The organism is Rhodanobacter sp. UC4438_H5 (genome assembly GCF_052978405.1).
In genome coordinates, this window is the sequence record NZ_CM129672.1 from 1,406,497 (window position 1) to 1,460,017 (window position 53,521).

The window sequence follows — 53,521 nt, forward strand, 5'->3', positions numbered from 1 at the left end:
CACGTGGACCTGGACACGGCGGTCGCGACGCAGGTTGACGAAGTGCGCGGCGGCCAGCAGCAGGCCGCCCGACGTGACCAGTGCACTGTGCACCAGGGTCAGTCCACCCTCGGCCCAGGTGACGCCGGAAATCAGCAGGAGCAACCCCGGGATGGCCAGCAGCAACGGCAAGGGCTGCTGGTGGCGCCGAAAGCCCCGCACCAGTGCGATCACCGCCAGCACGCAGGCAAACGCCACGAAACCCCGCTCGAAGCGATGGTCGGCCAGGAACTCCAGCCCGACCAGTGGCAGCGCGGCCAAGACGAAGGGCAGCAAGGCACAGTGGATCGCACACAGGAACGAGGCGATCGCGCCGATGCGATCGGCGCTCTGCCATCCACGCGATGTGCCTGCCTGCCCGGAATGCATCTGCCTGCCTGCCGTCGCCGCGCGAGGCGGCCGGGGAATCTGGCCGGCATGTTACATTATAACAATAGGTCGCGCTACCGGGCGATGGTCGCCGTTCAGGCTTTGCGGCAGGCCCGGCACAGACCGTGGACTTCCAGCGTCTGCGCCTGCGGCCGGAAACCCAGCGCGCGGGCCTGCGCCTCGATCAATTCGGCGACCCGTTCGTCGCAGACCTCCTGCGCGCTGGAACAGTTGTCGCAGATCAGAAATGGGACCTGATGCGCCTCGGTCGGATGGTGGCAGGAGACGAAGGCGTTGATCGACTCCAGCTTGTGGATGAAGCCGTTCTCGAGCAGGAAATCCAGCGCGCGATAAACCGTGGGCGGAGCGGCATTGCCGTGCTGTTCGCGCAGCTGGTCGAGCAGTTCGTACGCCTTGACCGGTATGCGAGATGCCGCGATCAGTTCCAGCACCTCCTTGCGCAGGGGGGTCAGACGCAGGCCCCGCTCCTCGCTGGCGTGTTCCACCGCACGCACGAAACCCTTCGCGTCATGATGGTGGTGCGGGTGGTGCGCGTGCGCGTTGTCGGCAACATCGTGGTTCAAAGCATTCACCTCGCCTCGATCATACATCCGCCACCGCCCGCCTCAGCGCGGCACCGGCGGCGGTTTCACGGCCGGCTGGCCGCGCGGCCTGCACAGGATCACGATCCAGCCGATCGGGCCGAGCACCCAGGACCACAAGACCGCTTCCAGCACCCGGCCGCGCCACCAGCCGAGCAGCAGGCCCACGGCGACGAACAGCAGATTCCACCAGAACATGGCTGCCCAGGGCACCATATTCAACAGATTGAAGAAGACGTGCCTGAACGCGCCGGGGGCGTCGAGATCGACGCCTTGGGTGGCGCGGGCCAGCAGCTCATCCACGGGGAGACTGGCGCCAGCTGCGCCGCGCCGCCAACTCAGGCATGGGTCATGGCCATCGCGGCGTCGATGCGGCGGATCGCCTCCTCGCGCCCCGTGAGATAGATCGTGTCCTCGATCGAGGGCGAGACCTGGGTACCGGTCATTGCCACCCGCAGCGGCTGCGCCACCTTGCCCATGCCCAACTCCAGCTGCGCCGCCACCTGCTCGATGACCAGGTGGACCGCCGCCGGCTTCCACTCGCACGCGCTCAGCAGCGTCTTCGCCGCCGCCAGCACGCCCGGGGCGCTGGCATTGCCGAGATGCTTCGCCACCGCCTTGTCGTCCCAGGCAGTGATCGGGCCGTACCAGATCTTCGCCCGCTCGGCCATTTCCTTCAGCGTGTGCACGCGCTCGCGCAGCGCCACGATGACCTCGATCGGCGCGGGGCCTTGCGCGACGTCCACGCCGGCGCGCTGCAGGTGCCATTCGAACTCGGCGAGGAACGACTGCGGCTCGTCGGTCTTCAGGTAATGCTGGTTCAGCCACGCCAGCTTCTCGGTGTCGAAGCGCGAGGCCGCCTTGTTGACGTCGGCGATGTCGAACAGCGCGATCATCTCTTCGCGCGAGAAGATCTCCTGATCGCCATGCGACCAGCCCAGCCGCACCAGGTAGTTGAGGATCGCGTGGGGCAGGAAACCCTGCTCGCGATAATCCATCACGCTGACCGCGTTGGTGCGCTTGGACAGCTTCTTGCCTTCCTTGTCCAGGATCATCGGCAGGTGCGCGAACTCCGGCACCGGCGCGCCGAGCGCGTGATAGATGTTGATCTGCCGCGGCGTGTTGTTGACGTGGTCGTCGCCGCGGATCACCTCGGTCACGCCCATGTCGATGTCGTCGACCACCACGGCGAAGTTGTAGGTCGGCCAGCCATCGGAGCGAAAGATCACCAGGTCGTCCAGCTCGCTGTTGGCGATCTCGATGCGGCCCTTGACCTTGTCCTCGAATACCACCGAGCCTTCGATCGGGTTGCGGAAGCGGATCACCCGGTTGGGGTCGTCGCGGCACGCCTCGTTGCGATCGCGGTAGTAACCGTTGTAGCGCGGTTTCTCGCCGGCCTGCATGGCCGCCTCGCGCATCGTCTCGATCTCGTCCTTGCTCTCGTAGGCGTAGTAGGCCTTGCCGGCGGCGACCAGCTCGTCGGCAACCTGCCTGTATCGATCGAGTCGCCGGGTCTGGTAGAACGGGCCCTCATCGGCATCGAGGCCGAGCCAGTGCATGGCGTCGAGGATCGCCTGCACCGCCGCGTCTGTGGAACGTTCGCGATCGGTATCCTCGATGCGCAGAATGAACTGTCCGCCGCGACGACGCGCCTCCAGCCAGCAATACAGCGCGGTGCGCGCGCCGCCGATGTGCAGGAAGCCGGTGGGGCTGGGAGCGAAACGGGTACGGACGGCCATGATGTTCCGGACAACAAGGAGAAACGATGGATTTTAACCGATACCGCGGGCAGCGCCGGCCTCGCATGCGCGCCCTGCCCACCTCCATGCTCGCGCTGGCGCTGCTTGTCGCCGCCGCACCCGCAAGGGCGGAGAACCCCGGTTTCGACCGCCCCGGCTACGGCTTCACGCCGGGCGTGCTGGCCGCTGGCGAGGCAATCCTCGAACAAGGCCTGCCGGACTGGAGCCGCGACCGGCAGGATGGCGTCACCGTGTCGCAGTACACCGCCGACAGCTTGCTGCGCATCGGGCTCGGCGGGCCGTTGGAAATGCAATTGGGCAGCGACTCCTGGAACGTGCTGCGGCAAGCCAGCCCGGGCGGCAGCGTGCACAGGGAAGGCCGCGGCGACAGCCAGCTGGGGCTGAAGCTGGCGCTGCCGTCGAGCCATGCGGGCTTCAGCTGGGGCCTGCTGGGCAGCGTCACCTTCACCGACGGCGAGCGGGAGTTCCGCGGAGACCATCGCCAGTACCTGCTCGGCGCGCAGTTCAACCTGGATGTCGGCGAGCGCCACTCGCTGGGCCTTTACCTGGAGAACGTGCGCCGCGGCGGTGCCGACAGCCCCACCGTGGCGCTGGACGACAGCCATGCGCTGTCGTCGGCGCTGACCCTGTACACCGAACTCGCCTGGCAGCACCTGCCCGGCGAGGGCAACGGCAGCCTCGCCGGTGCCGGCGTGCAGTGGATGGTCACGCCCCGCGTGCAACTGGACGCGGGCTTCGACCATCGCCTGCACGGCTCGGCAAACCAGTGGCAGGGCAATCTGGGCGTGTCGATCTACTTCGGCGGCTGATTGGGTCGCACGCCCCCGCGATTACTTGACGTGGACGGTGATTTTCTTCGACACCACCGCCGGCACGAACGGCACATGATTCGCGTCACCCAGCTCCAGTTGCAGAGTATGCGTACCCGGGGCCAGCTTCAGCGTGGTCTGGGTCTGGCCGCCGCCGAAATGGATGTGGTTGGCGTCGGCCGGAATCGGCTGGCCGGCGGCGGGCAAGGTCTTCACGTCGACCAGCAGGTGATGATGGCCGGTGTGCTCCCTGGTCACGCCCGCTGGCGCCACGCCCATGCCCTCGAGGCCGAAGCGCACGGTGAATTCCTGGCCGACGGTGGCGCCGTCCGCGGGCGAGATGATGTAGACCCTGGCGGCGGCCGGCGCCGACGTGCCCGGCAGCGCAGGTGCTTCGGCTGCCGTCGCGACAGTGGCCAGACCGGTGAGGGCGAGAATGAGCAGGATGCGATTCATCGAGGGAACCTCCAGCAAAGGGGAACTCCCAGTGTAAGCGCTGCACCGCGCCGCCGCCCACTGTGCGCAATATGCTCACGCCGTCGTGGCTGCCTTTGCGCTCAAGCAGATAGCGAATTTGTCCACAGGCTTTGCCGAACGTGCTCCACAGTCGCTGTGGAAAACTCTCGCGCGGTTGCTCAGAAAATCATCAAGGCGTGGCAAGTCATTGCCGGCAAAGGACGAAGCGCGGTTGTCCACAGGCTTGTACAGCGACGGCGCACAGAAGCTGTGGAAAACCCGGCCCGCGATACGACGATGCCGCCCGTGGGCGGCATCGCTCCGCGACACGCGACGCGCGCTCAGGCCGCGCGATCGGCCCGGGTCAGGATGCCGAACAGGTCGGCAAGCTTGTCGCGCATCTCGCGGCGGTCGACGATCAGGTCGATCGCACCGTGGTCAAGCAGGAACTCCGAACGCTGGAACCCTTCCGGCAGCGTCTCGCGCACGGTCTGCTCGATCACGCGCGGACCGGCAAAGCCGATCAGCGCCTTGGGCTCGCCGATGTTGATGTCACCCAGCATCGCCAGGCTGGCCGAGACACCACCGGTGGTCGGGTTGGTCAGCACGCTGATGTACGGCACGCCGGCATCGCGCAGACGCGCCAGCGCGGCCGAGGTCTTGGCCATCTGCATCAGCGAGAACAGCGCCTCCTGCATGCGCGCACCGCCAGTGGCGGAGAAACACACCAGCGCGCTCTTGTCGGCCAGCGCACGTTCGGCGGCGCGGGCGAACTTCTCGCCCACCACCGACCCCATCGAGCCGCCCATGTAGGCAAACTCGAACGCCACCGCCATCAACGGACGTCCCTTCAAGCGGCCGCTCATCGCGACCATGGCGTCCTTCTCGCCCAGTTTCTTCTGGGTGGCGATGATGCGGTCGCGATACTTTTTCGAATCGCGGAACTTCAGCGGATCGGCCGGTTCCATGCTGGCCCACAGTTCCTGGCCGGAACCTTCGTCCAGCAGCGCGCCCAGGCGCGCCCGTGCGCTGATGTAGTGATGGTGGCCGCACTTGGGACACACCATCAGGTTGCGTTCCAGTTCAGGCCGGTACAGCACGGTGCCGCAGCCCGCGCATTTCTCCCACACGCCCTCGGGCACCGAGCCCTTGCCGCCACCCGAAGGGAGCGTGCGGGTACGCGGGTTCATGATCTTCTGCAGCCAATTCATCGCAATACCTCAAACTTTCGAGACGGCCGGGTCGACCGCCTCAGCGTGCATCCAGCGCCGCGCGGATCGGCTGCAGGAAACTGCGCACACGACCCGTGATATCCGCCGCGTCCGTGGCCGCCGCCAGGCTTTCGACCAGCGCGCTGCCGATGACGACCGCGTCAGCGAAGCCGCCGATCGCTGCGGCGCTGGCCGCATCGCGAATGCCGAACCCCACCGCCACCGGCGTACCGGCGAGGCTCCTGACTTCGGCAACGCGCTCGGCAATCTCGCTGACGCTCAACTGCGCCGCTCCGGTGACGCCAGCGAACGATACATAATACAGGAAGCCTTCCGCCGAGCTGCACAACTGCGCCATACGCGCAGGTGCGGTGGTGGGCGCGGCGAGCAGGATCTGCTGCAACCCCGCCTCGCGCAGCGACTGCAGCACGGTCGACTCCTCCAGCGGACAATCGACCAGCAGCACGCCATCGACGCCGGCCGCCACAGCCTCCTGCGCGAAGCGCGCGTAGCCATGGATCTCCAGCGGGTTCAGATAGCCCATCAGCACGATCGGGGTTTCCGCATCGCGTTCGCGAAATGCATGCACCCAGCCCAGCACCTGCGCGAGACCGACGCCCTTGGCGATCGCCCGCTCACTGGCGTGCTGGATCACCGGGCCGTCTGCCATCGGATCGGAAAACGGCACGCCCAGCTCGATCAGGTCCGCCCCCGATTCCACCAGCGCATGCATCATCGCCACCATGTGCTGCGGCGAAGGATCGCCCGCGGTGACGAACGGGATCAGGCCGGTGCGGCCGGTGGCCTTGAGTTGGGCGAAGCGGGTGTCGATGCGGCTCATAAGACAGGAGTGAGTAATGAGAAGTGAGAAGTGAAAGAGAGCTCGGGCGGGTCTGAGCGGTTCTGGAGTGCGAGACTTCCTCTCACTTCTCACTCCTCTCCACTCACTCCTCGCTACACGCTCACTCCCTCGCGCGCCGCGATCGTGTGCACGTCCTTGTCGCCGCGGCCGGACAGGTTGCACAGCACGATGCCGTCTTTGGGCAACTCGCGCGCCAGCTTGATCGCCTGCGCCACCGCGTGGCTGGATTCCAGGGCGGCTAGGATGCCTTCGGTGCGCGCCAGCAGGTGGAACGCCTCCAGCGCCTCGTCGTCGGTGATGCCGACGTACTCGGCGCGACCGGCATCCTTCAGGAAGGCATGCTCCGGCCCCACACCGGGATAGTCGAGGCCGGCGGAGACCGAATGCGTCTCGGTGATCTGGCCGTCGTCGTCGCACAGCACGTAGGTGCGGTTGCCGTGCAGCACGCCGGGACGGCCGGCCGCCAGCGAGGCGGCATGATGGCCGGTGGCGATCCCCTCGCCTGCCGCCTCGGCGCCGACGATGCGCACGTCGGCGTCGTTGAGGAAGGCATGGAACAGGCCGATGGCATTGGAGCCGCCGCCGACGCAGGCGGTCAGCACGTCGGGCAGGCGGCCGTATTGCGCCAGCATCTGCGCGCGTGCCTCGCGCCCCACGACGGCATTGAAGTCGCGCACCATCTTCGGATACGGATGCGGACCGGCCACGGTGCCGATGATGTAGAAGGTGTCGGCCACGTTGGTGACCCAATCGCGCATCGCCTCGTTCAACGCATCCTTCAACGTCTTCGAACCGGAAGTCACCGGCACCACCTCGGCGCCGAGCAGCTTCATGCGGTAGACGTTGATCTTCTGCCGCTCGATGTCGACCGCACCCATGTACACCACGCAGCGCATGCCGAAGCGCGCCGCTACCGTGGCCGTGGCTACGCCATGCTGGCCGGCGCCGGTTTCCGCGATGACGCGCTGCTTGCCCATGTGCCGCGCCACCAGCGCCTGGCCGATGGTGTTGTTGATCTTGTGCGCGCCGGTGTGGTTGAGGTCCTCGCGCTTGAACAGAATGCGCGCGCCGCCAACCTGCCGCGACAGCCGTTCGGCGTGGTAGATCGGGCTGGGCCGGCCGACGTAGTGCTGCAGGTCGCGATCCAGTTCCGCGAGGAAAGCCGGATCGGTGCTCAGCCGTTCGTAAGCCTCGCTCAACTCGGCCAACGGCGCCATCAGCGTCTCGGCGACATAGCTGCCGCCATACTCGCCGAAGCGGCCATGGGCGTCGGGGTAGAGGTTGAAGTCCGCAATCTTGCTCATGGGGTCACTCGGGGATGGGCATGCCGCACTGCGGCAAGCGACCATCTTAGCGGATAGTTCACAGATAACGCCGGATGGTTTCCCGGAACTCGGCCAGTTGCCCCGGCGTGAGCGCGCCGAGTATCCCGCGCCGCTCGGCGGGGATGTGCGCGGCGGGGTCGTCGTCGCCGAAGACGTAGTGATCCAGCAGGCCTTTCCACGCCGCCCGCTCTGCCGGCGGCAAGGCGCGGAACACGAGGATGCAGTGCATCAGGCAGCCCAGCGCCGTGGCCGGTGCGTCGCCCCCGGCCGGCACCGGTTTCCACCAGTAGTTCACCAGCGCATTGATCTGCTCCAGCGACTCGACGTGGTGCCACCACATCGGCGGGATGTAGATCGCGTCGCCGGGATGCAGTTCGGCCACCTGCGCCGCGGCCAGCGCATCTTTCAAGCGCGGATAACGCGGATCGTCGGGACGATCCAGCCGCGCCATGCCGATCGCCGCGCCGGTCGGCGCGAAATCCAGCGGGCCGACATAGAGATTGCGCACCTGCTCCGGGGCGAACAGGGTGAAGCGCCGCACCCCGCACGCCACACAGGCGACGTTGTGGTACTCGTCGAAATGCGCCGGCGTGGTGACCTTGTTGCCGATCCAGATGCGCGGCTGGATCGCCTTGTCGATGAAGGGAACCGCATGATCCTCCAGCAGTCCGGGCAGGCAGTCGGCGATCAGCGCGCTCTGCATCGCCAGCCCCGGCGGATTGTCCTGGCGGCTGTAGGCCGCCAGCCGCTGCAGGCCCCGGGTGATCGAGACGCGGTGATGCGCGTAGTTGAAACCGTCGACATTCGCGTTGTAGCCGATCACGCCGCCCTCGCCTGCCGGCATCAGCAGCGCGTCGACCTCGCGGCCGTTGTCCAGCTTCGCCAGGCCTTGCGCAAAGGCGGTGTCCGACCGCCGCGACCACGCCACCATCGGCCAGTCGCGGCAGAGGCCGCGGATCACCAGCGGGCGGGCACGATCCACCAGGCCCGCGAGTTCGAGTGCCTGCCCGGCGCCGCGATATTCCTCGATCACTCCCGGCATGCCGCCTGCTCCGCGTCGGCCGCGCGCACCGCGCGGATGAAGGCTTCGAGCCGCGCCGCGTCCTTGATCCCCGGTGCCGATTCCACTCCGCTGGCCACATCCACCGCCCACGGACGTGCCGCGCGCACTGCATCGCCCACGTTGCCGGCGTGCAGGCCACCGGCCAGGATCAGCGGCTGCGCCAGATTGCCGGGCAGTAACGACCAGTCGAACGCCTTGCCGCTGCCGCCCGCCTCGCCGGGTGCATGGCCGTCCAGCAACAGGCCGGCGGCGCGCGGGTAATCGCGCAGGCGCGGCAGCGCGGCAGCGCCATCGCCCATCGCGATCGCCTTGACGAAGGGGCGGTCGAACCGTGCGCACCAGTCGTCGCCCTCATCGCCATGGAACTGCAGCAGCGCGGGATCGACTTCATCGACCACCTGCCGCACCAGCGCCGCCGCGTCGTCCATGAACAGGGCCACCGTGGCGATGAACGGCGGCAGCGCCGCGACGATCTCGCGCGCACGCGCCAGCGTCACCTGCCGCTTGCTGCGCGCGGTGAACACCAGGCCGATCGCATCGGCGCCGAGCCGCGCGGCGAGCAGCGCATCCTCGACGCGGGTCATGCCACAGCATTTGATGCGGGTCACGGGCCGGCTCCCGTCAGGCAGACTTCGGTGGGCAGGCCCCAGTGTGCCTCGTAGCGCGGGCCGATGAAGGTCAGCCCCGAGGCCGGTGCAGTCGGTCCGGCCACCTGGCGGTCGCGGCCGGCGAGCAGTTCGGCCATCCATTCCACCGGCTGCTCGCCGCGACCGACCAGCAGCAGCGAACCCGCGATGTTGCGCACCATGTGGTGCAGGAAGGCATTGGCCTCGATCTCCAGCATGACGTGCTCGCCCTCGCGGCGAACGCTGATCTCGAGCACCGAGCGCCGCGGGTGCGGCGCCTGGCACGACAGCGCCCGGAATGCGCTGAAGTCGTGCTCGCCCAGCAAGGATTGCGCGGCTTCGTGCATGCGCTGCGCGTCCAGCGGCAGGCGCTCCCAGGTGACGTAGCGCGCGTCCAGCGCGGCGCGCACCGGCCGGTTGAGGATGTGGTAGCGATAACGGCGGCTGCGCGCGGAGAAGCGCGCGTGGAAGCTGTCCGGCACCGGTTGCGCCCACAACACGGCCACGCTGGCCGGCAGGTTCGAGCACGCGCCCAGCACCCAGCCGCGCAATTCGCGGCGTGCATCGGTATCGAAATGCACCACCTGGCAGCGGCCGTGGACGCCGGCGTCGGTGCGTCCTGCGCAACTGACCAGTACCGGATGGGCCGCCACTTTCGACAAGGCCTCCTCCACTGCGCCCTGCACGCTCGGCCCTTCGGTCAGGCGTTGCCAGCCGAAGAAATCGGTGCCGTCATACTCGATGCCGAGAGCGATGCGCATGGATGCCGCAGATCCGGAAGGAAGCGTCGAAGATTAGCAGGCAGGCACCGACGTCATGCCCGCCGAAAAGAAATCGGGCCGGCAAGGCCGGCCCGGCTCCGTCCCGTTCGCGATGCGATCTCAGCCCAGACCGTCGAGCAGCTTGCGCGCCACGTCGCGCTGCATCTGGCTGCCTTCCTTGAGCACTTCGCCCAGCATCGCGCGGGCGCCATCGGCATCGCCCATGTCGAGATAGGCGCGCGCCAGGTCGAGTTTGGTATCGACCGGATCGTCGCTGAACTCAGCCGACTCCGCGGCGGACGCGCCGGTTTCCGGCGCATCCCAGGAAGCCTTCGGCTCGGCGTGCGGCTTGACCACGGTAATGTCGTCCGCGGCCGCCGGCGGCGCCGTGCGCGAACCACCGGCTGGCTGGGTCAGGTCGAAATCGAAGCTGTACTCGGTGACTTTCTTCGTGCCGGTCGGCAGCGCCGGCGGCAGCGGGGAAACCACGGTGGGTGCGTCGCTGTCGTCGGCGTAGTCGTCGATGTCGAACGCCTGCGTCGCCTCGGACTCGACGTCGGCAGGCTCCGCATGATGGTCGAACAACGGATGCCCCGGCGCGAGATCCTCGCCCATGTGCACCACGTCCTGCCACTCGTCCTGTTCCGGGTCGGTGATGTGGGCGTGCATCGCTTCGGCCGCGGCCTCGAAACGCTCCACGTCGCGGCGCGAGTAGTACAGCGTGACCAGTTCCAGATGCAGGTAGATGTCGTCCGGATGCTCGGCCAGCTGGTCGAGCAGTTGCTCCTGGTCGGTATCGCCATCGGCCAGCAGATCGTCGTCGCCCTCGCCTGCCGGCGGCGTGGCGCCGAAACGATCGGCCAGCGAGGCTCCCCCCGTCTTGGCGGCGGCCGCAGGCTTGCGGCGGCGACCGAGAACGGCAAGCAGAATCAACACGATGACCGCGCCGGCCGCTGCGGCCCAGGCCCAAGTCTGCATGTACCAGGGTTGCTCGACCACGCGTGCCGGGGCGGGCGCGGGCGCGGGTGCGGACGCAGGTTCGGCCGCAACCGTGGCCGCAGCAGCCGGTGTCGCACTGGCAGTAGCCAGCGAGGCCGAACCGGCCGGCGCGAACGCGGTGCCTGCCGCTGCCACCGATGCCGAGGTCGCCGCGCCGGAGGAGGCCCAGGCCACCGGGCTCTCGCTGGCCTCGGCGCTGCTGCCGGCGCTGGCCACCGCCGGCGCGAGCGCTGCGGGTTCCGCTACCGTGCTCGCAGCCACGGGAGCGGTTGCCGGCGCGCCGGTGCCCTTGCGTGCAGCGGCCAGCTTGGCCTGCAACTCGGCGATCTCGCTGTCCTTCAGCGACAGCAGGTGTTCGTTCTTGGCGTTGATGTCGGTGAGGTCTTTCAGCCGCGCCTTCAGGTCGCCGCTCTGCTGCTTCAGGCTGGCCACGCTTTCGCGGGAGCGCAGCAATTCCTCGCGCAGGCTGGCAGAGGACTGGTCGGTCTTGCCGGATGACTGCCCGCCGCCGGCGGTGCCGGCCTGCGGAGGCACCAGCGCCAGCCGGTCCTCGTTGTCGGCCGCGCCGGTGGTGGGCGAGCCGGAGGAGGAAGCGCGCGTTGCCGCATCGGCCACCACCGCGGGCTTGCCCGGCGTGCCGGCGCGCCAGTCGCTGTTCTGCCGGCTCACCTCGGCGGCCGCCGCGGCCAGGCTCATGGCCTGCGCCTCGGAGGCGCTGGGCACGCGCAATACCGCGCCGCTCTTGAGCGCGTTGATGTTGTCGCGATAGAAGGCGTCCGGATTGGCCTGCTGCAGGGCCAGCATCATCTGGCGCACGTCGACGCCGGTCGGCGTCACGCTGCGGGCGATGCCCGACAGTGTCTGGCCGCTCTGCACCGGACCGAGACGGCCGTTCTCGACGGCAGCGGGAGCCGGAGTGCGGGTAGCCGCCGCCACTTGCGGCGCCGGGGCGGGAGCGCGCTGCGCAGGGCGCGGCGCCGGGCTGGCCGGGCGCGGCGCCGCCACTGGCGCCGGCGCGGGGGTTGCCGCGACCGGGTGCGAGCCGGGTGGATCGAGCAGGATCGCGTACTCGCGCACGCTGGGGCCGTCCTTGCCGTCCACTTCAATGAGGAGGTCGAGATAGGGATCGTTCACCGGTTCGCTGCTGGTGATGCGGATCACCGGGTGCGCGCCGGTGGCAACGCTGAAGTGCAGCGGAATGTCGGTGCGCCCGCCGACGATGCCGGCCCGGGCAAACTGCTCGCTGGAGGCCAGTTTCACCTTGAGACCCTGCAACTCGGCCGGACTGGCCGGGTGCAGCGGAATCTCGGCCAGCAGCGGCTGTCCCAATGCCGATTTGACCTGGACCTGGCCCATGTCCACAGCCAGGAGCTGGCTGCTCCCCAGCGCCAGCGCCACCAGCATCGACAATTTCAACGAACGATTCATGCATGTTCCCCCGAGCGATCCCTGACGCTTTCTTGTTGAAAAGATGCCGCCACCAGGGCGGCGGCCGCGTCACCGTGCCGCCACTTTAGTTACAAGAAGCGCAATCAACAATAGCCGCGGCGAATACTTGCGACACATTGCTGCTGCCGGTTCTTGCCCCGGACACCCCGTCATGGGTGGTCATCAGGCACCGCGGCCTGCACCTGCAACAACTGGCGGCGCAACTCGGCGATCTGCGCGTCCTGCTGCTCCAGGCGCCGGCTGGCGCGCTGGCTGGCTGATTCCTGACGCGCCACCTCTTGCTGCAGGCGCTTCACCTCGACCTGATTGCGTTGCATCCGCTGCCGTACGGCCGGCAGTGCCGGGACGGCCGTCGAGCCGGCGCGGGCCGGTCCGGCCGGCGGCGCGGCCCAGGCCGACGCGGTGAGCAGGATGCCGATGGCGGCAAGAGACGGCAGGACACGCATGGTCAGAGATAATCCTCGATCAGCAACTCGGCAATCTGCACCGCATTCAAGGCCGCACCCTTGCGGATGTTGTCCGAGACGACCCACAGGTCCAGCCCGCGCTCATGCGAGATGTCCTCGCGGATGCGCCCGACGAACACGCCATCGGTCCCGGCCGCCTGCGCCACCGGGGTCGGGTAGCCGGCCGGCTTGCGCTCGTCCATCAGCACCACGCCCGGCGCCTGGCGCAGCAGTTCGCGCGCCTCCTCGGCGGTGATCTTGTCGCTGGTCTCGATGTGCACCGCCTCGGAATGGCCATAGAACACCGGCACGCGCACCGCGGTCGGGTTCACCTGGATCGACTCGTCCTCCAGGATCTTGCGGGTCTCCCACACCAGCTTCATCTCCTCCTTGGTGTAGCCGTTGGGCTGGAAGTCGTCGATCTGCGGGATCACATTGAACGCGATCTGGACCGGGAATTTCTTGCCCGGTTCCACGCTTTGGAAATTCAGCAGGGCCGCGGTCTGTCGGCCCAGCTCCTCCATGCCGCTGCGGCCGGCACCGGAGACGGACTGGTAGGTGGCCACGTTGATCCGCTCGATCTGCGCCGCGCGGTGGATCGGCGCCAGCGCGACCAGCATCTGCATGGTCGAGCAATTCGGGTTGGCGATGATGCCGCGGTTGGTGTACTGGGCGATCGCGTGCGGGTTGACCTCGCTGATCACCAGCGGGATGTCGTCCTGATAGCGGAACTCGGAAGTGTTGTCGATCACCACCGCGCCGGCCGCTGCCGCGCGCGGCGCGTGTTCGCGGCTGACCGAGCCGCCGGCGGAGAAGAACGCGATGTCGACGCCGGCGAAGTCGTAGGTGTCCAGCAACTGCACGGTGACCTGCTTGCCGCCGAAGCTGACCTTGCCACCGGCTGATCGCTCGCTGGCCAGCGGCACCAGCTCGCTGACCGGAAACTCGCGCTCGGCGAGGATGGCCAGCAGGGCTTCGCCGACGGCACCGGTGGCGCCGACCATGGCGACCTTGTAACTGCTCTTGTGACTCATGGAATGGGTTGCTCTGGAAGTGGAGGCGTGCCGGTCACAGCACGTTCGGGTTGAGGAGGTTGGGTGGTCGTCCGGCGTGCGGACCATGGCCGAACAACGCGAGCACATTGTCCACCGCCACCGATGTCATCGCGCGGCGGGTATCGGTCGTGGCGCTGGCGATATGGGGGCTGAGCACCACGTTGTCGAGCGTGAGCAGCGCCGGATGCAGCTTCGGTTCGCCCTCGAACACGTCCAGCGCCGCGCCGGCCAGGCGCCGGTCGCGCAACGCCGCGGCCAGCGCGGCGTCGTCGACAATGCCGCCGCGGGCGACGTTGACCAGCATCGCGGTCGGCTTCATCAGGGCCAGCTCGGCCGCGCCGATGGCGTGTCGGGTGCGCGGCGTCAGCGGCAAGGCCAACACCAGGAAATCGGACTCGCCCAGCAACTGCGCCTTGTCCACGTGGCGTGCGTTGCAGGCGCGCTCGATCGCCTCGGGCAGCGGCGAGCGGTTGTGGTAGATCACCGGCATGCCGAAGCCGACCGCGCGATGGGCGATGGCCTGGCCGATGCGACCCATGCCGAGGATGCCCAGGGTGCGACCGCGCACGTCGCTGCCCAGCCACGCCTTGAACTCGGTGGCATGCCAGTGGCCGGCACGCAGCCAGCGCTCGGCCGCAGTCATGCGCCGGGCCGCGCCCAGCAGCAGCGCCCAGGCGAAGTCGGCCACGCTCTCGTTGAGCACGTCGGCGGTGTTGGACACCGCGATGCCGGCAGCGCTCATCGCGTCGACGTCGATGTTGTCGTAGCCCACTGCAAGGTTGGCCACGATACGCAGGCGCTCGGCCGCACCGATTTCGGCCGCGCCGATGCGGTCCTTGAGGCCGACGATCACCGCATCCTGCCCCGCCAGCCGGGCAGCCAGTTCGGCAGGACTGAACTTGCGCTCGGTCTCCTCCACGGTCACCTGGAAATGCGGCTCCAGCCGGGCGATGACACCGGGGAAAGTGGGGCGGGACACCCAGACGCGCGGCTTGTCGGTCATCGAACGGGTTCCGGTGGCGGTGGCTCGGCCTCAGGCGATGCGTGGCGCGACCGGCCCCACGTCGCCGCATTGCGCCCGATGGCGCAAGGCGTGATCCATCAGCACCAGCGCCATCATCGCCTCGGCGATGGGCGTGGCACGGATGCCGACGCAGGGGTCGTGACGCCCCTTGGTGACCACGTCCACCGGCTCGCCGGCCAGGTTCACGCTGCGGCCGGGGATCAGGATGCTGGAGGTGGGCTTCAACGCGATCGAGGCGGTCACCGCCTGTCCCGTGCTGATGCCACCGAGAATGCCACCGGCGTGATTGGACGTAAAGCCGTCCAAACGCATTTCATCGCGATGTACGCTCCCGCGTTGGGCGACGGCGGCGAAACCATCGCCGACCTCCACGCCCTTGACTGCGTTGATCGACATCAGCGCACTGGCCAGGTCGCCGTCCAGCTTGCCGTAGACCGGCTCGCCCCAGCCAGGAGGCACGCCCTCGGCGACCACGTTGACGCGCGCGCCGACCGAATCGCCGGACTTGCGCAGCTTGTTGATGTAGTCCTCCAGCGCCGGCACCTGCGATGCATCGGGCCAGAAGAACGGGTTCTGCTCCACCGCGCTCCAGTCGAACGCACCGGGCACGACCTCGCCGATCTGCGCCAGGTAGCCGCGCACGTGCACGCCATGGCGTTCGGCCAGCCATTTCTTCGCCACGACGGCAGCGGCCACGCGCATGGTGGTCTCGCGCGCCGAGGAGCGCCCGCCGCCGCGCGGGTCGCGGATGCCGTACTTCTGCCAGTAGGTGTAGTCGGCGTGGCCGGGGCGGAAGGTCTGCTCGATCTCGCCGTAGTCCTTGCTGCGCTGGTCGGTGTTGCGGATCAGCAGCGCGACCGGCGTGCCGGTGGTCTTGCCCTGGTACACGCCGGAAAGAATCTCCACCTCGTCCGCCTCGTGCCGCTGCGAGGTGTAGCGGCTGCGGCCGGTGGCGCGGCGCTCGAGGTCGGTGCGGAACTCTTCCGAGGCGATGGCCAGCCCCGGAGGGCAGCCGTCGATCACGCAGCCGATCGCCGGCCCGTGGCTTTCGCCGAAGGTGGTGACGGTGAACAGCTTGCCGAAGGAATTGCTTGACATCGCGCGTCCGGGATCAAAGCCCAGAGCATACCGGCACCACCCCTCTTGTAGGAGCCCGCTCGTGGGCGATGCCTTTTTAATCTTGCGAATCCCGAATCCCCAATCCCGGCTCTCGACAGACGAATGTCTGGTCATCCCGGTTCAAGAACATCGCCCGCGAGCGGGCTCCTGCCGTGGCGCCGCTGGCCACTCGCGGGAGAGCATGGCGAAGATCATGTCGTCCACCCATTCGCCGTGCAGCCACAGGCTTTCGCAGTGATGGGCTTCCTGACGCATGCCCAGCGAACGCAGCAGGGCGAGGCAGGCCTGGTTGCGCGGGTCGACCGAGGCGTGGATGCGGTGCCGGCGCCACGGGCCGAATACCTGCCCGAACAGGGCGCGCACGGCCTCGCCGGCGTAGCCACGGCCCTGCCCGGCCGGCGCGAGGCTGATGCCGAACTCGACCGATTCCATCGCATCCTCGGGCAGGTTCACGCCAAGATCGCCGATCAGCCGGCCGTCCTCGCGCAGGCGGATCGCGCGCTGGAACCAGCCGGCGGGAGTGGCTGCGGGCGATTGTCGCTCGATGAAGGCACGCGCGGCGGCGAGATCGGCTGGCCGCCAACCCTGGTAGCGCGCCACCACGGGGTCGCTGCGCAGGGCGAACAGCGCCGCGGCGTCTTCAGCGCGCAACGGGTCGATCCGCAGTCGCGCCGTGACCAGTTCCATGTCAGCCCGGGCGGCGTGCGACAGCCGCGGCGTGAATCGCCGCCGCATGCTCGACCAGGTCGCGCCGCTCCAGCGCGAACACGCCCATCGGGCCGACCTTGAACTCGATCCACACGAACGGGACCTCCGGCAGCAGCGCGGACAGCGCGTGCTCGCTCTCGCCCACCTCCACGATCAGCAGGCCGTCCTCGGTCAAATGACCAGCCGCCTCGTCCAGCATGCGCAGGCACAGGTCCAGGCCGTCCGCGCCGGAGGTCAGGCCCAGCTTGGGCTCGTGCGCGTATTCGCCCGGCAGCGCGGCGTACTCGTCCTCGGTGACGTAGGGCGGGTTGGAGACGATCAGGTCGTACTTGCGCCCGGCCACGCCGGCGAACAGATCCGACTGGATCGCCTCGACGCGGCCCTCGACGTGCTGGAACGCGATGTTCTCGCGCGCCAGCGACAGCGCCTCGTCGCTGATGTCGACGATGTCGACCTGCCATTCGGGGTTGTACTCGGCCATCGCGATGCCAATGCAACCCGAGCCGGTGCACAGGTCCAGCGCGCGCTCGATGTGGCGCTCGTCCAGCCACGGCGCGAAGCCCGACTCGATCAGCTCGGCGATCGGCGAACGCGGCACCAGCGCGCGGCGGTCGCTCTTGAACTTCAGCCCGGCGAACCAGGTCTCGCCGACCAGGTAGGCCACCGGCAGGCGCTCGCTGACGCGGCGCTCGATCAGCGCCAGCACGTTCGCGCGCTCGGCCGCGGTGAGCCGGCCGGCGCCGTAGGCCGGCGGGATGTCCGGCGGCAGGTGCAGGCTGGCCAGCACCAGATGGGTGGCCTCGTCGATCGGGTTGTCGTGGCTGTGGCCGAAAGTCAGCCCGGCGGCCGAGAAACGGCTGGCACCGTAGCGGATGAAGTCGATGATGGTGGCGAGTTCGGCGGTCACGGGCGGCCCACGGCACGGCAAAAGGCCGCTGATTATAAGCGCGAGCCCCGTATACTGGCCGGATGACTTTCAAAGTAATCCTCCAATACCTCCTGCCGCACCGTTTGCTGTCGCGGTTGGTCTACTGGGCCACGCGCTGGACCTTCGCGCCGTGGAAGAACTGGCTGATCGCCACGATCGTGCGCAACTACGACGTGGACATGGCCGAGGCGGCGCAGCCCGATCCGCTGGCCTACCAGCACTTCAATGCCTTCTTCACGCGCAAGCTGAAACCCGGCGCGCGCCAGGCCGATGCCGATCCGGCCGCCCTGCTCTCGCCGGCCGACGGCCGCATCAGCCAGGCCGGCACGATCGTCGACGGCCGCATCTTCCAAGCGAAGGGCCGGGAATACACTGCCGCCGAACTGCTCGGTGGCGACGAGGCCGCAGCCGCGCCGTACCGCAACGGCTGCTTCGTCACCGTCTACCTGTCGCCGCGCGACTATCACCGCGTGCACATGCCGCTGAAAGGCACGCTCACGGAAACCGTGCACGTGCCCGGACGCATCTTCAGCGTGGCGCCGTTCGCGGTCACGGCGATCCCGCGGCTGTTCGCCCGCAACGAGCGGCTGGTGTGCCACTTCGAGGGCGAGCACGGCCCGTTCGCGGTGGTGATGGTGGGCGCGATCCTGGTCTCGTCGGTGGCCACCGTGTGGGACGGCCTGGTGATCCCGCCGTACGCGCCGTCGATCCGGCGCAAGTCGTTCGCCGGCCAGCACGTCACGCTGGAACGCTTCGCCGAGATGGCGCGCTTCAACATGGGTTCGACCGTGATCGTGTTGTTGCCGCCGGGCAGCGCGACGGTCGATCCGCTGCCGCCGCAACAGCACGTTCGCGTGGGCCAGCGGATCGGTCAGATCAGGGTGGCAGGCGGCCACTTTCCCGAAAACTGACGTTGCGCGTCATTTTGTGACGCTATGCGCGCAAATTCCGGGGGTGGCCGGTTAACCTCCTCGCGACGGACCGGCCAACATGCCGTGCCGAACCTGTGCCGAGGGGAACCATGCAGATACTCACTCCATTCTTTGCGGTGGTGCGTTCGCGCCAGCTTGGCCGCCAGTTCCGCGATGTCGAACGCAGCATCCGGACCCTGCCCAAGCGCAGCCGCGATCGGCTGAGCATGCTCACCCTGCGCGAGATCGGCCAGGCCTCGCGCTGTGATTTCCCGCACCTGTACGGCACCACGCCGGAATCGCGCTACCTGCCGTGGGGACAAGGCACCGACCTGGGCTACGAGCGTGCACGTTCGAACAACGCCGAGGTCGCGCTGCGCGGCATCGCGCTGTGGCTGGCGGTCGCCTATCACGAGACCAAGACCGCCACCCAGCCCAACCTGCAGGCCCAGCACCGGCAGTTGCTGCAGTTGCTGCGCGAGCTCAAGGAGCTCCACGGCGGCGGCAGCCGCAGCGATACCTCGGACAGCTGGATGCAGGAGAGCGCCGTCGCCTGACCGCGCGGCGGCGCCCCACCCCGCGCCTCAACGGCAGACCGGCACCTTCAGATGCTGGCCCACCCGGATGCGGTGGTGCTGGAGATCGTTGATCTCGGAAATCTCCTGCACACTGGAACAATGCAGTTTGCGCACGATGCTGATCAAGGTGTCGCCGCGGCGCACGCGATACGTGGTCGTTCTCTGCGCACCCGCCTTCGCCGGCGCCTGCGCCGGATCGGGTACCACCGGCACCGTCGCACGGTGCAGGTCCGCCGCGAGGATCGGCCACGGACCATCGACGCAACGGGCGGCATAGGCACGCTCCAGTCGTTTGGGCACCCGCAGCGTGGCGCCAACCGGCTGGCTGGTATCGGGGTCGAGCCGCGGATTGAGGTTGCGCAGGGTGCGGAACCAGCCCTCCTCCATGCCATCGGCCGAACCCAGGCAGACGGTGAGCTCATCAAGCGACGCGGCGCGCTTGAGCGTGATGCTGCCGGGGTCGCCGTCGATCTTCGGGAAGCGCAGGTTGTAGCTGTCCGGATGCAGGAACAGCCACGCCGCCGCCAGCACCGCCGGCACGTAGTCGCGCGTCTCGGGCGACATCTGGTCGTAGATGCGCGGGTCGTAGAAACTCACCGACGGGTCGTCGCCCACCGCGCGGCGCATGCGGCCTTCGCCGCCGTTGTAGGCGCCGATGACGAGCTCCAGGTTGTTGTTGAAGATGCGCAACTGCTCGTTGAGGTATTCGGCATTGGCCCGCGCCGAAGCGGCCGGGTCGAAGCGCATGTCGAAGCCGTTGTCCACGCCCAGCCCGAAACGCATGCCGGTGGAATACATGAACTGCAGCGGGCCGGAGGCGCCGGAGCGCGACACCGCGTGCACCTTGCCGCCGGATTCCTGGGCCACCATGCCGAACAGCAGCGCCTCGGGCAGGTCGGCCTTCTGGTAGGCCGGCCACATATCGTGGCGCAGGTACTGGTAATTGACCCAGGCGTCCATCAGGTAAGGCCGGCGCTGGGTCAGCCACATCTCCAGCGCTGCCTTCACCGGCCCGTTCATCGCGATCAGCTGCGACAGCTTCTGTCCGTGCAGCAGCGTCACGCTGCGCTGCGCCTGCGGCAGGCTGGCCGCACCGGCATGACCGGTGGCCAGCGCCGCCTGCGACGACTCGACATCCCCGGACAGATCCGGGAGGTCGTCGAAATCGCCATCTTTCAGGCGCAGCAGGCGGTCGAATACGGAAAAGAAGCGCTGCGGATCGCAGCCGGCGGTGACCGCACATTTCGCCGACGACTGCTTCAGCAAGTCGAGCGACTGGCGCAGGCTCAGTGCCGACGCATCGCTGTCGCCTTCGCGCGCCTGCTGCAAGGCGGTCTCGTAGCCCTTGCTGGCCTGGTTCAACTGGCCGTACAGCGCATCGGCCGGCGTCGGGGTCCTCTCGCCGCCGCTGCTGGCGCAGCCGCCCAGCAAGGTGCAGGCCAGCACAAGCGACGCGAGGTGCCGCGGGCGAAACACGTGGGGCAACGACATGAAGAACTTCACCTGCAAAAAGCATTCACCATAGCCGGCCGCGAAGCCGGACTCAACGCACGGCGTCACAACCGCGAGCCACGCGCCGGGTTGGCTACAATCGCGTCACTACCAATGGAAGGACCGCCATGACTGACATCCTGATCGGCCGCAACGACAGCACCAGCGTCAGCCTGGACCCGCACTACGGCAATCGCCACGGCATGATCGCCGGCGCCACCGGCACCGGCAAATCCGTGTCGCTGATGGTGCTGGCCGAAGGCTTCTCGCGGCTGGGCGTGCCGTGCTTCCTGGCCGACGCCAAGGGCGACCTGGCCGGCCTGGCGATGGCCGCCGGCGAGCCGGGTGACAAGCTCAAGGCGCGGCTGGCCAGGCTCAAGCTCACCGACTGGAAGGCGCAGGCCAACCCGGTGGTGTTCTGGGACATCTACGGCAAGCTCGGCCACCCGGTGCGCGCCACCGTCAGCGAGATGGGCCCGACCCTGCTCGGCCGCGTGCTGGAATTGAACGACACCCAGGAAGGCGTGCTCGAAGTGGTGTTCAAGGCCGCCGACGACCAGGGCTGGCTGCTGCTGGACCTGGCCGACCTGCGCGCCCTGCTCACCTACGCCGCCGAAAATGCCAAGGCGCTGTCCACCCAGTACGGCCTGATCAGCACGCAGAGCATCGCGGCAATCCAGCGCGCGCTGCTGAAACTCGAAAGTGACGGCGCCGACCAGTTCTTCGGCGAGCCGGCCCTGGAGCTGGCCGACCTGATGCGCCAGGACATGAGCGGCCGCGGCATCATCAACGTGCTGGCCGCCGACCAGCTGATCATGAAGCCGCGGCTGTACTCCACCTTCCTGCTGTGGCTGCTGTCCGAGCTGTTCGAGCAGCTGCCCGAAGTGGGCGACCTCGACCAGCCGAAGATGGTGTTCTTCTTCGACGAGGCGCACCTACTGTTCGACGACGCCTCGCCGGCGTTGCTGCAGCGGGTGGAACAGGTGGTGCGGCTGATCCGCTCCAAGGGCGTGGGCGTGTACTTCTGCTCGCAGAACCCCGACGACGTGCCCGGCGTGATCCTCGGCCAGCTCGGCAACCGCATCCAGCACGCCTTGCGCGCGTTCACCCCGCGCGACCAGAAGGCGGTCAAGGCGGCGGCGGAAACCTTCGTCGCCAACCCGAAGCTCGACGTCACCGAAGCGATCACCAAACTCGCGGTGGGCGAGGCGCTGGCCTCCACACTGGCCAACGGCGGCGTGCCCACGCCGGTGGAGCAGGTGCTGGTGACCACGCCGTGCTGCCGCATCGGCGCGATCACCGACGCCGAGCGCGGCACCATCCGCCAGCGCTCGCCGGTGGGCGCGAAATACGACACTGCGGTCAATCGCGAATCGGCTGCCGAGATGCTGGCCAGGCGCGCCGGGGAAAAGGCCGCCGATGCCGCCACCGTGGCGGCCGATGCGCCAGCCAAGGGCGCCGCGAAGGAAGCGGAAAGCGGCTGGGGCGGCGCGGTGCACGACGCCCTGTTCGGCACCAAGCGCCGCCAGGGCATGATCGAGACCATGGGCAAGCAGATGGTGCGCACCGCGGGCAGTCAGCTCGGCCGGCAGATCCTGCGCGGCGTGCTGGGCGGCATCTTCGGCGGCAAGCGCTGAGTGAGAGCCTGCTCCATGTCTCCGCATAGCCCGCGTTGCCTTGCCGTGGCCGTCAGGTGGTGGCGCGTGGCGCAGCGCCTGCCTGGCTGGCAGGTCAAGCCGCGCGCTGCCGCATGGCGGCCACGGCAAGGCAACCCGAAGGGCCGGGTCTGTTTGCCCGCATCCCTGCGTCATCACTCGGTCGTGGACGGACGTCCACTCCTTCGTTCTTCCTTGGCCTGCGCGCAAACAGCTCCCGGCGCGGGCCATGCGGAGACATGGAGCAGGCTCTGATGCCGCGCGTCGAAATCGTCGCCGCCGACACGCCGTTCGCGCAGCGCCTGCGGGACGGTTTCGGCTATCCGCTGCGCGGCGCCGCACTGGCCACCTGCGTGGCGCTGGCGCTGGCCCACTACGTCGGCCTGCTGCCGGGCTATGTCGGTGCGCTGGCCAGCGCGCTGGTCTGGGCCGCCACCTGGCGTTATGCCGCGGACTGCATGCAGCACACCGCCAACGGCTACGCCGACCCGCCGGACGTGGGCAGTGACGGCAACAGCGCCAGCGGCTGGGGACTGACCGCGATTCACCTGCTGGTGGTCGCCTTGTGCGTGGTCTCCATCGTGTTCTTCCCGCGCCTGCTGTGGCCGGTGCTGCTCCTGGCGGCGCTGGTGCTGCCGGCGATCGACATGTCGCTGGCGTTCGACGGCAACCTCGCGCTGGCCATCAATCCGCTCAACTGGTTGCGCATCATCGGCGGTTTCGGCGGCGCGTATCTGGTCCCCGTGGCGATCAACCTGCTGCTCGGCGTGCTGATCGTGGTCGCCTCGGTCACCACTGCGCGGCTGCCGCGACTGCTCGCCTTGCCGCTGTTCGCATTCGCCTACACCTACCTGATCGTGCTCGCCTTTCATCTCATGGGCGCGATGATCCACCAGCGCCACGAGCGTTTCGGCATGGTGCCGGAAGCGCCGGAGCTGGCCAAGGCTTCCGGGCAGGACGCCGACGACCGACTGGTGGATGCCGCGCGCCAGCAGGCAACCGACGATCCGCAGGCCGCGTTGCGCCAACTTGCCGCGCGACTGCGCGAGCGCGCGGCGCCACCCGCCGTGCACCAGTTCTACCGCGAGCTGCTGCACCGGCAGGGCCTGCGCGACGACCTGCTGGTGCACGGCCAGATCTGGATTGCCGCGCTGATCGCCCAGGGCGAATCGCGGCGCGCCCTCGGCGTGCTGCAGGAATGCTGCGGCATCGACGCCAGCTTCATCCCGGACGACCCGCAGACCTGCGGCGCCCTGGCCGACCTGGCCGTGCGGATGGGCATGAGCCGCCTCGCGATCCATCTCGGCCAGGGTTATGTCGCGCACTGGCCACGCGACCCGCAGGCGCCGCACTACGGCCTGCTGGCCGCACGCGCGCTGGCCGCCCATGCCGACCAGCACGCCGACGCGGCAGCGCTGCTCGACCGGCTCGTCGCGGCCTGGCCCGAGCACCCGCTGCGCGGCGAGATCGACGCCCAGCGACGACAACTGGCCAGCCCGGCATGAGCCGCTGGCGCCCGCCCTCGCCCGGCTCCACCGCGATCATCACCCGCGACGGCTTCGAACGGCTCAAGGCCGAACTCGACCACCTGTGGCACGTGTTGCGCCCGGAAGTGGTGAAGGCCCTCGCCGCGGCAGCCGCCGAAGGCGATCGCTCGGAGAACGCCGAATACACCTATCGCAAGAAACAGCTCGGCGAAATCGACCGCCGCGCGCGTTACCTCAGCAAACGCATTCCCGCACTGAAAGTTGCCGAGGGCGTGCCGGGCGATCGCCGCGCCGTGTTTTTCGGCGCCTGCATCGGGCTGGAGAACGTGGACAGCGGCGAAGTCCACCGCTACCGCATCGTGGGCCCGGACGAGACTGACGCCAGGCGCGGCTGGATCAGCATCGACTCGCCGCTGGCGCGGGCCGTGCTGAAGAAGCGCGTCGACGACGAATTCTCCGCCGAGCTGCCGGGCGGGCGGGCGGAGTTCGTGGTGCTGTCGGTGGATTACGAGCAGGAAGCCTGACGCGGGCCAGTCGACCGCTCAATGCGGCCGCAGCAGCTTCAATGCATGCTGGTGGTCGCGTTCGATCTGCGCCAGCCGCGCCTGCCGTGCCTGCGGGCTGATCCACCGGCCCTGCTCGGCCTGCTGCCGCAGCAGGGTGTACTGCATGTCGACGAAGGGCTGCAGCACGTGGTTGGTCTCCGCCGCGAAACCGCCCAGGTCCGGAATCCGCGCCAGCCGCTCGCGCTGGCGCTCGCCGACCTCGCCGGGCGCCTTGCCGTAGGCCAGCAGGAATGCCGTGAGCTTGTGGCGCAGCGATTCGGGCATGCCGTCGCGGATCACCAGCACGCCGGAGGGAATCAGCCGCGAGCGCCAGATCACCCGCAGTTGCGCTGCCTCGCGCGGAAAGTTGCGCCGGAACAGGTCCATGTCCGGGTTGTTGCTGCTGGCCACGTCCACTTCGCGGTTGACCACGGCGAGCAGGTTGCTCTGATGGTCGCCCACCCGCACGTTGGCGAAGAAGGTGTCCGAATTGAGCCCGCGCGGCGCGAACACGTAGGCTTCCGGCGCGGTATAGCCGGTGACCGAAAGCTGTTCGCTGCGCGCATAACGCCAGCCGTGGCTGGTCGTGGCGAGCAGGTCGTTCAGATCGCGGATCGGGCTGTCGCTGCGCACCACCAGCATGGCGACGTTGCCGTTGACGCCATCGTTGCGCACGAACTGGGCGAACACCTGCATGTGCTGCTGCGTCACCGCCTCCACCGCGAGCTTGCCGGAGAGAAAGGCCACGTCCACCCGCTGCGCGCCGATGGCGTCGGACAGGCCGGCGTAGCTGCTCACCGACACGGTGGTCACGGGGTGGCCCAACTGCTTGTGCAAGTCGTCCAGCAGCGGCCGCCATTGCTCCAGCGACTCGGCCGCGCTGCCGATCGGCAGGATGCCGAAGCGGATCGGCTCCATCGGTGTCGCTGCCTGCGCCGTCCCCGCTCCGGCGCACGCGAGCAGCACACCCTGGGTGAGCAGGGCTGCAAGCATCCACGTCACGCCACGCCCGAGACGCCCCTGGCGTCGTCGCAAACCCGCGATATTCAATGCCCTGCTCCCTCGAACCCCGTGCTCCCCGATTGCTCGTATATAGTCGCGATCGGTCGATCCGGCAAGCACGGGGAGGGCTTCGGCGTCGCGGAAGATGCCGGCCCGGATGCGGATGCAGGGTTTCCGGGCGATCGGTCAACCTCCGGCCAGCGGCGGCGGGTAACTCCGCCCGGCCCGCACCGGCCGAAAGCACGCCGCCTCGCGCACGAAAGCCTCCTGCTCGTTGTCCGGATGCCAGCCGGGCACGCCGGCCAGCGGCAAGGGGCGCAGTTCCAGCGGATCGCCGAGCACATCGCCGTTGCCGATGGCCTGCGCGCAGGCTTCGAGGACCTCGCCCGGTGACAACCGCGGCCCGGCGACCACCAGCGCCTTGCCCACCAGCAGTTGCGCCGGTGTCAGCGCGTGTTCGAGCAAGGCGTGGCCGAACACCTCGACATGGATGCGCCCGTCGAACCACGCCTCCCGCTCGCGCCAGAACAGGCCATGCCAGTCATGCGCATTCCACAGCGCCAGCAGCGCCGGATTGCGCAGCGCGACCACGACGCCGGCCTCGTCGAAATGGGTCAGTGCGCATTGCGCACGCGAGCGCTGCCTGGTGCCCATGCGGGCGATTTCGGCCACCTGCCGCGCGTTGAGCGCGCGCTTGAGCGCACAGTGGCGCAGCCAGGCGAGTGCGTTGAACAGGTCGTGCCAGTTGCGTTCGCGGGTAGCGATCGCGCCGTGTTCGGCAATGCGCTGTTCGTAGTGCAGGCCGTCGGCCAGCAGTTCACGGGTCTGCGCCACGAAGCGTTCGTGCATGCCGGCGGGGCGGGCGGCATTGAGCGCATCGATGGATGGCCAGTCGCGGCCCTCGACCAACCGGGCGTGCTCGCGCCACGCGGCCAGCGGCATCCGGCCGAACACTTGCGGATCGACCGCACCGCGCGCCGGCGCCACATAGCGCATGGCGCGTTACACGATCTTGAGCGCGGGATGCGCCAGGCGCGCGTGCAGGTCGTGTTCGCTGGCCGCCTCGACCACCACGTCCACGAACTGGCCCGGCTTCAGCTGCTGGCCGTCGGCGATCAGCACGCAGCCGTCGATCTCCGGCGCATCGGCGGCCGAGCGAGCCACCGCGCCGTCGACGCCGGCCTCGTCCACCAGCACCTTGAGCGTGCGGCCGATCTTGCGCTGCAGTTTGGCGGCGGAGATTTCCGCCTGCACCGCCATGAACTGTTCGAGGCGATCCTCCTTCAGTTCCTCGGACACCGCGCCGGGCAGCTCGTTGGCCTTGGCGCCGTCCACCGGCGAATAGGCGAACGCGCCCACGCGATCGAGTTCGGCCTCGCGCAGGAAGTCCAGCAGCTCCTCGAACTCGGCATCGGTCTCGCCGGGGAAACCGACGATGAAGGTGCTGCGGATGGTCAGCTCCGGCACCAGCTTGCGCCAGTTCCGGATGCGCTCCAGCGTCTTGTCGATGTTGCCGGGGCGCTTCATCAATTTCAGGATGCGCGGGCTGGCGTGCTGGAACGGGATGTCGAGGTAGGGCAGGATTTTTCCCCCCGCCATCAGCGGCATCAGCTCGTCCACGTGCGGGTACGGGTAGACGTAGTGCAGGCGCGTCCACGCGCCGAGTTCGGACAGGCCTTCGCACAGCTCGGTCATGCGGGTGCGGTAGTTCTTCCCGCGCCACGGGCGCTCGGCGTACTTCACGTCGACGCCATAGGCGCTGGTGTCCTGCGAGATCACCAGCAGTTCCTTCACGCCGCCCCTGACCAGTTTCTCGGCCTCCACCAGCACCTCGTCGACCGGCCGCGAGACCAGGTTGCCGCGCATCGAGGGGATGATGCAGAAGCTGCAGCGGTGGTTGCAGCCCTCGGAAATCTTGAGGTACGCGTAGTGCTTCGGCGTCAGCTTCACGCCGGTGTCCGGCACGATGTCGAGGAACTTGTTGCGCGTGGGCGGCAACACCTCGTGCACCGCGCTCATCACGCTGGCGTAATCCTGCGGGCCGCTGATCGAGAGCACGTCCGGATAGGCCTCGCGGATCAGCTCGGCGCGCTTGCCCAGGCAGCCGGTGACGATCACCTTGCCGTTCTCGTTGAGCGCGGTGCCGATCGAGTCCAGCGACTCCTGCACCGCCGCGTCGATAAAGCCGCAGGTGTTCACCACCACCGCGTCGGCCTCGCCGTAGCTGGGCACGATCTGGTAGCCCTCCACCTTGAGCTGGGTGAGGATGCGCTCGGAATCCACCAGCGCCTTGGGGCAACCGAGACTGACGAAGCCGATCTTCTGGGTGGGCTGGGGCATGGCGGACGGCTACCGTGGCAGGGCGCGAAAACGGTTGATTATACGTGACGGCCACGCCCTCGCCGCTGCGGTTACCATCGCCGCATCGGCAACTGATCGAGGCAGAGCCATGGGCCAGGACATCACCATCCCCACCGGCGGCACCCATTGCATCGGCGCCTACATGGCCACCGCCGAGGGCAAGCCCAAGGGCGGCCTGGTGGTGATCCAGGAAATCTACGGCGTCACCGCGCACATCCGCCGGGTGGTCGACCACTTCGCCGCGCTCGGCTATACCGCGATCGCGCCCGCGTTCTTCGACCACCTGGAAAGCGGCGTGGAACTGGCCTATGACCAGGTCGGCACCAACAAGGGCCGCAACCTGGTCAACGAGCTGGGGCTGGAGCGTGCCGTCGAGGACGTCGCCAGCGCCGCCGAGGCCATTTCCTCGGCGGGGAAAATCGGCACGGTCGGCTACTGCTGGGGCGGCACCGTCGCCCTGCTCGCCGCGCTGCGCCTGGGGCTGCCGTCGGTGAGCTACTACGGCGCGCGCAACCTGCCGTTCCTGCACGAGGCGCCCAGGGCGCCGGTGATGTTCCATTTCGGCGAGAAGGATCAGAACATCACGCCGGAGATGGTGGAGAAACATCGCGTGGCGCTGCCGCAGATGGAACTGTTCACCTACCCGGCGGACCACGCGTTCAACCGCGATGGCAGCAAGGCGTATCACGAAGCCAGCGCCAAACTGGCGCTGCAGCGCACGCTGGCCTTCTTCGACAAGCACCTGGCCAACGCATGAGCGAGGCGTTCACCCTCGACCCGCGGCTGGCCGCCGACACCCGCCTGCTCGCCTCGCTGCCGCTGTGCGACGTGCGCCTGATGGATGACGCGCGCTACGGCTGGCTGGTGCTGGTGCCGCGCCGCGACGGCCTGGTCGAGATCGCCGACCTGGACGAGGGCGAACAGGCCACGCTGTGGCACGAAGTCAACCGCGCCGCCGCCGCCCTGCGTGCGGCGATGCCGTGCGACAAGCTCAACCTGGGCGCGCTGGGCAACATCGTGCGGCAGTTGCACGTGCACGTGGTGGCGCGTCGCGAGGGCGATGCCGGCTGGCCCGGCCCGGTGTGGGGCCACGGCCAGCGCGAGCCCTGCGCCGAAGCCGTGCTGCACGAGCGGATGACCGCGCTGCGGCAAGCACTCGCGGCGCGCGGCTAGCGTGCCGGCCGACGCGATCCAGTTCGAGCCGCTGGCCGAGGATGCGCTGCTGCTGCGCTTCGGCGACCGCATCGAGCCGGTGCTCAACGACCGCGTGCACGCTGCCGTGGCCGCGCTGCGGGATCTGCCTTCGCTGGAATGCGTGCCAGCCTATGCCAGCGTGCTGTTGCGATTCGCGCCGGCGGCGTGGCAAGGCGACGAGGCGGCGAGTGCGCACCAGCGCGTGGAACGGGCCGCGCGCATCGCGCTGGAAACCCGCCACGCGCCGGCCGGCGCTGGCCGCATCCACGAAATCCCCGTGTGCTATGGCGGCCCGCACGGCCCGGATCTGCATGAACTGGCGCAGCACCTGGGCCTGTCCGGGACGGTGGTGGTGGCTCGCCACGTCGGCGTCGACTACCGCGTGGCGATGCTCGGCTTCGCGCCCGGCTTCCCCTACCTGCTGGGGCTCGATCCCACGCTGGCGATGCCGCGCCGACGCGACCCGCGCACCCGCGTGCCTGCCGGCAGCGTCGCGATCGGCGGCGCGCAGACCGGCATCTATCCGGCCGAACTGCCCGGCGGCTGGCATCTGATCGGGCGCACGCCGCTGCGCCTGTTCGACGCCGACGCAAGCGAACCTTCGCTGCTGGCCGCCGGCGACCGCGTGCGCTTCCGCGCGATCGACGCGGAGGAATTCGCCGACCTCGATGCGGTGCGGCACCGATGAGCGTGCGCGTGCTCAAGCCCGGCCTGCTCGGTACGCTGCAGGATCGCGGCCGCCCCGGCCATGCAGCGATCGGCGTGGGCCGCGCCGGCGCGATGGACCTGCCGGCCTGGCGCCTGGCCAACGCGCTGGTCGGCAACCGCGGCGACGAGGCGGCGCTCGAATGCACCCTGCTCGGTCCGACCCTGCGCTTCGAACACGCGGCGTGGATCGCGATCACCGGTGCGCCGATCGCCGCCCGGGCCGGCGACACCGACTTGCCGACCTGGACAGCCTGCTGGCTGCCCGCTGGCAGCGTGCTGCAACTGGGCCGCATGGCCGCCGGCTGCCGCAGCTACCTGGCCGTGCGCGGGGGTTTCGACGTGGCCGCCGTGCTGGGCAGCCGCAGCAGCGACCTGCACGCCGGGCTCGGCCGCGCACTGCGAACCGGCGACACGCTGCCGGTCGGCAACGCCGCCAGCAGCGCGGCGCCGGCGAACCATCCCCACGCCCTGCCATGGCGACTCGACCCGCGGCCATGGTTCGACTTCGCGCAAACGCCGCTCATGCTGCTGCCCGGCAGCCACCACGCGCAACTCGACGAGGCGTCGCGGCAAGCACTGCACACCGGCACTTTCCGCGTCGCCAGCGACAGCAACCGCACCGCCAGCCGTCTGGACGGAGCACGCCTGCAGCTGTGCGCACCGCTGGAACTGATCTCCGAGGCAACCCTGCCCGGCACGATGCAACTGCCGCCGTCCGGCCAGCCGATCGTGCTGATGGCCGAGGCGCCGGTGACCGGCGGCTATCCGCGCATCGGCCAGCTTGCCGCGGCGGATCTTCCGCGCCTGGCGCAACGCCGGCCGGGCGATCCCGTATGCTTTCGCCGTGGCACACTGGAACAGGCTGCCGATCGCCTGCGGCGCCGCGAGCACGCGCTCGACGCCCTGTACCGGCAGATCGCGCGACGACTGCAACACGACGGACTCCTCCTCGCATGACTGGCCTTGCATGACGCGCATCGACCTCAATGGCGACCTCGGCGAATCGTTCGGCGCCTGGCGAATGGGCGAGGACGCTGCGCTGCTCGATGTGGTCAGCTCGGCCAACCTCGCCTGCGGCTTCCACGCCGGCGACTTCATGACCATGCAGCAGACCGTGGCCGCCGCGATGGAGCGCGGCGTGGCGATCGGCGCCCACGTCTCGCTGCCCGACCTGCAGGGCTTCGGCCGCCGCGAGATGCGCGTGACACCCGCCGAGGTGCACGCGATGACGCTGTACCAGCTCGGCGCGCTGCACGGCTTCGCTCACGCCGCCGGCACCCGGCTGAGCCACGTCAAGCCGCATGGCGCGCTGTACAACATGGCGGCGCGCGATCGCGCGCTGGCCGATGCGATCGCCGCGGCGGTGTGCCAGTTCGACCCGCGCCTGCGGCTGTTCGGCCTGAGCGGATCGGCACTGGTCGACGCGGGCGCGGCGCAGGGCCTGGCGGTGGCCGCCGAGGCATTCGCCGACCGTCGCTACCGGCCGGATGGCACGCTGCAGCCGCGCAGCGAAGCCGGTGCGGTGATCGATGATGCCGGACTGGCCACTGCGCAGGCCTTGCAGATCGCGCTCGACGGCACCGTCACCGCCATCGACGGCAGCACCATCGCCATGCGCGCCGACACGCTGTGCCTGCACGGCGACGGCGTACATGCCGCACGCCTGGCGCGCAGCCTGCGCGCCGGGCTGGAAGCGGCCGGGGTGACCATCACGGCAACGGGTGAGGCATGAACTACTGGCCCCTGCTCGGCGTGGCGGTGATCGTGATCGGCTTCGCGCTGCGCTTCAACGCGGTGCCGGTCGTGGTGGTGGCGGCCCTGGTCAGCGGACTGCTGGCGGGCCTGTCGGTGGCCGACCTGCTCGCCCTGCTGGGCAACAGTTTCGTGTCGCAGCGCATGCTGCTGCTGTTCGTGCTGACCTTGCCGGCGATCGGCCTGCTCGAGCGCGCCGGCCTGCGCGAACACGCCCAGCGCTGGATGGCGCGATTGCAGAACCTGACCCTGGCGCGGCTGCTGATCGGCTACCTGCTGCTGCGCCAGTTGCTGGCCACGATGGGCCTGACCGGCGTGGCCGGCCCGGCGCAGACCGTGCGTCCGCTGCTTGCGCCGATGGGCGAGGCCGCGGCGCAGAAGATCCTGCCCGGGCTGGACCAGGACGATCGCGAGGAGCTGCGCGCGGTCGCCGCGGCCACCGACAACATCGGCCGTTTCTTCGGCGAGGACGTGTTCATCGCGCTGGGCGCGGTGCTGCTGATCCAGGGCTTCTATACCCAGCACGGCATCGAGCTGAGCCCGCTGGCGATCGCGCTGTGGGCGCTGCCCACGGCGGTGGCGGCGTTCGTCATCCAGTCGGTACGCATCTGGCTGTATCAGCGCCGGCTGCAACGACGCGCCGCCCGCCGCGAGCGGGGCGCCTGAGCATGCTGCGGATCGAACACGCGTACTGGCTGATCGCCGCCTTCCTGCTCTACAGCGGCTGGCGCAATTTGCGCGACGGCCACCGCTGGCATGCCGCCTTCTGGATCGTGCTGGGCCTGCTGTTCGGCGCCGGGGATTTCATCCTGGCGCAGTCGGCGGCCGGCAACGCCCTGCCCGCGCAGATCGCCGGCATCGGCGTGATCGCACTGGCCTGCCTGGCGCCGCGGCTGCGCCGCCAGGCGCATCCGGAAAACCGCAGCGCCGAACAACGCCTGCAGTCGGCGATCGAACTCGGCCACCGGCTGTTCGGGCCAGCCCTGCTGATTCCGCTGGTGACCCTGCTGGTGGCGTTGTTCGGCGGCTACCTGGTGATCGGGCAGTTCGCATTGTTCGCCCAGTCGCAGATGACGCTGACCGGGCTGGCGCTGGCCTGCGTGATCGCCCTGCTGGCCGCCGCAAGGGTGGCGCGCACGCCGGTGCACGAAGGTGTGGCCGAGGGCCGGCGATTGCTCGACGCGATCGGCTGGGCCGCCCTGCTGCCGCTGCTGCTGGCCGCGCTGGGCCAGGTGTTCACGCAAAGCGGCGTGGGCGCGGCGATCGCCGCGATCGCCACCGATTTCCTGCCCACCGGCAACGCCACCGCGGCACTGGCGGTGTTCGCGCTGGGCATGGTGCTGTTCACCGTCATCATGGGCAACGCGTTTGCCGCCTTTCCGGTGATGATGGCCGGCATCGGCCTGCCGCTGCTGATCCAGCAGCACGGCGCGCACCCGGCGATCCTCGGCGCGATGGGCATGCTGTGCGGCTACTGCGGCACCCTGCTGACGCCGATGGCGGCCGACTTCAACCTGGTGCCGGCGGCGCTGCTGGAATTGCGCAACCCCTACGGCGTGATCAAGGCGCAGGCCTGGAGCGCGCTGTGGATCTTCGCCAGCACGTTCACCATGATGTGGCTGCTGGTGTTTCGATGAACGCGCGAGGCCCGATGAGCAAAACCCTGCCACGTATCCTGTTGACCGGCTTCGACCCGTTCGGCGGCGAGACGGTCAACCCCTCGTGGGAAGCCGCGCGCGCCCTGCACGGGCGGCGCATCGGCGGGCATCGGGTGGTGGCGCGGCAAATCCCGACCGAGTTCGCCGCCTCGCTGCGCCTGCTCAAGGCCGCCCTGCGGGAAACGACGCCGGCGATCGTGCTGGGCGTGGGCCAGGCTGGCGGGCGCGCGCAGTTGTCGCTGGAACGCGTGGCGATCAACCTGCAGGATGCGCGGATTCCCGACAACGCCGGCGCCCAACCGATCGACGAACCGGTGATCCCCGGCGCGCCCGCGGCCTACTTCAGCACCCTGCCGCTGAAGGCGATGCTGGCGGCCCTGCACGAGGCCGGACTGCCCGCCGCGATCTCGCACACGGCCGGCACCTACGTGTGCAACCACCTCGCCTACGCAGCGCTGCACTGGAGCGCGCCCAAGCGCCGCGTGCGCGCCGGCTTCATCCACATCCCGTGGCTGCCGCTGCAGGCCGCATCGCGGCCCGGCGCGCCCAGCATGGCACTGGACGACATGGTGCGCGGCCTGGAGATCGCGCTGCGGGTGGCGGCCGTCACGCACGCCGACCTGCGCCTCGGCGGCGGCACGATCGCCTGATCGCCGTTCGACAAAAAGCCCGCGGCTCGCGCCACGGGCTTTTCGCGGTGCCGCGGTCGCGGCGGTTCAGTGCTGCTGCGAGGGCTCGTAGCCGCCGCCGTCGCTGGACGGCTGCGCGCGCTGCTGGTGGTCCTCCAGTTTGCGCGCCTTGACGTCGACCGGGCTGATCTGGGTGAGGCGGCCCTTGTGGTCGAAGAAATACGCGGCAAAGCCGTAGTCGATCGACATGCGGGCCAGATACTGCAGATGCTTCTTGCCGACCTTGGCCTCGTCGCTGTCGATCAACAGCACTTTCGCGGGCAGCTTGCCCTGGTCGCGCAGGTAGGCGAAGTGACTGCCGGCGTCGAGCGCCGAGAGCACCGCGCCATCGATCAGGAATTGCCCGTCCTTGTACGCCTGCATGGTCAGGCTGAATTCGCCCTTCATCGACGCCGCCAGGTGCTGCTCGTTCTTGACCTGGTTGCGGTGGCAACCGGCCAGCAGCAACACGCTGCCCAGCACGATCGCGGCGGACATGCGGACAAGCAGGGTGGACATTCGGCTCATGCAGCTCTCCCGGAAGGCGTCGTGGCAACGGTGAAGTCTAGCAGTCCGTGGCGCCGACGGCGGTTGCCGCGCGCCGCCGTTCAGGCAGGCGGGGTCAGGTACGCGGCAGGGTCACGCCCTGCTGGCCCTGGTACTTGCCGCCACGGTCCTTGTAGCTGGTCTCGCACTCCTCGTCGGACTCGAAGAACAGCATCTGCGCCACGCCCTCGTTGGCGTAGATCTTCGCCGGCAGCGGCGTGGTGTTGGAGAACTCCAGCGTCACGTGCCCCTCCCACTCCGGTTCCAGCGGCGTCACGTTGACGATGATGCCGCAGCGCGCGTAGGTGCTCTTGCCCAGGCACACCACCAGCACGTTGCGCGGGATGCGGAAGTACTCCACCGTGCGCGCCAGCGCGAACGAGTTGGGCGGGATGATGCACACGTCCGAGGCCACGTCGACAAAGCTGTTCGGGTCGAATGCCTTGGGATCGACGATGGTCGAGTTGATGTTGGTGAAGATCTTGAACTCGCGCGCACAGCGCACGTCGTAGCCGTAGCTGGAGGTGCCGTAGGAAACGATGCGCCCGCTGTCGTTCTGCTTGACCTGGCCCGGCTCGAACGGCTCGATCATGCCCTGGCCCTCGGCCATGCGGCGGATCCACTTGTCGGATTTGATGCTCACGCGCTCTCCGGTCGATTGCGGGCAGCCCGAACCAACCGGGCGCAAAGCGGCAAAAATACATGGTCGGGGTACCGCCACGCCAGCCGGCTGGCCTTCGTCACCCGTAGGAGCCCGCTGGCGGGCGATACTCTTGCGAACCCCGAATCCCGGCCAGGAGCATCGCCCGCCAGCGGGCTCCTACGGGCGGGGTGGAAGCGCGGCCAGGAGGTCCAGCGCTGCGTGCAATTCCGCGCAGCGTTCCGCGCTGGCCAGCACCTGCGCCGCGGTGCAGCCGGCGCCCGGCAATGCCACCGGCACGGGCCGTGCCGCCAGCAACCGGGCCGACATGGTGAACAGGATCTCGGCCAGTGCCTCCTGCGCATGGTGCGAACCGCGCGCGGCCGTGTTCAGCAGCAGCACCGGCTTGCCGGGAAACTCCAGGCTGCCGACCAGCCAGTCGAGCAGGTTCTTGAACGCGCCGGGCACGCCGTGGGCGTATTCGGGGCAGGCGATCAGCAAGGCATCCGCGGCGCCGACTGCTTCGCGCAACGCCAGCACCGGGGGCGGCAGCGGATCGACCTCGTCATCCGGATTGAACGGCGGCAGCGCGCCCAGCCCGTCGTGCAGCACCAGTTCGAGCGGCGCTGCGGCCAGTTGGTGCGCGGCTTCCAGCGCGGCGCGATTCGACGATACCCGGCGCAAGCTGCCGCACAGGCACAGCACGCGCCGCGGCGCCGTCATGCAGAGGGCACGCCCTGCACCACGATCTTGCCCAGGCCCAGCGACTTGTTGCGCGGCTGGCGCGACAGCCGGCCGGCGGTATTGCGGGCGATCTCGCGGTAGCGGGCAGCAAGGTCGGAATCGGGGATCGCCGCCACCGTGGGGTTGCCGCCATCGGTCTGCTCGCGGATGCGGATGTCCAGCGGCAGCGAGCCGAGGTAGGCCGCGCCGTACTGCGTGGCCATGCGCTCGCCGCCGCCTTCACCGAAGATGTTCTCCTCGTGGCCGCAGTTGGAGCAGACGTGGGTGGCCATGTTCTCCACCACGCCAAGCACCGGCACCTCGACCTTCTCGAACATCTTGAGCGCCTTGCGCGCGTCCAGCAGGGCGATGTCCTGCGGCGTGGTGACGATCACCGCGCCAGCCACCGGCACTTTCTGCGACAGCGTGAGCTGGATATCGCCGGTGCCCGGAGGCAGGTCGATGACCAGGTAGTCGAGCTGTTCCCAGCGGGTGTCGGTGATCAGCTGCATCATCGCCTGGGTCACCATCGGGCCGCGCCAGATCATCGGCGTGTCCTCTTCGACGAGGAAGCCGATCGACATCACCGGCATGCCGTGCGCCTGCATCGGCAGGATGCTCTTGCCATCGGGCGAGGCCGGCTTGCCGTGCACGCCGAGCATGGTGGGCTGGCTGGGGCCGTAGATGTCCGCGTCCATCACGCCCACCTTCGCGCCCTCGGCCTGCAGCGCCAGCGCCAGGTTGGCCGACACGGTGGACTTGCCCACGCCGCCCTTGCCCGAGGCGACCACGATGATGTTCTTCACGTTCGGCAGCGGCCCCAGCGTGCCCTGCACCTTGTGCACGTGGATGCGGCTGGTGATCGACACCGTCGCCGACTCGATGCCCGGATCGGCCTGCAACGCCTCGCGCACCCGCGCGGTGATCGCCCCGATCGCGCTGGCGGCGGGATAGCCAAGCTGCAGGTCCACCGAAACCCGGCCGCCGTCGACGCCCACGGCGCGCACGGCCTCGCCCAGCGGGGCACCGGTGTGGGTGTCGATCAGCCCGCCCAGGATCTGGCGGACCAGGGCTTCATTCACCTGCGTCATGTCGGTTCGGTCGTCGAGAGAGACGCCCATTATGCCAGCGCGCCGCAGACGGCCGGCTGACACAGATCAGCGCCTCACCGGCGCACCGGCAGCCATGGCGCAATGCAGCTTGACGACCTCGCCGAACCTCGCCAGTCTCGATTCCATACGCTTTCGTACGGGAGAGACGCCATGAAGTCAGCACGACGCTTTGCCTTCGCCACCTGCCTGCTGCTCGCCGCCGGTTCGGCACTGGCCGCCAACGACACCCCCGTGGGCAACTGGAAAACCATCGACGACGAAAGCGGCCAGGCCAAGTCGATCGTGCAGATCACCGACGAGAATGGCGAGCTGAAGGCCACCATCGTCAAGCTGCTCAACCGCAGCCCTTCGGATATCGCCCGCGACGGCGAGGTGGCGCTGTGCAAGAAGTGCGACGGCGAGCGCAAGGACAAGCCGATCGAAGGCATGAACATCATGTGGGGCGTGCACCAGGATGGCGACGTCTGGAGCGGCGGTCACATCCTCGACCCGAAGACCGGCAAGGTCTACAAGGTGAAGCTGTCGATGCTCGACGGCGGCCAGAAGCTCAACGTGCGCGGCTACATCGGCTTTTCCTGGGTCGGCCGCTCGCAGCAGTGGGAACGCCAGCCCTGACCATCCGCTGCGTCGATTGACCTTCGACCACGCCCCGCACCGCCGACCGGTGCGGGGCGTTCTTGTGTGCACGGCCGGCGTCCGCACCGCTGAGCCGGCGTAACCCGGCATGGTCACCGTGGCCAGCGAGACCCTGGGCGACGCCCCGGGCAAACGCCCGACCGCGCCGAACATCACCGGCACGATGGCTGCCATGCCGATGCCCAAGGCGAGGAAAACCAGCCGCGTGGTGCGCGGCCCCGGCGCAAGGCTGCCGTGATCCGTGGCCGAAAGGACTCTGCCCACATGCGCTCCAGCAACCCGCGACAGCAGCCAGGCGCTCTGCACCACCGCACCGGAATCCCCGGCGAGCAAAGTCCGCGCGCGCTGCGGCATGGCCATCCGGACGGCCAATACCGGCGGGGGCGCATGCCATAATGCGCAGTCCCCCCAAGGAAGCCACGCAACCCATGAGTCGTCGCCTGCTCGTCACCCACGCCCTGCCCTACGCGAACGGTCCGCTGCACCTGGGCCACATGCTGGGCTACATCCAGGCCGACATCTGGGTGCGTGCGCAGCGGATGATGGGCAACGAGGTGCATTTCGTGGCGGCGGACGACGCGCACGGCACGCCGATCATGCTGGCCGCCGAGAAGGCCGGGATGACGCCGGAGGCCTTCATCGCGGGCATCCGGGCAGGTCATGAAGCCGATTTCGGCGATTTCCACTTCAGCTTCGACCACTACCACACGACCCACTCGGACGAGAATCGCGAGCTGGCCTCGCTGATCTACACGCGCCTGCGCGACAGCGGCTGCATCGCCAGGCGCAACATCCAGCAGCTGTTCGATCCCGAGAAGCAGATGTTCCTGCCGGACCGCTACATCAAGGGCACCTGCCCGAAATGCGGCACGCCGGACCAGTACGGCGACAACTGCGAAAACTGCGGCGCCACCTATGCGCCCACCGACCTGATCAACCCGTATTCGGTGATGTCCGGCGCCACCCCGGTGCTGCGCGGTTCGGAGCACTACTTCTTCGAGCTGGGCAAGTTCGAATCGCTGCTGCGCGACTGGTTCGCCGGCAAGTTCACCCAAGGCAAGCCGGTGGCCGACAGCGGCGTCGCCGCCAAGCTGCGCGAATGGCTGGATGGCGGCCTGAAGGACTGGGACATCTCGCGTGACGCGCCCTACTTCGGCTTCCCGATCCCCGACGCGCCGGGCAAGTTCTTCTACGTGTGGCTGGATGCGCCGGTCGGCTACCTGGCCAGCTTCAAGGCGCTGTGCGACAGGACCGGCCTGAAGTTCGACGACTTCCTCGGCCCCGACAGCACCGCCGAGATGCATCACTTCATCGGCAAGGACATCATCAACTTCCACGGCCTGTTCTGGCCGGCGATGCTGCATGGCGCGGGTTTCCGCACGCCCACCGCGTTGCACGTCAACGGCTACCTGACGGTGAACGGAGCCAAGATGTCCAAGTCGCGCGGCACCTTCATCCAGGCGCGCACCTATCTCGACGCCGGCATCCACCCGGAATTCCTGCGCTACAACTTCGCCACCATGCTCAGCGCGGCGCCGGTCGACGTGGACCTCGATCTCAAGGCATTCGAGGAACGGGTCAACTCGCACCTGATCGGCAAGTGGGTGAACATCGCCAGCCGCACCGCCGGCTTCGTGCAGAAGTTTTTCGACGGCAGGCTGGCCGACCGTTTCGAGGCGGAGGAAGCGGCGCTGTGGCAAACCCTGCTGTCGCACTACGACGGCGTCGACGCGCTGTACGACGCCGGCGAGTTCGCCGAGGTGACTCGTCGTTTCGTCGCCATCGCCGACCTGGTCAACGGCTACATCGCCACCAGGGCGCCGTGGCTGATCGCCAAGGACGACGCCCGCCGCGCCGAACTGCAGCAGGTCTGCACGCTGGCCCTGCACGGCTTCCGCCTGCTGTCAGGCTTGCTCAAGCCGGTGCTGCCGGCCACCGTGGCAGCCGCCGAACAATTCCTCGCCGCACCCGTCGCCAGCTTCGACGACGCCCGCCGCGAACTGCACGGCCACCGCGTCAACACCTTCGAGCCGCTGCTGGCCCGCCTCGATGCCAAGCGCATCGAGGCGATGGTCGAGGCCTCCAGGGAATCGCTTGGCGCATCCGTTCCCGCCGCGCCGGCTGCCCCGGCGAAGAAATCCATGAACGACAAGTCGAAATCTGCCGTGACGAACCCCGAATCCGGGATCCACCGTCCCGAGCCTGTCGAAGGGGCGAATCCCGGCCTCATCTCCATCGACGACTTCGCCAAGCTCGACCTGCGCATCGGCAAGGTCACCACCTGCGAATTCGTGGAAGGCTCGGACAAGCTGCTGCGCTTCGAACTGGACGCCGGCGAACTCGGCAAGCGGCAGATCTTCTCCGGCATCCGCGCCGCCTACGCCGAACCGGAAAAACTGGTCGGCCGCAACGTGGTGTTCATCGCCAACCTGGCCCCGCGCAAGATGCGCTTCGGCCTGTCCGAAGGCATGATCCTGTCCGCCGGCGACGGCGGCAGCGACCTGTTCCTGCTCGATGCCGACCAGGGCGCCAGGCCCGGCGCCAGCGTGCGCTGACACGCAGGGCGGGCACTGCCCACCTTACGGCGAGCGACCCGCAGGAGCGCACGCGGTGCGCTCCCGCCCTCGATACAGCGGACCGTTCACTGCCTCGTGTAGGTCACGAAGAAGCCGACCAGGTCGCCGTTCTCGTTGTACGGCGCCATGTCCACGTAGCGGTAGCCGCGCGCGGCGTAGTCGGCGTGGGATTTCGTGAGCTGGTTCGCCATGTGCTTCTTGCGGAAACCCAGCGTGGCGTCGACGAAGACGGTCACCGTGTCGGCGGTGGCGCTCGATTGCGCCTGCGCCGTGCCGGCATGGGTCAGGAGGATCGAGCCGCCGGCACCGAGCACGGCAGCCAGCAACAGGGAAGCGAGGAACGACGGTTTCATGGCGACACTCCAACAAGTGATCGGCAATTGCGGGACAATGGGCGTCGATTATCGCCCACCCCGCACCGCGCATGAGTGATCCCATCGCCGTCCTGGCCGACCGCATCGACGCGCTGCTGCCGCAGACGCAGTGCGAGCAATGCGGCTACCACGGCTGCCGGCCGTATGCCGAGGCGATCGCGCGTGGCGAGGCGGCGATCAACCGCTGCCCGCCCGGCGGCGCGGCCGGCATCGCGAAACTGGCGAACTTGCTGGGCCGGCCACCGCTGCCGCTGGACCCCGCCTGCGGCATCGAGAAGCCACGCATGCTTGCGCGCATCGTGGAAGCCGATTGCATCGGCTGCACCAAATGCATCCAGGCCTGCCCGGTCGACGCCATCATCGGCGCGCCGAAACTGATGCACACCGTGCTCGCCGACGATTGCACCGGTTGCGAGCTGTGCGTGCCGGCGTGCCCGGTGGATTGCATCGAACTGGTGCCGATGCCGATGGGGCAGATCGATCAGGCGCACGCGGATGCCGCACGCGCTCACTTCCAGCGCCGCGGCGCCCGGCTGGCGCGCGAACGCGCCGAGCGTGACGCCGAGCTGGCCGCACGCAAGGCCGCGGTGGATGCCGCCGCGTCGACCAATCCGGTGCTGGCGGCGCTGGCACGCGCGAAGGCGAAGAAGTCCTCATGAAGCGCGCCGACGTGGTGGAACTGTTCACGCGCCTGCGCGAACTCGACCCGCATCCGACCACCGAGCTGCTGTACGGCACCCCGTTCGAGTTGCTGGTGGCGGTGGTGCTGTCGGCGCAGGCCACCGACGTTGGCGTGAACAAGGCGACCCGCAAGCTCTATCCGGTGGCGAACACACCGCAGGCCATCCTCGACCTCGGCGAGGATGGGCTGAAGCGCTACATCAGCACGATCGGCCTGTTCAACGCCAAGGCCAGGAACGTGATCGCGCTGTGCCGGCTGCTGATCGAGCAGCACGGCGGCGAGGTGCCGCGTACCCGCGAGGCGCTGGAAGCGCTGCCCGGCGTGGGCCGCAAGACCGCCAACGTGGTGCTCAATACCGCCTTCGGCGAGCCGACCATCGCGGTCGACACGCACATCTTCCGCGTCGCCAACCGCACCGGGCTGGCGCCCGGCAAGGACGTGCGCACGGTGGAGGACAAGCTGGTCAAGGTGATCCCGGCCGAGTTCAGGCAGGACGCCCACCACTGGCTGATCCTGCACGGGCGCTACGTGTGCAAGGCGCGCAAGCCGGATTGCCCGCACTGCGTGATCCGCGACCTGTGCCGCTACAAGCACAAGACGCCGGCGGAGTAGCCACACCGCGGCACGGACCGGCGGGCGGTGCCCGCCCTACGACCCGCCTGGCCCTTGTAGGCATTCGGGCGCTCATCGTGACAAGTGCAGGCGTAGGGCGGGCATCGCCCGCCGGCCCCACCTCGATCAGGCGAGATCGTCGCCGAGCGTCAACCCGCTGCGGAAGCGGCGGAATTCGCCCGACAGCGGATCGACGAACGCCAGCTCCCGCGCCAGCAGCTTCAGTGGACGTCGATAGTCGTCCGCGGCTGCGACGGCCAGTTCGGGATACAGCGGGTCATTGCGGATCGGCGCGCCCAGCGCCGCCATGTGGATGCGCAACTGGTGTTTGCGCCCGGTCACCGGACGCAGCGCATAGCGCCAGTCGATGCCGCCGCGTTCGATCACCTCGATGCGGGTCTCGCTGTTGGGTTCGCCCCCGGCTTCGGTCATGCGGAAGAACGGTTCGCCCCGCACGATGCGTGAGCGCCGGCACAGCGGGAAAACCTCTGCCGGCAAGGCCGGCGCCAACGCTTCGTACCATTTGTCGATGCGCCGTTGGCGAAACAGCGCCTGGTAAGACGCGCGGCTGGCCGGGTTGGCCGAAAACAGCACCAGCCCTGCGGTGGCGCGATCGATCCGGTGCAGGGGCACCAGTTGCGGATTGCCGAGCCGCCGCATCAGCCGCCGCAACAGCGTCTGCTCGACGTAGGCGCCGGCGGGCGTCACCGGCAGGAAGTGCGGCTTGTCCGCCACCACCAGATGCTCATCGGCGTGCAGGATCGTCTCGACGAACGGTATCTCCGCCTCGTCCGCCACCTCGCGGTAGTAGTGGAGGCGCATTCCCGCGCGGTACGGCACCTGCGCGTCGATCGCCACGCCATCCCCGTCCAGCACGCGGCCGCGCGCGATCCGATCCAGCCATTGCGCACGACTGATCGCGGGAAAGTGCGCGCACAGCGCGTCGAGCGCGCTTCGCCAGGACCCTGGCGGCAGGTGCACCGTGCTGGCGCCACGGTCAGGACGGAAAGGAACGTTCGGCATGATCGGGCCAGTCTAGCCGCAGGTCGGCGGCAGGTCGGCGCCATGCCGCGTACAATGCTCGGCTGTTGTCCTCCGGCATGCGCATGGCACTCAACTCCACCATCTACAAGGTCGAACTGCAGATCAGCGACATGGACCGGCATTACTACGCCACCCATGCGCTGACCCTGGCGCGCCACCCGTCGGAAACCGAGGAGCGCCTGATGGTGCGGCTGCTCGCGTTCGCCATGCATGCGGACGAGCGGTTGGAGTTCGGCAAGGGCCTCAGCGACGAGGACGAGCCGGCGCTGTGGCGCAAGGCGTATACCGACGAGATCGAGTTGTGGATCGACGTGGGTCAGCCCGACGAGACGCGCGTCCGCAAGGCCTGCGGCCGTGCGCGCCAGGTGGTGGTGATCAATTACGGCGGCAACGCGGCGGAGCTCTGGTGGAACCGCCACGCCGCCACGCTGGCTCGCCACCGCAATCTCAGCGTGCTGGACATCAGCGCCGACACCGTCGCCGCACTGGTCACCCTGCTGCAGCGGGGCATGCGCCTGCAGGTGCTGATCCAGGACGGCCAGCTGCAACTGATGAACGATGCCGATGCCGTGGCGGTCGATCCGCAGATCCGCATGGCGAGCGCCGAAGCAGTGAGCTGACCGGCATGTCGGCTGCTGGTCCGCTATCGCCGGCACGGCGGCAGCCTGACCCGTGCGAGCTCACCGCGGCAGGCACGCGCCGGTCGATTGCCGGATAATCGCGGCTCCCTCAAGAAAAACCCCATCCGGTTCTCGCCCCGACGAAAGTCGGAATGCCAAACCCGAGACTTGATCGGGACATCCGCTGCCCCCTTGCCCAGGAGTCTTTCCATGCGCTGGTTGCTTTCCCTGTTCGCCCTGATTTCGCTCGTCGCCTGCTCGGCGCCGGCGCCGCAACAAACCCGCGGCAGCGTGGACCAGCTCACCGTCGTCGACAGCAAGGTCGGCACCGGCGCCGAGGCCATGGCGGGCATGAAGGTCACCGTGCACTACACCGGCTGGCTGTACGACGAAACTGCCGGCAACAAGCACGGCAGCCAGTTCGACAGCTCGCGCGATCATGGCGAGCCGTTCTCCTTCGTGCTCGGCGCCGGCAACGTCATCGCCGGCTGGGACCAGGGCGTGGCCGGCATGCGCGTGGGCGGCAAGCGCACCCTGCTGATCCCCGCCGCGCTGGGCTACGGCGCGCGCGGCGCCGGCGACGACATCCCGCCGAACGCCTCGCTGGTGTTCGACGTCGAGCTTTTGGACGTCCAGAAGCCCTGAGGCGGCTCGACCCCGGCGGGCAGTGCCCGCCATCGTGATTGGCGACCCACCGGGCGCTCCTACAATTCCCGCTCCGCCGCTTCCCTGCCCTGCTGGCGGATGATCGCTTCCTCGCGGGCGTCGATGATCGACTGCATCACGCTGTCGACGTCGGCGATGTGCTCGTCGAACTCGAACCGGCCGGTCAGTTCGGTATCGGGATGCAGCTCGCCCAGTTCGTACAGCGCCCACATCTCCTCGCCGTAGTGGGTGTCCAGCAGCTCGGGCGCGAAGCGCGACAGGCTGATGGTGATGTTGCCCACGTCACGCCGCAGCATCGTGCGCGCGCTGTTGTTGCCCGCCGCGCTGACCGCCTGCGGCAGGTCTATGATGACCGGGCCGTGCGGGCCGACCAGCACGTTGTACTCGGACAGGTCGCCATGGATCAGCCCCACGCACAGCATGCGGGCCACCTGCTGCATCAGGAAGCGGTGATACGCGCGCGCCTCGTCGGCGGACAGTTCGACCTCGCCGAGCCGCGGCGCGGAATGGCCGTCCGCATCGGTGACCAGTTCCATCACCAGCACGCCGTTGAAGTAGCCGTACGGCCGCGGCACGCGCACGCCGGCGGCGGCCAGCTGGTACAGGGCGTCGACCTCGGCATTCTTCCATGCCTCCTCGGCCTCGCGGCGGCCGAACTTCGTCGCCTTGCCCATCGCCCGCGCCTGTCGGCTGCCGCGTACCTTGCGCCCTTCCTGGTATTGCACGCGCGCCTGGAAGCTGCGCTGGGCCATGTCCTTGTAGACCTTGGCGCAGCGCACCTCGTCGCCGCAGCGCACGACATACACCGAGGCTTCCTTGCCGCTCTTGAGCGGCCTGAGCACCTGGTCGATCATGCCGTCGTCGATCAGCTCCTGCAGGCCCTTGGGGGTTTTCATCGGTGGCGTGGCTTCAATGCGTCGACGGGGGAACGCCCATTATGGCCGACGCCGACCGCATCCGTGGCGAAGCTCATGCCTCGCGTGCCGCCGCGGCGATCTCGAACGAATGTCGTCGCGCCGAGTGCTCGAAGATGTTGGCAGTCAGCATCAACTCGTCCGGCCGGTGGCGGGCCACGAAGGCCGCGATGCCCTCCTTCACCGTGACCGCATCGCCGACCACCGCGCAGGCCAGAGCGCGCTCGACCATCAGCTTCTCCGGCGGCGTCCAGTACGCCTCGATGTCGTCGATCGGCGGCGGGATCAGGCCGGGCTTGCCGCGACGCAGGTTGATGAAGCTCTGCTGCTGGGTGGTGAACAATCGCCGCGCCTCGGCGTCGCTGTCGGCGGCGACCACGTTGATGCCGAGCATCGCATACGGCTGCTGCAACCGCGCCGAGGGCACGAAGTTGCGCCGATACAACGCCAGCGCCTCGTCCATCGCATCCGGCGCGAAGTGCGAGGCGAACGCGAACGGCAACCCCAGCTGCGCCGCCAGCCGCGCACTGAACAGGCTCGACCCCAGCAGCCACACCGGCACCTCGATGCCGGCGCCGGGCACCGCGCGCACCGGCTGGCCGGGCTGCGCCGGCTCGAAATAGCCAAGCAGCTCCAGCACGTCCTGCGGGAACGCGTCGGCGCTGTCGAAGTAGCGGCGCAGCGCCCGCGCCGTGGGCTGGTCGGTGCCCGGCGCACGCCCCAGGCCCAGATCGATGCGGCCCGGATGCAGCGAGGCCAGCGTGCCGAACGCCTCGGCCACCTGCAACGGCGCGTGGTTGGGCAGCATGATGCCGCCGGCGCCCACGCGGATCGTCGAGGTGCCGGCGGCGACATGGCCGATCAGCACGGCGGTGGCCGCGCTGGCGATGCCGGGCATGTTGTGGTGCTCGGCCAGCCAGTAGCGCCGGTAGCCGAGCCGCTCGCCCAGCTGCGCCAGGTCCAGCGTGTTGCGGAAGGCCTGGCCCGCGTCGCTGCCTTCGGTGATCGGGGCCAGGTCGAGGATGGAAAATGGAATCATGGCGCAATCCCGGATGACGGAAGCACCCTATCTGGGGGCGAACCGGTTCATTGCCAGCCACAGCCACGCGCGGCGGCCGTCGGCTCAACTTTCCCGCCGCGCGGCCGCTAACGGGAGCGAACCATCGACGACACGGCGCGACAGAGGGGCAGTCCCCATGGTGGGAAACATGTGGCGGCGCGTGTTTTCGCGACGCAAGGCAAAGGCCAGTCCGCAGCGCGCCAGCAAGGCGCGGTCGCCGGCCCCTGCCGCCGTCCCGTCGCCCGCCGTCGCCCACGCCGCGACGGAAACGCCGTCGCTGGCCTTGATCGACGAGCGCTTCCACCGGCTCGTGCTCGGCCTGCCGCCGCCCCGCCAGGATGACCCGCTGCCGGCCGAAGCGGCCCTGCTGCGGCGACTGGAGCTGCTCGGCGCTCGCTTCGACCTGCGCAGCCTGCCGCGCCTGCCGACCGTGCTGCCGCAACTGCTGCGCACCCTCAAGAGCGACGAGGCTGCAGGCGCCGAACTGGCCAAGCTGGTCGGCCGCGACCCGCTGATGGTGGGCGAGGTCATGCGCGCCACCAGCACCGTGTTCTACCGTTCGGCACAACCGATCAGCAGCCTGCAACAGGCGGTGGTGCTGCTCGGCCAGGACGGCCTGCGCCGGGTGATCACCCTGCACGTGATGAAGCCGATCCTGCAGGGCAACACCGGCAGCATGGGCCACGCGGCAGGCGGGCGCCTGTGGGGCCACGCGGAACGCTGCGCGCATGCCTGCGCGTGGCTGGGGCGCACCACCGGCTGCGATGCGTTCGAGGCCTATCTGGCCGGGATCGTGCGCCATGCCGGTACGGGCGCGGTGGTGCGCCTGCTGGATCAACTGCTGCCCGGGGCGCCGCCACCGCCGTTGTCGGCGGGCTTCGTGCGGCACTGCGCGATGCTGGCCGCGCAACTCTCGCTGCAGGCTGCCCGCCAATGGGGGCTGCCGGCGCGCGTGCTCGGCGCCCTGGCCGAGTGCCAGGGCGAGGTCAGCGCAGCCACCTCGCCGCTGGGCCGCGCGCTGGCGGTGGCCGACAGTCTGGCCAGCCTGAGCCTGCTGGTGGAAAACGGCGAGTTCCCCGCCGATGCGGACCTGGCGCACAGCTGGCCGGGCGTCATGCCGCCGGCCGTGCTCGCACGCTGCCAGCGCGACCTCGGCCAGCACTTCGCCGCCGGCGTGGCCACGGCCTGATCGGCGACGGCAACGACTCCCGTTTGGTCGAGGAAACGCCTAGACTTGCCGCCACCACCATCGTCCACATCGAGGAGCCGCGCATGAGCAAGGGCATGGATTCGAAGAAGAGCGAAAAGAAGAAGCCGGAGAAAACGCTGAAGGAAAAGCGCGCCGCCAAGCAAGAAAAAAAGAAGGACAAGTAGCTCCGCCGCTCACCAGCCGGCAAGCGGCGAACGCGATGCGGAAAGCATGTTGCATTCCGCGCCGACGCCGCCGTCGCCGGCACCCACGCAAAGCATGAAGCGTGCGGGCAGGCCCGCGACGTCCCGGCTTGCTCCGCTCGCCAGCACGAACTGCCGTGCGCCGGCCTGCTCGCAGGCCGGCGCCTTGGTCGCGTGCGCGGCCGGCGTCGGGCACGCCAGCAAACGGTAATGGCAACGCCCGCTGGCGCTGCGCACGCAGGTGATGTCGGCGATGTCGGCCACAATCCGCGTACGGCTGTAAAGCACGTCGACGCCGTTGACGCTGGCGCGCGTGGCATGCGACTGGCTGCCGTAGCCCTCCACCCCGGCCAGCGAGAGCACCAGCCAGATCAGCGCGATGAGATAGTGCATGGCCGTCCTCCCGACAAACCGTTGCGAACGCGGCAGTTACATGTTGCGAAACAGGGTCATGAACGGCGCGCTCACGCTGAGCGTTTCCGGCCGCTCGCGCAGGCGCACGATGCCCTTGCCGGTGTCGTCGCGGGTGACGGCGGCGACCGCCTTCATGTTGATCACGGTGCCGCGGTGGATCTGCTTGAACACGGTCGGGTCGAGCACCTCCAGCAGTTCGCGGATCGGCGTGCGCAGCAGCGCCTCGCCCTCGGCGGTGACCACGGTGGTGTACTTGTTGTCCGCGCGGAAATAGGCGACGTCGTCGAGCAGGATCAGCCGCGTCTCCCGCCCCGTGCTGGCGGTGACCCAGCTCAGCGGCGGTTGCTGGCGCGCCGGCCCCAGCCGGCTGCCGATCTGCCGGACCAGGTCGGCCAGCGAGGCAGTGTCGGACCGATCCGCGCCCACGCGCGACTGCACGCGCTCCACGGTGGCGCGCAACCGTTCCGGGACGACCGGCTTGAGCAGGTAGTCGATCGCGCCGCGCTCGAAGGCGTCGATGGCGTACTGGTCATACGCGGTGACGAACACCACCTGGGTGGCCGGGCACGCTTCGGCCGCGGCGGTGGCGACTTCGAGGCCGGTGAGGCCGGGCATGCGGATGTCGAGGAAGGCCACTTCGGGCCGATGCTCGACGATCGCCTCCAGCGCGCTGGCGCCGTCCTCGCACTCGGCGACGATGTCCAGCTGCGGCCATGCCGTCTCCAGCGCGGCACGCAGCGACTGGCGCAGCAAGACCTCGTCTTCGGCGATCACACCCTTAGCCATGGGCCTGCTCCTCGTTGTAGTGCTCCGGCACGTTGATGGTGGCGGCGACGCCCTGCGGGAAGTTCGCCGCGATGGCCAGGCTGGCCTGGCCGGCATAGATCAGTTTCAGCCGTTCGCGCGCGTTCTTCAGGCCGATGCCCGCGCCGCTTTCCTGCGCGCCGAAACCCTTGCCGTCGTCGGCCACGGTCACCGCCAGGCGGCCATCCTGCCGGCGCGCGAAGATCCACACCGTGCCGTCGCCGGGCCGCGGCTCCAGGCCGTGCTTGATCGCGTTTTCCACCAGGGTCTGCAGCAGCATCGGCGGCAGCGGCGTGGCCAGCAGTTCGTCCGGCACGTCGATCTGCACGTTCAGGCGTGCGCCCATGCGGATCTTCATGATCGCCAGGTAGGCGCGCGAGCGCTCCAGTTCCTCGCCCAGGCTGGCGAGCGCGCGGTCGGCGCGCGGCAGCGAGTGACGCAGGTACTGGATCAGGTGGCCCAGCATCGCATCCGCCCCGGCCGGGTCGCTGCGCACCAGCACCTGCGCGCTGGCCAGCGTGTTGTACAGGAAGTGCGGCTCCACCTGCGCCTGCAGCAGGCTGAGCCTGGCGATCGCCAGCTCCTTCTCGGTCGCCGTCTGCGCCGCCGCCGCCTGCTCGCCGCGGCGGCGGCTGGCCACGCCGAGCGTCACCGCGCGGGCGATCGCCTCGAGGTTCTCCAGGTTGACGCCATCGTCCACCTGCAGCCAGTCGCTCCACGGCGCGCTGCACGGCTCGCAGACCAGGCTGAAGCTGCTGCTGCCGTCGCCGCGATTGACCGTGGCCAGGATGCGGTTGCGCTGGCTGACGATCCAGCGCATCGGGTTCCAGCGCCCCAGCTGCGCCAGGTCATAGGGGTCGGCGTAGACCGCGGTGGCGCGAATCTGCAGGTGGTTGCGCGCGCGGTCCACCTGCTCCACGCCCGGCAGCTCGCGAATCGCGGCGTCCAGCAGCTCGAACGCCTCCTCCGCCTCGAACGGCGCCTCGATCTGCCGCCGTTGCCGGGTGGCCAGCGTCGCCGAGGTCAGCTTGCCCGCGATCATGCGCACCCGCACCAGGTGCGAATGCGCGCGGATCACCACGAACACGATCACCACCAGCCCCAGCAACTGCACCAGGCTGCCCAACCCCGACCAGATCCAGCTCACGGACAACGTCGCCAGCAGCACCAGCAGGTACCAGGCCACGATGAGGCGCAGGTAGAAGAAGAAGCTTCTGATCACGACGACAGTTCCGCTGACTTGGGAGTGCGATCGAGAATAGTGGCCGAGACGCGGGAAATCCCCGGCGGCCCGACGAAACGCCGCAGCCGCCGACGGAAGCCCGACTCAGGGGTGCGAAACAGCGATGCGCTCACGTCACCGAACGAAATACCAGGCTGCAACAGGTCACCGCACCTTCGGCTTTTTGCAGTTCGGACACGTCGACGGTCGTCACCTGAAAGCCGGCATCGAGCAGCCGTTGTCGTGTGCGGGGGAAGCTGGTCGGCATGATCAGCTCATCGCCGATGCGCAAGACGTTGGCGGCATGCGCTTCGGCGGGATCGACCTCGATGATGTGGAATGCGGCGAAGTATTCGCGATCCACCCAAGCCGGCTGCAGCACCACGCTGTCATCGGACAAGGCGGTGACCGCCGATTTCAGATGCAGGCAGTCGCGCGTGGGCACGCCTTCGACGACATAGCCGAACGGGGCGAGCCGGTTGCGCAACTGGCCCAGTCCATCCGGATTGCTGCGGACGGATTGGCCGACATAAAGCGTGCGGCCGATGCGCAGCACATCGCCGCCGTCCAGGGTGGCCGGGGCCTCGATCGCCTGCAAAGGCCGGTATCGACGCAACGGGTCGGCCACAGTGGCGACTTCGGCGCGCCGTGACATGGCGCCGGGCCGTGTCAGCACGGCCAACTCGTCCAGCACGATCGCCACATCCTCGACGAACACCGAATCGGGCAGTTCGACTTCGGCCGGCAGAACCAGCACGTCACAGCCGGCGCGTTCCAGCGCACGCAGATAGTTGCCGTGCTGGATGCGTGCGAGCTCCAGGTCGATCGGCACACGCGCGAGGTGCGACAGCTCGCAACGGGCGATGGAAGGGCTGACGGCGCGGGTGATGGCGTTCCACATGGATGGCTACCGAAAGGTTGGCAACGGGCTCATTTCCCCGGATGCCGTGCACGCCACGCCGCCAGTGCCTGTTCGTAGCGCTCCAGTTTTTCGTCGTGGATGTCGTAGACGCAACGCACGCAACCCTCACCGCAGCAGTCGGCGGCGTCGGGCTCAGGCGGGCGCTGTGGCGGGGGATCGGCGGCGACAGCGTCCGGAGTTGGCTCGCCAGCGATCACGGCCTGCTTCCCGGGGCACGCTGGCGGGAATCCCTGCTCGCCAGCAGCAATACCATCGGCACGGGCGCAAGCTGGACGCGCTGCATGTCGTACCCTTCGACCACGCCTACTTCGCCGGCTTGCGGAACCGATAGATGAACTGGTCGGTGTGGCCGCGTATCGACTTGTCGAACACCTTGGTGGCATGCGTGTCGGCCGGGTTGCGCAGGGCATTGCTTTCGCCGTCGAAGACGAAGCCGGCGGCCTCGACTTCGCGCTTGACGACCTCCGGGTCGATGCGATGCAGAGTGTCGGTATCGGCCAGGCCGGAGCCGGCGGGGGCGACGTGGTCGATCACCACGAACAGGCCGCCGGGCTTGAGCGCGTCGTAGACCTGCTTGTCGAAGCTGGCCATGTCGACCGGGCCCATGAACGGGTCGTGGTAGTCGTGGTAGTTCTGCGAGGTGAATACCAGGTCCACCGGCACCGGCACGCTCAGCTTGGCCGCCGGCTGCTGCAGCAGGCTCACGTTGGCGTAGTGCGGCGTGGCCGCCAGCTTCTGCCAGTTGGCCAGGCTCTTGGCGGAGTACTTGCCCATCTCGTCCGGCCAGACGGTATAGACGTGGCCCGTGGGCCCGACGATGGCGCTGAACGCCCGCGTCCAGTAGCCACTGCCTGGCACCAGTTCGAGCACGTTCTGGCCGGGCTTGACCTCGGCGAAGGTCATGACAAGCGCCAGCTTGCGGCGCGCATCCTCGTGGCGGTCCGCCGCGCGCGCCGGATCGTCGACGCCTTTCTGCACGGCAGCGGTGATCGCGCCGCTGTGCAGGTCGGCAACCTGGGCGGTCGCCACGGCGGGGAACGGAAGGGTCAGCAGGAGGGCAAGCATGGCATGGCGCATGGCGTACTCCATCGGCAGGCGGGGTTCCCGATTGTGCTCCGCTTTGAGCGTGATGACACTGTGTCGACAGGCACAGGCATGCGATGGTGCTTGCGGTAACGTGCACGGGTTGCGGTTCCACCGCCGCGGGATGGCCACGCAAACCCACCGACTCACGGGAGGTTCCATGCGCTGTACCAGCATTCTGTTCGCCGCCGCCTGCGCCGCGATCGCCGGCCTGCCCGGCTCCGGCCATGCGCAATCGCCGGCGCACTGGCAGGCCAGGCAACTCAAGGCGTCGCAGGAATCCGAGGCGATCATGCGCGACGCCGACAAGCGCAACGGCCTGCTGGCCCAGTTCCAGGTGATGCGCTACGCCTCCGTCGGCAACAACGACCCTGCTTTCCAGGTCATTTTCAGCCAGTACCTGAGCTGGTATCAGACCTTCATCGGCGATTACCCGGACGCGGCGACCAGCTTCTCGATCAGGCAGGGAGCGTTGCCCGACGACCGCCCCTTGCCGTTGGACGACGGGGTCCACCACGCCGAGTCTGCCCTGACGGCGATCGCGCGGCTGGCGAAAGGGCGCCGGGCGGTGTTCTTCAACGAGGCGCACAACATCCCGCTCACCCGCAGCCTGACGGTGCAGATGCTGGCGCGACTGCGCGCCGAGGGTTACGACTATTTCGCGGCCGAGACGGTCTACCAGACCGACAAGGGGCTGCAGGCGCGGGGATACCCGACCAAGGACAGCGGCTTCTACACGCAGGAACCGGTCTGCGCGGAAATGGTGCGCACCGCGTTGCGGCTCGGCTACAAGGTGGTCGGCTACGAGGCGCTGTCCGATGCCTCCGGCGACGCACGCGAAGCGGAGCAGGCGCGCAACCTGTACCGGCAGGTGTTCAAGGACCATCCCGACGCGCGCGTGGTGGTCAACGCCGGCTACGCGCACATCCAGGAATCCGGCGCCTACCTGGGCGGCGCCTCGATGGCCCAGCACCTGCGCCGGCTGATCGACATCGACCCGCTCACCGTCGAGCAGACCATGCTGTACGACCACCCCGATGTCGGCGGCAATCATCCGTACTACGAGCCGGTCATGAAGAAGTTGCAACCGACCGGCCCCATCGTGTTCGTGGACGACGCCGGCAAACCGTGGTCGTTGCGGCCGGGCTACGACCTCAGCGTGTGGTTCCCGCCGACATCCATGCGTCGCGGCCGCCCGACCTGGCTCAGCCTGGGCGGCGAACGCAAGCCGTATTACGTGGATGGCGAACGCTGCAACCAGCATTTTCCCTGCATGGTGGAGGCGCGTTACGCCAGCGAAGGCAACGATGCCATCCCGGCCGATCGCGTGGTGCTCGATCCGGTGCCGCTCAACGCCGTGCCCAGCGACCGCGTGCGCAGCGGCGGCGCGGCGCCCGCCAGCGAGCTCTACCTGCGGCCCGGCAAGTACCGCGTGGTCTACAGCGGCGAGAACAACGCCACGCTGTTTTCACAGAACGTCACGATCAGGGACCGCAACCCGCGGCCACCGCCCTCCCAGCCCCCGGCAGCCACTGCCGGGCCCGTGTCCACGCCGGTTCGCGGCGACGTGGCGCAACCCTCCGTCGACCAGGGGAACTGATTCCATGACCCACCACAGAATGCGCGTACTGCTTGCCACGGCGTGTGCGCTTGCGACCTTCGCCGCCGTCGGAGCGGAACCCGCCGCCCCATCGCAAGCCGGCCTGCTCGGCTTCACGCCCGCGCATGCCACCACCCAACTCGACCTGGAACGACGTTTCGACGCCCAGCTCGACCCGGCCGAGCTGCGCGACTGGTTGAAGCAGATGGCATCGGCGCCGAACCAGGTCGGCTCGCCGCACGACAAGGCGAATGCCGA

At 68.8% G+C, this 53,521-nt stretch carries 60 protein-coding genes (2 of these 60 running past the window's edge); 24 read left to right on the top strand and 36 right to left on the bottom strand.

Annotated elements, in window-relative coordinates; genetic code table 11:
• The 4 genes from ACVCL9_RS06575 to gltX all read right to left on the bottom strand — a co-directional run.
• On the bottom strand, positions 1 to 408 hold the 5' portion of the coding sequence (locus tag ACVCL9_RS06575; protein WP_395119015.1) for a MerC domain-containing protein. Its footprint begins 24 nt before the window's first position; the window shows 408 of its 432 coding nt (coding positions 1–408); the start codon lies at positions 406 to 408; its stop codon lies off the left edge, out of view.
• A gap of 95 nt (positions 409 to 503) precedes the next feature.
• The gene (locus tag ACVCL9_RS06580; protein WP_395119017.1) at positions 504 to 1,019 is read right to left on the bottom strand and encodes a transcriptional repressor; all 516 of its coding nucleotides are present in this window, start codon (positions 1,017 to 1,019) and stop codon (positions 504 to 506) included.
• A 15-nt stretch (positions 1,020 to 1,034) separates the two neighbouring features.
• Positions 1,035 to 1,313, bottom strand: a complete 279-nt coding sequence (locus ACVCL9_RS06585) for a hypothetical protein (RefSeq protein ID WP_447098700.1) — start codon at positions 1,311 to 1,313, stop codon at positions 1,035 to 1,037.
• A 35-nt stretch (positions 1,314 to 1,348) separates the two neighbouring features.
• A complete protein-coding gene (gltX, locus tag ACVCL9_RS06590) occupies positions 1,349 to 2,749 on the bottom strand; it encodes a glutamate--tRNA ligase (protein ID WP_447098699.1) in 1,401 nt (466 codons plus the stop codon).
• A 26-nt stretch (positions 2,750 to 2,775) separates the two neighbouring features.
• On the opposite strand from gltX, the gene ACVCL9_RS06595 reads away from it, so the two are divergent.
• Positions 2,776 to 3,579: a transporter gene (locus ACVCL9_RS06595; RefSeq protein WP_447098698.1), complete on the top strand. Its 804-nt coding sequence runs from the start codon at positions 2,776 to 2,778 to the stop codon at positions 3,577 to 3,579.
• A gap of 21 nt (positions 3,580 to 3,600) precedes the next feature.
• On the opposite strand, the gene ACVCL9_RS06600 is transcribed toward ACVCL9_RS06595, so the two are convergent.
• The 14 genes from ACVCL9_RS06600 to prmB all read right to left on the bottom strand — a co-directional run bounded on the left by ACVCL9_RS06600 (position 3,601) and on the right by prmB (position 17,590).
• Positions 3,601 to 4,035: a DUF4399 domain-containing protein gene (locus tag ACVCL9_RS06600; protein WP_447098697.1), complete on the bottom strand. Its 435-nt coding sequence runs from the start codon at positions 4,033 to 4,035 to the stop codon at positions 3,601 to 3,603.
• Between the two features lie 341 nt (positions 4,036 to 4,376).
• Positions 4,377 to 5,246 (bottom strand): acetyl-CoA carboxylase, carboxyltransferase subunit beta, encoded by an 870-nt coding sequence (gene accD / locus ACVCL9_RS06605; RefSeq protein WP_395119027.1) that lies wholly within the window; start codon positions 5,244 to 5,246, stop codon positions 4,377 to 4,379.
• Positions 5,247 to 5,286: 40 nt separating this feature from the next.
• A complete protein-coding gene (gene trpA / locus ACVCL9_RS06610; RefSeq protein ID WP_447098696.1) occupies positions 5,287 to 6,087 on the bottom strand; it encodes a tryptophan synthase subunit alpha in 801 nt (266 codons plus the stop codon).
• A 113-nt stretch (positions 6,088 to 6,200) separates the two neighbouring features.
• Positions 6,201 to 7,412, bottom strand: coding sequence for a tryptophan synthase subunit beta (trpB, locus tag ACVCL9_RS06615; protein WP_447098695.1), 1,212 nt, complete (start codon positions 7,410 to 7,412; stop codon positions 6,201 to 6,203).
• Between the two features lie 58 nt (positions 7,413 to 7,470).
• On the bottom strand, positions 7,471 to 8,475 hold the full coding sequence (locus ACVCL9_RS06620) for a cupin-like domain-containing protein (protein WP_447098694.1): 1,005 nt from the start codon (positions 8,473 to 8,475) through the stop codon (positions 7,471 to 7,473).
• On the bottom strand, positions 8,463 to 9,104 hold the full coding sequence (locus tag ACVCL9_RS06625) for a phosphoribosylanthranilate isomerase (protein ID WP_447098693.1): 642 nt from the start codon (positions 9,102 to 9,104) through the stop codon (positions 8,463 to 8,465). Before ACVCL9_RS06625 ends, ACVCL9_RS06620 begins: the two co-directional genes overlap by 13 nt.
• Complete coding sequence (gene truA, locus ACVCL9_RS06630; RefSeq protein ID WP_447098692.1) at positions 9,101 to 9,883, bottom strand: tRNA pseudouridine(38-40) synthase TruA; 783 nt, start codon at positions 9,881 to 9,883, stop codon at positions 9,101 to 9,103. Before truA ends, ACVCL9_RS06625 begins: the two co-directional genes overlap by 4 nt.
• A 120-nt stretch (positions 9,884 to 10,003) precedes the next feature.
• Positions 10,004 to 12,310: a FimV/HubP family polar landmark protein gene (locus ACVCL9_RS06635; protein WP_447098691.1), complete on the bottom strand. Its 2,307-nt coding sequence runs from the start codon at positions 12,308 to 12,310 to the stop codon at positions 10,004 to 10,006.
• Between the two features lie 170 nt (positions 12,311 to 12,480).
• Positions 12,481 to 12,777 (bottom strand): hypothetical protein, encoded by a 297-nt coding sequence (locus ACVCL9_RS06640; RefSeq protein ID WP_447098690.1) that lies wholly within the window; start codon positions 12,775 to 12,777, stop codon positions 12,481 to 12,483.
• 2 nt (positions 12,778 to 12,779) lie between these two features.
• Positions 12,780 to 13,811 carry an aspartate-semialdehyde dehydrogenase gene (locus ACVCL9_RS06645; protein ID WP_395119043.1) on the bottom strand — a complete coding sequence of 344 codons (1,032 nt, stop codon included), beginning with the start codon at positions 13,809 to 13,811 and terminating at the stop codon, positions 12,780 to 12,782.
• 34 nt (positions 13,812 to 13,845) lie between these two features.
• Complete coding sequence (locus ACVCL9_RS06650) at positions 13,846 to 14,835, bottom strand: 2-hydroxyacid dehydrogenase (protein WP_447098689.1); 990 nt, start codon at positions 14,833 to 14,835, stop codon at positions 13,846 to 13,848.
• 30 nt (positions 14,836 to 14,865) lie between these two features.
• Positions 14,866 to 15,954 (bottom strand): chorismate synthase, encoded by a 1,089-nt coding sequence (gene aroC, locus ACVCL9_RS06655; RefSeq protein WP_395119047.1) that lies wholly within the window; start codon positions 15,952 to 15,954, stop codon positions 14,866 to 14,868.
• 141 nt (positions 15,955 to 16,095) lie between these two features.
• Positions 16,096 to 16,662, bottom strand: coding sequence for a GNAT family N-acetyltransferase (locus tag ACVCL9_RS06660; RefSeq protein ID WP_447098688.1), 567 nt, complete (start codon positions 16,660 to 16,662; stop codon positions 16,096 to 16,098).
• A gap of 1 nt (position 16,663) precedes the next feature.
• Positions 16,664 to 17,590 carry a 50S ribosomal protein L3 N(5)-glutamine methyltransferase gene (gene prmB, locus ACVCL9_RS06665; protein ID WP_447098687.1) on the bottom strand — a complete coding sequence of 309 codons (927 nt, stop codon included), beginning with the start codon at positions 17,588 to 17,590 and terminating at the stop codon, positions 16,664 to 16,666.
• A 62-nt stretch (positions 17,591 to 17,652) separates the two neighbouring features.
• Here prmB and asd point away from each other — a divergent pair, with 62 nt between their 5' ends.
• Together asd and ACVCL9_RS06675 are read left to right on the top strand one after the other, a co-directional pair.
• A complete protein-coding gene (asd, locus tag ACVCL9_RS06670; RefSeq protein ID WP_447098686.1) occupies positions 17,653 to 18,522 on the top strand; it encodes an archaetidylserine decarboxylase in 870 nt (289 codons plus the stop codon).
• A 110-nt stretch (positions 18,523 to 18,632) separates the two neighbouring features.
• Complete coding sequence (locus ACVCL9_RS06675) at positions 18,633 to 19,079, top strand: hypothetical protein (protein ID WP_395119055.1); 447 nt, start codon at positions 18,633 to 18,635, stop codon at positions 19,077 to 19,079.
• Positions 19,080 to 19,106: 27 nt separating this feature from the next.
• Here the strand turns inward: ACVCL9_RS06675 and ACVCL9_RS06680 are convergent, their stop codons facing one another.
• The gene (locus ACVCL9_RS06680; protein WP_395119057.1) at positions 19,107 to 20,591 is read right to left on the bottom strand and encodes a lytic transglycosylase domain-containing protein; all 1,485 of its coding nucleotides are present in this window, start codon (positions 20,589 to 20,591) and stop codon (positions 19,107 to 19,109) included.
• Positions 20,592 to 20,719: 128 nt separating this feature from the next.
• Here ACVCL9_RS06680 and ACVCL9_RS06685 point away from each other — a divergent pair, with 128 nt between their 5' ends.
• From ACVCL9_RS06685 to greB, 3 genes are all read left to right on the top strand, one after another.
• Positions 20,720 to 22,228 (top strand): helicase HerA-like domain-containing protein, encoded by a 1,509-nt coding sequence (locus ACVCL9_RS06685; RefSeq protein WP_447098685.1) that lies wholly within the window; start codon positions 20,720 to 20,722, stop codon positions 22,226 to 22,228.
• Positions 22,229 to 22,500: 272 nt separating this feature from the next.
• Entirely contained in the window at positions 22,501 to 23,751 is a 1,251-nt protein-coding gene (locus tag ACVCL9_RS06690) for a hypothetical protein (protein ID WP_447098684.1), read from the top strand.
• The gene (greB, locus tag ACVCL9_RS06695) at positions 23,748 to 24,257 is read left to right on the top strand and encodes a transcription elongation factor GreB (RefSeq protein WP_447098683.1); all 510 of its coding nucleotides are present in this window, start codon (positions 23,748 to 23,750) and stop codon (positions 24,255 to 24,257) included. The genes ACVCL9_RS06690 and greB overlap by 4 nt, the downstream gene beginning before the upstream one ends.
• Positions 24,258 to 24,275: 18 nt before the next feature.
• Here the strand turns inward: greB and phnD are convergent, their stop codons facing one another.
• From phnD to rimO, 3 genes are all read right to left on the bottom strand, one after another.
• Complete coding sequence (phnD, locus tag ACVCL9_RS06700; protein ID WP_447098682.1) at positions 24,276 to 25,271, bottom strand: phosphate/phosphite/phosphonate ABC transporter substrate-binding protein; 996 nt, start codon at positions 25,269 to 25,271, stop codon at positions 24,276 to 24,278.
• Between the two features lie 195 nt (positions 25,272 to 25,466).
• Complete coding sequence (locus ACVCL9_RS06705; protein ID WP_447098681.1) at positions 25,467 to 26,276, bottom strand: DUF3025 domain-containing protein; 810 nt, start codon at positions 26,274 to 26,276, stop codon at positions 25,467 to 25,469.
• Between the two features lie 6 nt (positions 26,277 to 26,282).
• Entirely contained in the window at positions 26,283 to 27,620 is a 1,338-nt protein-coding gene (gene rimO, locus ACVCL9_RS06710; RefSeq protein ID WP_447098680.1) for a 30S ribosomal protein S12 methylthiotransferase RimO, read from the bottom strand.
• Positions 27,621 to 27,729: 109 nt separating this feature from the next.
• On the opposite strand from rimO, the gene ACVCL9_RS06715 reads away from it, so the two are divergent.
• Genes ACVCL9_RS06715 through pcp form a run of 8 tightly spaced genes read left to right on the top strand, consistent with a single transcriptional unit; the run spans position 27,730 to position 33,603 of the window.
• Positions 27,730 to 28,398, top strand: coding sequence for a dienelactone hydrolase family protein (locus ACVCL9_RS06715; RefSeq protein ID WP_447098679.1), 669 nt, complete (start codon positions 27,730 to 27,732; stop codon positions 28,396 to 28,398).
• Entirely contained in the window at positions 28,395 to 28,814 is a 420-nt protein-coding gene (locus ACVCL9_RS06720) for an HIT domain-containing protein (RefSeq protein WP_447098678.1), read from the top strand. The genes ACVCL9_RS06715 and ACVCL9_RS06720 overlap by 4 nt, the downstream gene beginning before the upstream one ends.
• A gap of 1 nt (position 28,815) precedes the next feature.
• Positions 28,816 to 29,523 carry a 5-oxoprolinase subunit PxpB gene (gene pxpB / locus ACVCL9_RS06725; RefSeq protein WP_447098677.1) on the top strand — a complete coding sequence of 236 codons (708 nt, stop codon included), beginning with the start codon at positions 28,816 to 28,818 and terminating at the stop codon, positions 29,521 to 29,523.
• Positions 29,520 to 30,500, top strand: a complete 981-nt coding sequence (locus tag ACVCL9_RS06730) for a 5-oxoprolinase subunit C family protein (RefSeq protein ID WP_447098676.1) — start codon at positions 29,520 to 29,522, stop codon at positions 30,498 to 30,500. The genes pxpB and ACVCL9_RS06730 overlap by 4 nt, the downstream gene beginning before the upstream one ends.
• 10 nt (positions 30,501 to 30,510) lie before the next feature.
• Positions 30,511 to 31,275, top strand: a complete 765-nt coding sequence (locus ACVCL9_RS06735) for a LamB/YcsF family protein (RefSeq protein ID WP_395119079.1) — start codon at positions 30,511 to 30,513, stop codon at positions 31,273 to 31,275.
• Positions 31,272 to 31,961: a DUF969 domain-containing protein gene (locus ACVCL9_RS06740; RefSeq protein WP_447098675.1), complete on the top strand. Its 690-nt coding sequence runs from the start codon at positions 31,272 to 31,274 to the stop codon at positions 31,959 to 31,961. Before ACVCL9_RS06735 ends, ACVCL9_RS06740 begins: the two co-directional genes overlap by 4 nt.
• Positions 31,962 to 31,963: 2 nt before the next feature.
• Positions 31,964 to 32,932: a 5-oxoproline transporter, DUF979 family subunit gene (locus ACVCL9_RS06745; protein WP_447098674.1), complete on the top strand. Its 969-nt coding sequence runs from the start codon at positions 31,964 to 31,966 to the stop codon at positions 32,930 to 32,932.
• 14 nt (positions 32,933 to 32,946) lie between these two features.
• Positions 32,947 to 33,603, top strand: coding sequence for a pyroglutamyl-peptidase I (gene pcp / locus ACVCL9_RS06750; RefSeq protein ID WP_395119085.1), 657 nt, complete (start codon positions 32,947 to 32,949; stop codon positions 33,601 to 33,603).
• A gap of 66 nt (positions 33,604 to 33,669) precedes the next feature.
• On the opposite strand, the gene ACVCL9_RS06755 is transcribed toward pcp, so the two are convergent.
• The 4 genes from ACVCL9_RS06755 to apbC form a co-directional block, all read right to left on the bottom strand.
• Positions 33,670 to 34,149 carry a hypothetical protein gene (locus ACVCL9_RS06755; RefSeq protein ID WP_395119087.1) on the bottom strand — a complete coding sequence of 160 codons (480 nt, stop codon included), beginning with the start codon at positions 34,147 to 34,149 and terminating at the stop codon, positions 33,670 to 33,672.
• A 94-nt stretch (positions 34,150 to 34,243) separates the two neighbouring features.
• A complete protein-coding gene (dcd, locus tag ACVCL9_RS06760) occupies positions 34,244 to 34,810 on the bottom strand; it encodes a dCTP deaminase (protein ID WP_447098673.1) in 567 nt (188 codons plus the stop codon).
• 177 nt (positions 34,811 to 34,987) lie between these two features.
• Complete coding sequence (locus ACVCL9_RS06765; RefSeq protein WP_447098672.1) at positions 34,988 to 35,530, bottom strand: NADPH-dependent FMN reductase; 543 nt, start codon at positions 35,528 to 35,530, stop codon at positions 34,988 to 34,990.
• Positions 35,527 to 36,621 (bottom strand): iron-sulfur cluster carrier protein ApbC, encoded by a 1,095-nt coding sequence (gene apbC, locus ACVCL9_RS06770; protein ID WP_447098671.1) that lies wholly within the window; start codon positions 36,619 to 36,621, stop codon positions 35,527 to 35,529. The genes ACVCL9_RS06765 and apbC overlap by 4 nt, the downstream gene beginning before the upstream one ends.
• Positions 36,622 to 36,792: 171 nt before the next feature.
• Here apbC and ACVCL9_RS06775 point away from each other — a divergent pair, with 171 nt between their 5' ends.
• The 3 genes from ACVCL9_RS06775 (at position 36,793) to metG (ending at position 39,833) form a co-directional block, all read left to right on the top strand.
• Positions 36,793 to 37,257: a DUF2147 domain-containing protein gene (locus ACVCL9_RS06775; protein WP_395119095.1), complete on the top strand. Its 465-nt coding sequence runs from the start codon at positions 36,793 to 36,795 to the stop codon at positions 37,255 to 37,257.
• A gap of 109 nt (positions 37,258 to 37,366) precedes the next feature.
• Positions 37,367 to 37,516 (top strand): hypothetical protein, encoded by a 150-nt coding sequence (locus ACVCL9_RS06780; protein ID WP_447098670.1) that lies wholly within the window; start codon positions 37,367 to 37,369, stop codon positions 37,514 to 37,516.
• Positions 37,517 to 37,706: 190 nt separating this feature from the next.
• On the top strand, positions 37,707 to 39,833 hold the full coding sequence (gene metG, locus ACVCL9_RS06785) for a methionine--tRNA ligase (RefSeq protein WP_447098669.1): 2,127 nt from the start codon (positions 37,707 to 37,709) through the stop codon (positions 39,831 to 39,833).
• Between the two features lie 86 nt (positions 39,834 to 39,919).
• Here the strand turns inward: metG and ACVCL9_RS06790 are convergent, their stop codons facing one another.
• Complete coding sequence (locus tag ACVCL9_RS06790; RefSeq protein ID WP_395119104.1) at positions 39,920 to 40,207, bottom strand: hypothetical protein; 288 nt, start codon at positions 40,205 to 40,207, stop codon at positions 39,920 to 39,922.
• 71 nt (positions 40,208 to 40,278) lie between these two features.
• On the opposite strand from ACVCL9_RS06790, the gene rsxB reads away from it, so the two are divergent.
• Entirely contained in the window at positions 40,279 to 40,887 is a 609-nt protein-coding gene (rsxB, locus tag ACVCL9_RS06795; RefSeq protein ID WP_447098668.1) for an electron transport complex subunit RsxB, read from the top strand.
• Positions 40,884 to 41,522, top strand: coding sequence for an endonuclease III (gene nth / locus ACVCL9_RS06800; protein WP_447098667.1), 639 nt, complete (start codon positions 40,884 to 40,886; stop codon positions 41,520 to 41,522). Before rsxB ends, nth begins: the two co-directional genes overlap by 4 nt.
• A gap of 126 nt (positions 41,523 to 41,648) precedes the next feature.
• Here nth and ACVCL9_RS06805 read toward each other — a convergent pair whose 3' ends face one another.
• On the bottom strand, positions 41,649 to 42,545 hold the full coding sequence (locus tag ACVCL9_RS06805; protein WP_447098666.1) for a pseudouridine synthase: 897 nt from the start codon (positions 42,543 to 42,545) through the stop codon (positions 41,649 to 41,651).
• Positions 42,546 to 42,628: 83 nt separating this feature from the next.
• Here ACVCL9_RS06805 and ACVCL9_RS06810 point away from each other — a divergent pair, with 83 nt between their 5' ends.
• Positions 42,629 to 43,186, top strand: a complete 558-nt coding sequence (locus ACVCL9_RS06810; RefSeq protein WP_395119112.1) for a YaeQ family protein — start codon at positions 42,629 to 42,631, stop codon at positions 43,184 to 43,186.
• A gap of 210 nt (positions 43,187 to 43,396) precedes the next feature.
• Positions 43,397 to 43,831 carry an FKBP-type peptidyl-prolyl cis-trans isomerase gene (locus tag ACVCL9_RS06815; protein ID WP_447098665.1) on the top strand — a complete coding sequence of 145 codons (435 nt, stop codon included), beginning with the start codon at positions 43,397 to 43,399 and terminating at the stop codon, positions 43,829 to 43,831.
• A 59-nt stretch (positions 43,832 to 43,890) separates the two neighbouring features.
• On the opposite strand, the gene ACVCL9_RS06820 is transcribed toward ACVCL9_RS06815, so the two are convergent.
• Entirely contained in the window at positions 43,891 to 44,748 is an 858-nt protein-coding gene (locus ACVCL9_RS06820; RefSeq protein ID WP_395119116.1) for a PA4780 family RIO1-like protein kinase, read from the bottom strand.
• 73 nt (positions 44,749 to 44,821) lie between these two features.
• A complete protein-coding gene (locus ACVCL9_RS06825; RefSeq protein ID WP_447098664.1) occupies positions 44,822 to 45,805 on the bottom strand; it encodes an LLM class flavin-dependent oxidoreductase in 984 nt (327 codons plus the stop codon).
• Positions 45,806 to 45,962: 157 nt separating this feature from the next.
• Between ACVCL9_RS06825 and ACVCL9_RS06830 the strand changes: the two genes are divergently transcribed.
• Positions 45,963 to 47,015 carry an HDOD domain-containing protein gene (locus ACVCL9_RS06830; protein WP_447098663.1) on the top strand — a complete coding sequence of 351 codons (1,053 nt, stop codon included), beginning with the start codon at positions 45,963 to 45,965 and terminating at the stop codon, positions 47,013 to 47,015.
• Between the two features lie 194 nt (positions 47,016 to 47,209).
• On the opposite strand, the gene ACVCL9_RS06835 is transcribed toward ACVCL9_RS06830, so the two are convergent.
• From ACVCL9_RS06835 to ACVCL9_RS06860, 6 genes are all read right to left on the bottom strand, one after another.
• The gene (locus tag ACVCL9_RS06835; RefSeq protein WP_447098662.1) at positions 47,210 to 47,611 is read right to left on the bottom strand and encodes a hypothetical protein; all 402 of its coding nucleotides are present in this window, start codon (positions 47,609 to 47,611) and stop codon (positions 47,210 to 47,212) included.
• Between the two features lie 36 nt (positions 47,612 to 47,647).
• Positions 47,648 to 48,418, bottom strand: coding sequence for a LytR/AlgR family response regulator transcription factor (locus tag ACVCL9_RS06840; RefSeq protein ID WP_395119124.1), 771 nt, complete (start codon positions 48,416 to 48,418; stop codon positions 47,648 to 47,650).
• A complete protein-coding gene (locus ACVCL9_RS06845; protein ID WP_447098661.1) occupies positions 48,411 to 49,658 on the bottom strand; it encodes a sensor histidine kinase in 1,248 nt (415 codons plus the stop codon). Before ACVCL9_RS06845 ends, ACVCL9_RS06840 begins: the two co-directional genes overlap by 8 nt.
• A gap of 130 nt (positions 49,659 to 49,788) precedes the next feature.
• The gene (locus ACVCL9_RS06850; protein ID WP_447098660.1) at positions 49,789 to 50,559 is read right to left on the bottom strand and encodes a dimethylarginine dimethylaminohydrolase family protein; all 771 of its coding nucleotides are present in this window, start codon (positions 50,557 to 50,559) and stop codon (positions 49,789 to 49,791) included.
• 29 nt (positions 50,560 to 50,588) lie between these two features.
• The gene (locus tag ACVCL9_RS06855) at positions 50,589 to 50,777 is read right to left on the bottom strand and encodes an oxidoreductase-like domain-containing protein (RefSeq protein WP_447098659.1); all 189 of its coding nucleotides are present in this window, start codon (positions 50,775 to 50,777) and stop codon (positions 50,589 to 50,591) included.
• A gap of 106 nt (positions 50,778 to 50,883) precedes the next feature.
• Positions 50,884 to 51,657, bottom strand: coding sequence for a class I SAM-dependent methyltransferase (locus tag ACVCL9_RS06860; RefSeq protein WP_447098658.1), 774 nt, complete (start codon positions 51,655 to 51,657; stop codon positions 50,884 to 50,886).
• 166 nt (positions 51,658 to 51,823) lie between these two features.
• On the opposite strand from ACVCL9_RS06860, the gene ACVCL9_RS06865 reads away from it, so the two are divergent.
• Both ACVCL9_RS06865 and ACVCL9_RS06870 read left to right on the top strand, forming a co-directional pair.
• The gene (locus ACVCL9_RS06865; RefSeq protein ID WP_447098657.1) at positions 51,824 to 53,263 is read left to right on the top strand and encodes a hypothetical protein; all 1,440 of its coding nucleotides are present in this window, start codon (positions 51,824 to 51,826) and stop codon (positions 53,261 to 53,263) included.
• A 4-nt stretch (positions 53,264 to 53,267) separates the two neighbouring features.
• A protein-coding gene (locus tag ACVCL9_RS06870) for a transferrin receptor-like dimerization domain-containing protein (RefSeq protein WP_447098656.1) crosses the window boundary here: on the top strand, positions 53,268 to 53,521 show its start. 2,053 nt of this gene lie beyond the right edge of the window; only the first 254 of its 2,307 coding nucleotides appear in the window; the start codon lies at positions 53,268 to 53,270; its stop codon lies off the right edge, out of view.

What these genes read in the sequence shown, in the direction of transcription:
- ACVCL9_RS06580 (WP_395119017.1), bottom strand. Translation starts at nt 1,019, where the DNA reads ATGTATGATCGAGGCGAGGTGAATGCTTTGAACCACGATGTTGCCGAC.
- gltX (WP_447098699.1), bottom strand. Translation starts at nt 2,749, where the DNA reads ATGGCCGTCCGTACCCGTTTCGCTCCCAGCCCCACCGGCTTCCTGCAC.
- ACVCL9_RS06595 (WP_447098698.1), top strand. Translation starts at nt 2,776, where the DNA reads ATGGATTTTAACCGATACCGCGGGCAGCGCCGGCCTCGCATGCGCGCC.
- ACVCL9_RS06600 (WP_447098697.1), bottom strand. Translation starts at nt 4,035, where the DNA reads ATGAATCGCATCCTGCTCATTCTCGCCCTCACCGGTCTGGCCACTGTC.
- accD (WP_395119027.1), bottom strand. Translation starts at nt 5,246, where the DNA reads ATGAATTGGCTGCAGAAGATCATGAACCCGCGTACCCGCACGCTCCCT.
- trpA (WP_447098696.1), bottom strand. Translation starts at nt 6,087, where the DNA reads ATGAGCCGCATCGACACCCGCTTCGCCCAACTCAAGGCCACCGGCCGC.
- trpB (WP_447098695.1), bottom strand. Translation starts at nt 7,412, where the DNA reads ATGAGCAAGATTGCGGACTTCAACCTCTACCCCGACGCCCATGGCCGC.
- ACVCL9_RS06620 (WP_447098694.1), bottom strand. Translation starts at nt 8,475, where the DNA reads ATGCCGGGAGTGATCGAGGAATATCGCGGCGCCGGGCAGGCACTCGAA.
- truA (WP_447098692.1), bottom strand. Translation starts at nt 9,883, where the DNA reads ATGCGCATCGCTCTCGGCATCGAGTATGACGGCACCGATTTCTTCGGC.
- ACVCL9_RS06635 (WP_447098691.1), bottom strand. Translation starts at nt 12,310, where the DNA reads ATGAATCGTTCGTTGAAATTGTCGATGCTGGTGGCGCTGGCGCTGGGG.
- ACVCL9_RS06640 (WP_447098690.1), bottom strand. Translation starts at nt 12,777, where the DNA reads ATGCGTGTCCTGCCGTCTCTTGCCGCCATCGGCATCCTGCTCACCGCG.
- ACVCL9_RS06645 (WP_395119043.1), bottom strand. Translation starts at nt 13,811, where the DNA reads ATGAGTCACAAGAGCAGTTACAAGGTCGCCATGGTCGGCGCCACCGGT.
- ACVCL9_RS06650 (WP_447098689.1), bottom strand. Translation starts at nt 14,835, where the DNA reads ATGACCGACAAGCCGCGCGTCTGGGTGTCCCGCCCCACTTTCCCCGGT.
- aroC (WP_395119047.1), bottom strand. Translation starts at nt 15,954, where the DNA reads ATGTCAAGCAATTCCTTCGGCAAGCTGTTCACCGTCACCACCTTCGGC.
- ACVCL9_RS06660 (WP_447098688.1), bottom strand. Translation starts at nt 16,662, where the DNA reads ATGGAACTGGTCACGGCGCGACTGCGGATCGACCCGTTGCGCGCTGAA.
- asd (WP_447098686.1), top strand. Translation starts at nt 17,653, where the DNA reads ATGACTTTCAAAGTAATCCTCCAATACCTCCTGCCGCACCGTTTGCTG.
- ACVCL9_RS06675 (WP_395119055.1), top strand. Translation starts at nt 18,633, where the DNA reads ATGCAGATACTCACTCCATTCTTTGCGGTGGTGCGTTCGCGCCAGCTT.
- ACVCL9_RS06680 (WP_395119057.1), bottom strand. Translation starts at nt 20,591, where the DNA reads ATGTCGTTGCCCCACGTGTTTCGCCCGCGGCACCTCGCGTCGCTTGTG.
- ACVCL9_RS06685 (WP_447098685.1), top strand. Translation starts at nt 20,720, where the DNA reads ATGACTGACATCCTGATCGGCCGCAACGACAGCACCAGCGTCAGCCTG.
- ACVCL9_RS06690 (WP_447098684.1), top strand. Translation starts at nt 22,501, where the DNA reads ATGCCGCGCGTCGAAATCGTCGCCGCCGACACGCCGTTCGCGCAGCGC.
- greB (WP_447098683.1), top strand. Translation starts at nt 23,748, where the DNA reads ATGAGCCGCTGGCGCCCGCCCTCGCCCGGCTCCACCGCGATCATCACC.
- phnD (WP_447098682.1), bottom strand. Translation starts at nt 25,271, where the DNA reads ATGCTTGCAGCCCTGCTCACCCAGGGTGTGCTGCTCGCGTGCGCCGGA.
- ACVCL9_RS06705 (WP_447098681.1), bottom strand. Translation starts at nt 26,276, where the DNA reads ATGCGCTATGTGGCGCCGGCGCGCGGTGCGGTCGATCCGCAAGTGTTC.
- rimO (WP_447098680.1), bottom strand. Translation starts at nt 27,620, where the DNA reads ATGCCCCAGCCCACCCAGAAGATCGGCTTCGTCAGTCTCGGTTGCCCC.
- ACVCL9_RS06715 (WP_447098679.1), top strand. Translation starts at nt 27,730, where the DNA reads ATGGGCCAGGACATCACCATCCCCACCGGCGGCACCCATTGCATCGGC.
- ACVCL9_RS06720 (WP_447098678.1), top strand. Translation starts at nt 28,395, where the DNA reads ATGAGCGAGGCGTTCACCCTCGACCCGCGGCTGGCCGCCGACACCCGC.
- ACVCL9_RS06730 (WP_447098676.1), top strand. Translation starts at nt 29,520, where the DNA reads ATGAGCGTGCGCGTGCTCAAGCCCGGCCTGCTCGGTACGCTGCAGGAT.
- ACVCL9_RS06735 (WP_395119079.1), top strand. Translation starts at nt 30,511, where the DNA reads ATGACGCGCATCGACCTCAATGGCGACCTCGGCGAATCGTTCGGCGCC.
- ACVCL9_RS06740 (WP_447098675.1), top strand. Translation starts at nt 31,272, where the DNA reads ATGAACTACTGGCCCCTGCTCGGCGTGGCGGTGATCGTGATCGGCTTC.
- ACVCL9_RS06745 (WP_447098674.1), top strand. Translation starts at nt 31,964, where the DNA reads ATGCTGCGGATCGAACACGCGTACTGGCTGATCGCCGCCTTCCTGCTC.
- pcp (WP_395119085.1), top strand. Translation starts at nt 32,947, where the DNA reads ATGAGCAAAACCCTGCCACGTATCCTGTTGACCGGCTTCGACCCGTTC.
- ACVCL9_RS06755 (WP_395119087.1), bottom strand. Translation starts at nt 34,149, where the DNA reads ATGAGCCGAATGTCCACCCTGCTTGTCCGCATGTCCGCCGCGATCGTG.
- ACVCL9_RS06765 (WP_447098672.1), bottom strand. Translation starts at nt 35,530, where the DNA reads ATGACGGCGCCGCGGCGCGTGCTGTGCCTGTGCGGCAGCTTGCGCCGG.
- apbC (WP_447098671.1), bottom strand. Translation starts at nt 36,621, where the DNA reads ATGACGCAGGTGAATGAAGCCCTGGTCCGCCAGATCCTGGGCGGGCTG.
- ACVCL9_RS06775 (WP_395119095.1), top strand. Translation starts at nt 36,793, where the DNA reads ATGAAGTCAGCACGACGCTTTGCCTTCGCCACCTGCCTGCTGCTCGCC.
- ACVCL9_RS06780 (WP_447098670.1), top strand. Translation starts at nt 37,367, where the DNA reads ATGGTCACCGTGGCCAGCGAGACCCTGGGCGACGCCCCGGGCAAACGC.
- metG (WP_447098669.1), top strand. Translation starts at nt 37,707, where the DNA reads ATGAGTCGTCGCCTGCTCGTCACCCACGCCCTGCCCTACGCGAACGGT.
- ACVCL9_RS06790 (WP_395119104.1), bottom strand. Translation starts at nt 40,207, where the DNA reads ATGAAACCGTCGTTCCTCGCTTCCCTGTTGCTGGCTGCCGTGCTCGGT.
- rsxB (WP_447098668.1), top strand. Translation starts at nt 40,279, where the DNA reads ATGAGTGATCCCATCGCCGTCCTGGCCGACCGCATCGACGCGCTGCTG.
- nth (WP_447098667.1), top strand. Translation starts at nt 40,884, where the DNA reads ATGAAGCGCGCCGACGTGGTGGAACTGTTCACGCGCCTGCGCGAACTC.
- ACVCL9_RS06805 (WP_447098666.1), bottom strand. Translation starts at nt 42,545, where the DNA reads ATGCCGAACGTTCCTTTCCGTCCTGACCGTGGCGCCAGCACGGTGCAC.
- ACVCL9_RS06810 (WP_395119112.1), top strand. Translation starts at nt 42,629, where the DNA reads ATGGCACTCAACTCCACCATCTACAAGGTCGAACTGCAGATCAGCGAC.
- ACVCL9_RS06815 (WP_447098665.1), top strand. Translation starts at nt 43,397, where the DNA reads ATGCGCTGGTTGCTTTCCCTGTTCGCCCTGATTTCGCTCGTCGCCTGC.
- ACVCL9_RS06820 (WP_395119116.1), bottom strand. Translation starts at nt 44,748, where the DNA reads ATGAAAACCCCCAAGGGCCTGCAGGAGCTGATCGACGACGGCATGATC.
- ACVCL9_RS06825 (WP_447098664.1), bottom strand. Translation starts at nt 45,805, where the DNA reads ATGATTCCATTTTCCATCCTCGACCTGGCCCCGATCACCGAAGGCAGC.
- ACVCL9_RS06830 (WP_447098663.1), top strand. Translation starts at nt 45,963, where the DNA reads ATGGTGGGAAACATGTGGCGGCGCGTGTTTTCGCGACGCAAGGCAAAG.
- ACVCL9_RS06835 (WP_447098662.1), bottom strand. Translation starts at nt 47,611, where the DNA reads ATGCACTATCTCATCGCGCTGATCTGGCTGGTGCTCTCGCTGGCCGGG.
- ACVCL9_RS06840 (WP_395119124.1), bottom strand. Translation starts at nt 48,418, where the DNA reads ATGGCTAAGGGTGTGATCGCCGAAGACGAGGTCTTGCTGCGCCAGTCG.
- ACVCL9_RS06850 (WP_447098660.1), bottom strand. Translation starts at nt 50,559, where the DNA reads ATGTGGAACGCCATCACCCGCGCCGTCAGCCCTTCCATCGCCCGTTGC.
- ACVCL9_RS06860 (WP_447098658.1), bottom strand. Translation starts at nt 51,657, where the DNA reads ATGCGCCATGCCATGCTTGCCCTCCTGCTGACCCTTCCGTTCCCCGCC.
- ACVCL9_RS06865 (WP_447098657.1), top strand. Translation starts at nt 51,824, where the DNA reads ATGCGCTGTACCAGCATTCTGTTCGCCGCCGCCTGCGCCGCGATCGCC.